This is a genomic window from Flavobacterium shii (assembly GCF_025847235.1).
GTDB lineage: Bacteria > Bacteroidota > Bacteroidia > Flavobacteriales > Flavobacteriaceae > Flavobacterium > Flavobacterium shii.
In genome coordinates this window covers 1-57,671 of record NZ_JAOZEW010000020.1, presented here as the reverse complement: position 1 = coordinate 57,671, position 57,671 = coordinate 1, and the positions used below count along the sequence as shown (strand labels likewise).

The 57,671-nt window shown below is 35.8% G+C and carries 36 protein-coding genes, 1 tRNA gene and 3 pseudogenes (1 of these 40 running past the window's edge); 34 read left to right on the top strand and 6 right to left on the bottom strand.

Annotated elements, in window-relative coordinates:
• On the bottom strand, positions 1-1,790 hold the 5' portion of the coding sequence (locus OIU83_RS17585) for a PKD domain-containing protein (protein WP_264207564.1). Its footprint begins 7,855 nt before the window's first position; only the first 1,790 of its 9,645 coding nucleotides appear in the window; the start codon lies at positions 1,788-1,790; its stop codon lies beyond the left edge, outside the window.
• 1,137 nt (positions 1,791-2,927) lie between these two features.
• Between OIU83_RS17585 and OIU83_RS17580 the strand changes: the two are divergent.
• The 24 genes and pseudogenes from OIU83_RS17580 to OIU83_RS23635 all read left to right on the top strand — a co-directional run bounded on the left by OIU83_RS17580 (position 2,928) and on the right by OIU83_RS23635 (position 42,754).
• Positions 2,928-4,102, top strand: a pseudogene (locus tag OIU83_RS17580) (IS3 family transposase).
• Positions 4,103-4,985: 883 nt separating this feature from the next.
• On the top strand, positions 4,986-5,189 hold the full coding sequence (locus OIU83_RS17575; protein WP_264207563.1) for a glycoside hydrolase family 97 N-terminal domain-containing protein: 204 nt from the start codon (positions 4,986-4,988) through the stop codon (positions 5,187-5,189).
• 125 nt (positions 5,190-5,314) lie between these two features.
• Positions 5,315-8,182, top strand: coding sequence for a TIM-barrel domain-containing protein (locus tag OIU83_RS17570; protein ID WP_264207562.1), 2,868 nt, complete (start codon positions 5,315-5,317; stop codon positions 8,180-8,182).
• A 30-nt stretch (positions 8,183-8,212) separates the two neighbouring features.
• Positions 8,213-8,635 carry a hypothetical protein gene (locus tag OIU83_RS17565; protein WP_264207561.1) on the top strand — a complete coding sequence of 141 codons (423 nt, stop codon included), beginning with the start codon at positions 8,213-8,215 and terminating at the stop codon, positions 8,633-8,635.
• 15 nt (positions 8,636-8,650) lie between these two features.
• Positions 8,651-9,043: pseudogene (locus tag OIU83_RS17560) on the top strand (glycoside hydrolase family 3 N-terminal domain-containing protein); the annotation flags it as partial.
• 259 nt (positions 9,044-9,302) lie between these two features.
• Complete coding sequence (locus tag OIU83_RS17555) at positions 9,303-13,316, top strand: two-component regulator propeller domain-containing protein (protein ID WP_264207559.1); 4,014 nt, start codon at positions 9,303-9,305, stop codon at positions 13,314-13,316.
• Positions 13,317-13,646: 330 nt separating this feature from the next.
• A complete protein-coding gene (locus OIU83_RS17550) occupies positions 13,647-15,233 on the top strand; it encodes a glycoside hydrolase family 43 protein (RefSeq protein WP_264207558.1) in 1,587 nt (528 codons plus the stop codon).
• 342 nt (positions 15,234-15,575) lie between these two features.
• Positions 15,576-16,493, top strand: coding sequence for a glycoside hydrolase family 43 protein (locus tag OIU83_RS17545; RefSeq protein ID WP_319005362.1), 918 nt, complete (start codon positions 15,576-15,578; stop codon positions 16,491-16,493).
• 37 nt (positions 16,494-16,530) lie between these two features.
• Positions 16,531-16,866, top strand: coding sequence for a carbohydrate-binding protein (locus OIU83_RS23555; protein WP_319005361.1), 336 nt, complete (start codon positions 16,531-16,533; stop codon positions 16,864-16,866).
• 923 nt (positions 16,867-17,789) lie between these two features.
• Positions 17,790-20,981, top strand: a complete 3,192-nt coding sequence (locus OIU83_RS17540) for a SusC/RagA family TonB-linked outer membrane protein (protein ID WP_264207557.1) — start codon at positions 17,790-17,792, stop codon at positions 20,979-20,981.
• 18 nt (positions 20,982-20,999) lie between these two features.
• Entirely contained in the window at positions 21,000-22,586 is a 1,587-nt protein-coding gene (locus OIU83_RS17535; RefSeq protein WP_264207556.1) for a RagB/SusD family nutrient uptake outer membrane protein, read from the top strand.
• Between the two features lie 19 nt (positions 22,587-22,605).
• Complete coding sequence (locus OIU83_RS17530) at positions 22,606-23,832, top strand: glycan-binding surface protein (RefSeq protein WP_264207555.1); 1,227 nt, start codon at positions 22,606-22,608, stop codon at positions 23,830-23,832.
• A gap of 119 nt (positions 23,833-23,951) precedes the next feature.
• Positions 23,952-25,415, top strand: a complete 1,464-nt coding sequence (locus OIU83_RS17525; protein ID WP_264207554.1) for a cellulase family glycosylhydrolase — start codon at positions 23,952-23,954, stop codon at positions 25,413-25,415.
• Positions 25,416-25,575: 160 nt separating this feature from the next.
• The gene (locus OIU83_RS17520; RefSeq protein ID WP_264207553.1) at positions 25,576-27,594 is read left to right on the top strand and encodes an NPCBM/NEW2 domain-containing protein; all 2,019 of its coding nucleotides are present in this window, start codon (positions 25,576-25,578) and stop codon (positions 27,592-27,594) included.
• A 106-nt stretch (positions 27,595-27,700) separates the two neighbouring features.
• Positions 27,701-29,245, top strand: a complete 1,545-nt coding sequence (locus tag OIU83_RS17515) for a glycoside hydrolase family 43 protein (RefSeq protein WP_319005360.1) — start codon at positions 27,701-27,703, stop codon at positions 29,243-29,245.
• 498 nt (positions 29,246-29,743) lie between these two features.
• Positions 29,744-30,259, top strand: a complete 516-nt coding sequence (locus OIU83_RS17510; RefSeq protein ID WP_264207552.1) for a WD40/YVTN/BNR-like repeat-containing protein — start codon at positions 29,744-29,746, stop codon at positions 30,257-30,259.
• 111 nt (positions 30,260-30,370) lie between these two features.
• A complete protein-coding gene (locus OIU83_RS17505; protein WP_264207551.1) occupies positions 30,371-32,278 on the top strand; it encodes a glycoside hydrolase family 44 protein in 1,908 nt (635 codons plus the stop codon).
• Positions 32,279-33,086: 808 nt separating this feature from the next.
• Complete coding sequence (locus OIU83_RS17500) at positions 33,087-34,859, top strand: alpha-L-arabinofuranosidase C-terminal domain-containing protein (protein WP_264207550.1); 1,773 nt, start codon at positions 33,087-33,089, stop codon at positions 34,857-34,859.
• 71 nt (positions 34,860-34,930) lie between these two features.
• On the top strand, positions 34,931-35,698 hold the full coding sequence (locus OIU83_RS17495) for a glycoside hydrolase family 127 protein (protein ID WP_264207549.1): 768 nt from the start codon (positions 34,931-34,933) through the stop codon (positions 35,696-35,698).
• Between the two features lie 64 nt (positions 35,699-35,762).
• On the top strand, positions 35,763-37,760 hold the full coding sequence (locus tag OIU83_RS17490; protein WP_264207548.1) for a glycoside hydrolase family 97 protein: 1,998 nt from the start codon (positions 35,763-35,765) through the stop codon (positions 37,758-37,760).
• A gap of 97 nt (positions 37,761-37,857) precedes the next feature.
• Complete coding sequence (locus tag OIU83_RS17485; RefSeq protein ID WP_264207547.1) at positions 37,858-40,068, top strand: glycoside hydrolase family 3 C-terminal domain-containing protein; 2,211 nt, start codon at positions 37,858-37,860, stop codon at positions 40,066-40,068.
• Between the two features lie 121 nt (positions 40,069-40,189).
• Positions 40,190-41,761: a glycoside hydrolase family 43 protein gene (locus tag OIU83_RS17480; RefSeq protein WP_264207546.1), complete on the top strand. Its 1,572-nt coding sequence runs from the start codon at positions 40,190-40,192 to the stop codon at positions 41,759-41,761.
• Between the two features lie 58 nt (positions 41,762-41,819).
• Positions 41,820-42,269 carry a hypothetical protein gene (locus OIU83_RS17475; RefSeq protein ID WP_264207545.1) on the top strand — a complete coding sequence of 150 codons (450 nt, stop codon included), beginning with the start codon at positions 41,820-41,822 and terminating at the stop codon, positions 42,267-42,269.
• Positions 42,221-42,754 (top strand): transposase, encoded by a 534-nt coding sequence (locus tag OIU83_RS23635; protein WP_404827707.1) that lies wholly within the window; start codon positions 42,221-42,223, stop codon positions 42,752-42,754. The genes OIU83_RS17475 and OIU83_RS23635 overlap by 49 nt, the downstream gene beginning before the upstream one ends.
• 183 nt (positions 42,755-42,937) lie before the next feature.
• Here the strand turns inward: OIU83_RS23635 and OIU83_RS17460 are convergent.
• The 5 genes and pseudogenes from OIU83_RS17460 to OIU83_RS17440 form a co-directional block, all read right to left on the bottom strand.
• Positions 42,938-43,018: transfer RNA gene (locus OIU83_RS17460), tRNA-Tyr, on the bottom strand.
• A 613-nt stretch (positions 43,019-43,631) separates the two neighbouring features.
• Positions 43,632-44,018: pseudogene (locus OIU83_RS17455) on the bottom strand (peroxiredoxin family protein); the annotation flags it as partial.
• An 18-nt stretch (positions 44,019-44,036) separates the two neighbouring features.
• Positions 44,037-44,798, bottom strand: a complete 762-nt coding sequence (locus tag OIU83_RS17450; RefSeq protein ID WP_264207544.1) for a DUF4369 domain-containing protein — start codon at positions 44,796-44,798, stop codon at positions 44,037-44,039.
• A gap of 252 nt (positions 44,799-45,050) precedes the next feature.
• Positions 45,051-45,491, bottom strand: coding sequence for a KTSC domain-containing protein (locus OIU83_RS17445; RefSeq protein WP_264207543.1), 441 nt, complete (start codon positions 45,489-45,491; stop codon positions 45,051-45,053).
• A 210-nt stretch (positions 45,492-45,701) separates the two neighbouring features.
• Complete coding sequence (locus OIU83_RS17440) at positions 45,702-45,953, bottom strand: hypothetical protein (RefSeq protein WP_129538942.1); 252 nt, start codon at positions 45,951-45,953, stop codon at positions 45,702-45,704.
• 88 nt (positions 45,954-46,041) lie between these two features.
• Between OIU83_RS17440 and OIU83_RS17435 the strand changes: the two genes are divergently transcribed.
• From OIU83_RS17435 to OIU83_RS17390, 10 genes are all read left to right on the top strand, one after another.
• On the top strand, positions 46,042-46,587 hold the full coding sequence (locus OIU83_RS17435; protein WP_264207542.1) for a hypothetical protein: 546 nt from the start codon (positions 46,042-46,044) through the stop codon (positions 46,585-46,587).
• The gene (locus OIU83_RS17430; protein ID WP_264207541.1) at positions 46,587-46,739 is read left to right on the top strand and encodes a hypothetical protein; all 153 of its coding nucleotides are present in this window, start codon (positions 46,587-46,589) and stop codon (positions 46,737-46,739) included. Before OIU83_RS17435 ends, OIU83_RS17430 begins: the two co-directional genes overlap by 1 nt.
• 10 nt (positions 46,740-46,749) lie before the next feature.
• Positions 46,750-46,971, top strand: coding sequence for a hypothetical protein (locus OIU83_RS17425; protein ID WP_264207540.1), 222 nt, complete (start codon positions 46,750-46,752; stop codon positions 46,969-46,971).
• A gap of 15 nt (positions 46,972-46,986) precedes the next feature.
• Positions 46,987-47,367, top strand: a complete 381-nt coding sequence (locus tag OIU83_RS17420; protein WP_264207539.1) for a YchJ family protein — start codon at positions 46,987-46,989, stop codon at positions 47,365-47,367.
• Between the two features lie 146 nt (positions 47,368-47,513).
• Positions 47,514-48,632: a vWA domain-containing protein gene (locus OIU83_RS17415; protein WP_264207538.1), complete on the top strand. Its 1,119-nt coding sequence runs from the start codon at positions 47,514-47,516 to the stop codon at positions 48,630-48,632.
• A 155-nt stretch (positions 48,633-48,787) separates the two neighbouring features.
• Positions 48,788-50,251, top strand: coding sequence for an AAA family ATPase (locus OIU83_RS17410; protein ID WP_264207537.1), 1,464 nt, complete (start codon positions 48,788-48,790; stop codon positions 50,249-50,251).
• 158 nt (positions 50,252-50,409) lie between these two features.
• Positions 50,410-51,003, top strand: a complete 594-nt coding sequence (locus tag OIU83_RS17405; protein ID WP_264207536.1) for a 2OG-Fe(II) oxygenase — start codon at positions 50,410-50,412, stop codon at positions 51,001-51,003.
• 522 nt (positions 51,004-51,525) lie between these two features.
• The gene (locus OIU83_RS17400) at positions 51,526-52,812 is read left to right on the top strand and encodes a Glu/Leu/Phe/Val family dehydrogenase (RefSeq protein ID WP_264207535.1); all 1,287 of its coding nucleotides are present in this window, start codon (positions 51,526-51,528) and stop codon (positions 52,810-52,812) included.
• Positions 52,813-52,959: 147 nt separating this feature from the next.
• Positions 52,960-54,183 carry a sterol desaturase family protein gene (locus tag OIU83_RS17395; protein WP_264207534.1) on the top strand — a complete coding sequence of 408 codons (1,224 nt, stop codon included), beginning with the start codon at positions 52,960-52,962 and terminating at the stop codon, positions 54,181-54,183.
• A gap of 759 nt (positions 54,184-54,942) precedes the next feature.
• A partial coding sequence (locus tag OIU83_RS17390; RefSeq protein WP_264207533.1) for a beta strand repeat-containing protein occupies positions 54,943-57,671 on the top strand: 2,729 nt, incomplete at its 3' end.

Sequence of the window (57,671 nt, the reverse complement as noted above, 5' to 3'; positions counted from 1 at the left end):
AGGTTACTTGCCGAAACATATATTGTTACTGTAGCCACAGAAAAACCACATGTTGCACCACCACCTTTTGTTATATATTCAAAAACGTATGATCCAGGAATAAGACCGCTTATTTGTGTATCTACAGCAAAATTATCTGCAATAACCGCGGTATTGGGGCCACTTAACTGGCTCCAAAAGTGCATACCATCATCGGTTGCTACTCCAGATAACGTTGTTGTTGTGTCTCCACAAGGCAAACTCACGTTTGAACCTGCATTTGAAGGTATTGCAGCCCCTGAAACTAAGATAGATAACGAATCAAATCCGAAATCACAATTTACAGGAGATCCATTTTGGCTCCTAATAAACTCCACACTATATTCTCCCGAAGAAGTAAGGGTAAGGGTCAAAGAATTTCCAATATCTTGCAAAGCAGTAGGGAATGGGCCTAATGGCGAAGTACTTGGGCCACTTACAATCCTGTATTGATTTACGCCTGTTCCTGTAACCGTAAGGGGAATCGTAAATACGGTTGCATTACAACTACCCACCAGATCATTACCATTATTAGCTACAATAGTTCTTGATGCCCCATTATACTGCACATTATAATCTTTGGTAAAAACACAACCTGTGTTATTATTAGTTAGTGTATATCTAAATTTATAAGGATTTCCTGCATTTGATATATTAGTAACTAATGTTGTAGAATTAGTAGGGGAAACAATCATAGCACCAGGATCTCCCGCTATTTGTGTCCAAAGCACAGTTTCACCAGTATACAAAGGCGTTTGCGCTATAAGCGTAACCTGAGTAATGGTATTATTACAGAAATATATATTTTCATCACCACCTGGCAAAGTAGTTACATTTTGCGTTGCAGCAGGAACTGTAATCGTAACCAAATCATTTCCAGATGCACATGGTCCTGTAACAGACCATCTAAAAGTATAGATACCTTGAACAAGGTTAGATACTTGAGTTTTATTAGAGTTTGGAGTACCAATTGTTGGCGTATTAGGTCCACTTACAAATGTCCATAAACCAACTTGTCCGTTTATGTTACATCCTCCGTAAGACCCCGTAAGATTTGTAGTTTGTGTTGTAGTGTAGCAATTACTCAAGACTTGATCTGTACCAGCAGTAACTGGAGTAACTCCACCATAATTAGTAACTGTAATTTGTGATGAAGTTCGGCATCGTTGCCCTGGCGAATATTCAGGACCTTCTATAACCCACTCAAGAGTACTTGTACCACAACTAGTTTGTGGTAATGTAATCGTTGACGTAGGTAGGTTTGGAAAATTAATTACAACTCCAGCATTATTAGCCCCTACTATGTCCCAAAATCCAGTTTCGCCTGAATTTTTTGGTGCATTTGCCATAATCGTAAGTGTTCCGTTACCGTTAGGACAACTAGATATATTATTACCAGCATTTGCAATTGTAATGGGTTGTACATTAACAACTTTGTCCTGATAAGTTGCTATTCCGTCACCGCAAGTTGCGCTATATCTAAAAATATAAGTATTGCCACCAGTATAACCACCAACTGTTGTTGTTGGGCTATTAGGAGAGTCTATAACTACCGTAGGGCCCGATATTTGTGTCCACAACACATTGCCAGTAATAGGAGATGGAGAGTTTCCGGAAAGGATTAAAGAATCTGTTGCACATATAGTGACATTAAGTACACCAGCATTTATAGAACAGTTTTGACTAAATGAATTTATAGAATATAAAAAAACGATAAGTGTCGCTAGAATATTTTTTTTTAAAGAGTCCCTAAATAGTATAGATTGTTCCATAGGCTAAAATTAATAGACAGGCAGTTAAACGATCGTATTAAATAATATTAATGGGGGGCTGGTGCACTTTCTAAAAAAGATAATATTCAGATAGATGCTAAACTCAAATTTACAAAATAAATTCAGAAATTATTTTTTTATTTGGTTGCAAATTCTAAAATGAAACAACATATTTATTGTTTTTTTGCAGTATTAGAAGAACTTTAATACCCAACTTTTGCACCTGATCCCATTTTTATAAAGTTTGAAAACTGCCTTAAATGCAAAAAACCTGCGAATCCTTGGATTTGTAGGTTTTAACACGTTTTTCGGGTTTTTTGAAAAGATTGATAAAGTTGCCTTTTTTACTTCTTTTCCCCTTTTCGTGGGGAGAGCAGGATTCGAACCTTAAGCCATAAACCCTTGCCTATACTGCATTTATTCTTTTTTTTAACCTGAGTTGCCACGAAGTTGCCATAAAAATAAAACTCTCAATTTTTTAAGGCTAACCAGTTATTTTTAGTTATTTGAATTGTATTTTTACTGCTACTCTTCTTTATGCTGTAAGTATAAGGTTTAATTTGTGAAATTGATTGATTTGTCCTATTTTTTAATTGTATTCAATCTCGAAATAATTTAGAGTTGATTTATAATTGTCGTGAGCAGTAAGACAGGTATCCATCAGATATTCTTTTACGTTATTCCATTCCTGAAGTCCTCCATAATAAAAAAGTTTAAGCTGTTCATCAGTTAGTTAGTTAGTTAGTTAGTTAGTTAGTTAGTTAGTTTTACTGTTTGAAATTTTTTTAGATTGTTTAAGTAGTTTTTTTGGCAGAGAAATTATGAAAAGAACTATTATATTCTGCCTGCTTTTAATTTCACGGCCGGGTGTTTTAGAAGTACTAATATAAAATTTAAATCCAGAAAAGTTTAAAATTATTTTACTGCTTCAGGTAATCCAGAAGCAGATTTCATAAGATTTTTATAAGTTGTGAATTATGATTTTTATAGACTTTATGCTTCTTTCATGGCAGCGGGCAGCGGTAAGAGTATAGGATTTTATAAGAGAAAAATATGTTTTCTTTCTTTTCATTACTAATATGGATGTGCTAACTTAGCGTGGAGTTCTAGTTAAGGACAAAATCTTAACTTTAGACCATGAAAGAAAATCGTAAAAATTACGACCGCATTTTCAAAGAGAAAGCAGTCCAATTAAGTTATGAAAGAGATAATATCTCTCTACTTGCCAAGGAACTAGGTATAACAGCTGCTTTGCTTTATAAGTGGCGCCAAGATTTTCAAGAATTTGGAACGGGAAGTTTTCCTGGAAAAGGCAATTTAAAACTAAGTCCGGAACAAGAAAAAATTCATGAACTTGAAAAAAAATTAAAAGAAGCAGAATTAGAACGTGATATCTTAAAAAAAGCAATAAGCATCTTTTCCAAGGGAGGTTGATGATTTATCTTTTCATAAAAGACCATGAAAAAATATATTCGATTGAAAAGATGTGCAAAGTTTTAGCAGTAAGCAACAGCAGTTACTATAAATGGAAAAAACAGATTGTTTCAGAAAGGTAAAAACGAGTGATTTTAATAAAAGAAGCAATAACTTCAATATATTTTAATACTAAACAGCGATATGGAAGTCCAAGAATTACTTTAGAACTTCAAAATATAGGATATCAAATATCTAGAATAACAGTCGCTAAATACATGAAGCAATTAGGTTTGTACAGTAAATTGAGTAAAAAATTTAAAGTAACAACCAATTCAAAACATAATCATTTTGTTGTTCCAAATATCTTAAAAAGAGAATTTACAGTGAAAGAACCATCTAAAGCTTGGGTTTCAGATATAACTTATATTCAAACAAAGGACGGATTTTTGTATCTCACAATTATTTTGGATTTGTTCGATAGAAAAATAATTGGCTGGAGTCTAAGCAATGGTTTGAGTACTAAACAAACTACAGTAGCAGCTTGGAAAATGGCACTTAAAAATCGAAAAATTACAAATGAATTAATATTCCACTCCGACAGAGGAATTCAATATGCTAATAAAAGCTTTACTAATATGCTTGACTCTTTTAAGACTGTCACTAGAAGTATGAGCCATAAAGGAGATTGCTGGGATAATGCTGTTGCAGAAAGTTTTTTCAAATCACTAAAAACAGAATTAATTTATGGAAATAAACTAATTACTAAAGAACAAATGGAACTTGAAATTTTTGAATACATCGAAATTTGGTACAATAAAAAAAGAAGGCACTCTGCTTTGAACTATAAAACTATTGAAGAATTTAATAAATTAACTAATTACAAAAATGTAGCTTAACTTTTTCTCTACTTTTTGTTTGCATATCGAATACCTCTTTACTGTATTTCTAGATAGGGATAAGTAGCTACTTATAAATAACTTACTTTTTCCATTACAATAGAATTTAATTACTTTTCTAATTTTACTCATGTCTGTTATTTTGTTTGGCATAATCCGTGTTTTTTTAACGAATGTATGGTTCTAACAACATGAAAAAGCTAGTAGTTTTTAATGATCAATTTACCCCGAAAAATGGTGGTCAATTTACACTGGAAACTGGTGGTCAATTTGACCGGTTTTTCCAATTTTTAGTATACGTATTAATGAAAAGACTACTGATATGGTGAAATTGCAACAAATGAGGTAGTGTTTTGACACAAAAGAACACCATAAGGTAATGGGGTTTTAAGGATATTTGTAAATGTAATTTCTTGTAGAATTTTTAATAATGAAAAATAAAGTATTTTTTCAACAATCATTCTAATTTAACTTGTTGATTATATATTAAATCATTAATTATTTTGAATGTTAGTTAATATACTTAAAACTGAATTGACTAATTTGATCAAACAAGTATAATAAGCTTTTCTGAAAAAGGAATAATTATGTAATAAATCAAATTTGCTAGAAGAAAAAAAATACTATCAAATAGAATTGGTAAAATAATAACTTGGTTAGTTTTTAGACTGGGGAGTTTTATAGTCTCCCTGGTTTATTGAATTATTAGTTAAAAATTGAAAATGACACAAAAAATATAATAGTTGCTTTACTTCTCAATTGTAATCTCTGGATTTAGTCAAAGTAAAAAGAATAGTTATTAAGTAGTTTTACCTGACGGTAAAATAAAATGTAAGTTAGTGAAAATGTCCCTAAGGGTATTGTTTAAATGGTTATTAATAAAATGGTTATAATATTATATGTAAGATTTTTACTAAAATTAAATGAAAATTTAAGTACTGATTTCGAAATCAAAAGTGTGAGAAAATCTACTTTTGATGAAACTTGGGGTCAGTTTTGGGGAGAAAAAAACATCGGAAACCACTACAATCAATTAGTGGTAGAAATACAGAAAAAAAGTGGAAAACAAACGCAAATTGGAGATTAAGTTTTTATGAAGCATAATCTAACTAAATTATATGAAATAGCCATTAATAAGTTGTTTGTTGCAAACAAAGGCGGATAAATAAAAAGACAATATTATACGATTTATTACAAATAATTTTTACATGTATGAAAAGAAATAAAATATACTTAAGTCTAATTACCGGATTGGTATTAGCATCCTGCGCTACTAAACAGTACGAAAAAACTGATGATGGTGTAATTGTAAACATAAGTCATTCTAAAGAATTAGCATTAAGTAAATTACGCTTGCAGGTTTTAGGGAATGATTTGATACATGTGTCTGCGACAGCAGATAACGCATTTTCAAAAGATTCCAGTTTAATTATTGTGCCTAATATTGGGACTGTTCCGTTTCAGGTTACCGAAGTAAAAGATTCTATCAAATTAGCTACTGAAACTTTAAATGTTATGATTTCGTCAAAAGATGGAGGTATTAAGTTTAAAGATAAAAACGGAAAAATTATTTTGGCAGAAAGATCTGGTGGAGGTAAAACATTTAGTCCAATAGAAGTTGAAGGAACTAAGGGGTATACAATTCGTCAAATTTTCGATTCGCCAAAAGATGAAGCTTTTTATGGTTTAGGACAACATCAATCAGACGAGTTTAATTACAAGGACAAAAGCGAAGAATTATTTCAATACAATACTAAAGTTTCGGTACCATTTATTGTTTCAAATAAAAATTATGGTCTTTTATGGGATAGTTATTCATTAAGCCGTTTTGGAGACAGTCGTCCTTATGAGCAATTAAATGCTGTTTTTAAATTATTCGATAAAAATGGTGAGCCTAATAACTTAACAGGTACTTATGTTACGCCAGATAATGGAAAAATAGAACTAGTTCGAAAAGAAGCATCTGTTTTCTTTGAAGATATTAAAAGTTTTAAAAATTTACCAGAAAATTTTCCTTTAAAAAACGCTAACGTTACTTATGAAGGTGATATTGAAGCGCCACAAAATGGAGAATATAAATTTACTTTATATTATTCAGGTTATGTTAAAGTGTATTTGAACAATCAATTAGTAGTTCCAGAGCGTTGGAGAACAGCTTGGAATCCTAATAGCTATAAGTTTTCTATGCATTTAGAAGCTGGTAAACGAGTTCCTTTACGAATAGAATGGAAACCAAATGGAGGAACATCCTATTGCGGATTAAGAGTAAGAACACCTCAATTAGTTGAAGAGAAAAGCAATCAAGTGTGGTGGAGTGAAATGAACAAAAAATTAGATTATTTTTTTGTTCATGGTAATTCTATGGATGAGGTAGTCAAAGGATATCGTACCCTAACAGGAAAAGCTCAAATTATGCCAAAATGGGCAATGGGTTATTGGCAAAGCCGTGAACGATATAAAACCGAAGATGAAGTTTTAAGCAATTTAAAAGGATTCAGAGATCGTAAGATTCCTATTGATAATATTGTACTAGATTGGAATTACTGGGAAGAGGATTCTTGGGGAAGCCATAAATTTGATCCAAAACGTTTTCCTGATCCAAAAGCGATGGTAGATTCTATCCATGCGATGAATGGAAAAATGATGATTTCGGTATGGCCTAAGTTTTATAAAACAACAGAACATTTTAAAGAATTTGACCGAAAAGGATGGATGTATCAACAAGCCATAAAAGATAATGTTCGTGACTGGGTTGGTCCTGGTTATGTAGGTTCTTTCTATGATGCTTATTCGGGTGGTGCACGAAAACTATTTTGGAAACAAATTTATGAAAATTTATATCCAACAGGAATTGATGCCTGGTGGATGGATGCCAGTGAACCAAATGTTCTAGATTGTACGGATATGGACTATCGTAAAGAACTGCAAGGGCCAACAGCTTTAGGATCAGCAACAGAATATTTCAATACTTATGCTCTGATGAATGCCGAAGCCATTTATAATGGGCAACGTAGTGTAGATCCAAATAAACGTGTGTTTTTATTAACCAGATCTGGTTTTGCAGGATTACAACGCTATTCAACAGCAACATGGAGTGGTGATATTGCAACACGTTGGGAAGATTTGAAAGCACAAATTTCGGCAGGTTTAAACTTTGCCATTAGTGGTATTCCATATTGGACTATGGATATTGGTGGATTCTGTGTTGAAGATCGTTATGTGGCAGCTCAAACGGAATACGATAAAAATGGAAAAGAAAATGCCGACAATAAAGAATGGAGAGAATTAAATACACGTTGGCATCAATTTGGTGTTTTTGCACCATTATATAGATCACATGGGCAATTCCCTTATCGTGAACCATGGAATATAGCTCCTAAAGGACATCCTGCATATGAGTCCATTTTGTTTTATGATAATTTGCGTTATAGATTAATGCCTTATATCTACACCATGGCAGGGATGACCCATTTTGACGATTATACTATTATGCGTCCTTTAGTAATGGATTTTTCTAACGATAAAAACGTTGTAAATAGTAATGATCAATTTATGTTTGGTCAAAATTTTATGGTTTGTCCAGTTTATAAATATGGAGATCGCAAAAGAAATGTATATTTTCCTGCAGGAACTAATTGGTATGATTTTAATACAGCTAAATATATTAAGGGCGGACAAACTTTATCTGTAGACGCACCATACGGTCGCATTCCATTATTTATTCCTGAAGGTGCTATTATTCCAGTAGGACCAGAAGTACAATATACTGATGAAAAACCAGCAGATACTATTATTCTCTATGTATATAAAGGAAAGAACGGAAGTTTTAATTTATATGAAGATGAAGGTGTAAATTATAATTATGAAAAAGGATTCCATTCTACTATTGCATTCAATTATAATGAAACAAACGGTGTTTTAACTATTGGCGAGCGAAAAGGAGAATTTAAAGGAATGTTAAAAAACCGAAAATTTGTCATTGTTCCCGTGAGTAAAGAAAATCCTAAAGCATTTGTATATGATGTTCAAGGGCAAGTAGTTAATTATGATGGTCACCAACAAACTATTACATTAAAATAATTACAAAACCATAAAGTAAAAATAATCTAAATGAAAAATAAAATAATCACTTTATCCATTTTTTCAATGTTACTGTTTTCGGGTTATCAAGTTAATTCTCAAACAGTCAAAAGTAAAAAAATGAAACCAACAATAATCACAGTAAAATCGTTAACTTCAAAATACGATGCCCAAATAGACAAATTGATTACTCAAATGACACTGGAGGAAAAAATAGGAATGTTGCATGGCAATAGCATGTTTTCTACTGGTGGTGTAAAACGTTTGGGAATTCCGGAATTGAAAATGGCCGATGGTCCTTTGGGTGTTCGTGAAGAAATTTCACGTGATAGTTGGGCTCCTGCCGGATTAACAAATGATTTTGCAACTTATTATCCCGCTGCAGGTGCTTTGGCTGCGACTTTTAATCAAGAGATGGCTTATACTTTTGGGAATAGCGTTGGGCAAGAATAGCGTGCCAGAGATAAAGATATGTTGCTTTCACCAGCTATAAATATTGTGAGAACACCACTTGGAGGAAGAACGTATGAGTACATGACGGAAGATCCTTTTTTTAATAAAAAATTAACAGTACCAATGGTAATTGGTTTACAAGATAATGATGTAATGGCTTATGTTAAACATTTTGCAGCCAATAATCAAGAAACCAATCGGGATTTTTACGATGTTCAAATGGATGAACGTACCCTTCGTGAAATTTATTTACCAGCATTTGAAGCTTCCGTAAAAGAAGCAAAAGCATACAGTATAATGGGCGCCTACAACAAGTTTAGAGGCGAATATTTATGTGAAAACGATTATATGCTCAACACCATTTTGCGAGAGGAATGGGGCTTCAAAGGCGTTGTCGTTTCCGATTAGGTTAAAATGATAGTAATCGATACATGAGGTATGAAAATAAATTATTACTTCCATGTTTTTATCCTTTACTTGGATGAATTTAGAAGTGTTTTATTTAATTAAATCATATAAAAAAATGAAATAATGGAAGTATATTTATATCTGAATGAGTCTTAATAAAAAGTCCAAAATTTAATTGATTTGTAAATTTTTTTATTATAGAAATTAAAGAATATTAATAATTTTTTAGCTATCCAAAAGTTGAAATAAACTATTTTACATGAAAAAAAATAAAGGATTCTTATACTTATTAAGTACAGTATTTTTGATAGTTACTTTTCAAAGTGTTTTTGGACAGTCTCCCTATGTTTTTCATCATTTAGAAACTAATGAAGGTCTCTCCAATAATAATGTCAGGTCTGTTCTAAGGGATAGTTACGGATTTCTTTGGCTAGGTACAGAGTCTGGACTAAATAGATACGACGGATATGGATTTAAGGTTTATAAAACGCATTCAGGTGTAACTAATGCTCTGTCTTCAAATAATATACTTGAATTGCAGGAAGATGATATGGGTAATATCTGGATAGACTTTGGGTACTCTTACATGGTATATAAAAGAGATAAAGATTCCTTTTCAGATACAAAAGTGTTGTTGCTTAATCTGGGGATAGAGTCGGAGTTTAATGCTAAAGTTTTTGTTGATAAAAATCGTAATCTCTGGGTGCTAAACAAAAAGAAGGTGTTTTTTTATAATATTAAGAAAAAAAAGACTTCTGTATTCCAATTAAAGACTCCTTTAAAAGAGGAAATTTCTGTTGCTGATAATGGTAAATTTCTGTACGCAATTCAATATAATTCAGGGGTTTTCTGGAAAATGGATAAAAATTCCGGAGCTTTAACCTTTATAGAATTACCTGACTTTATAAAACAGAATGCTGTTAATGCTGCCAATACAGTTTACATAGATGGTAATAATGGGCTGTGGATTTGTTCGGATAAAAGTGAACAGGTTTTTTACAAAAAGAATTCAGTTGAAGAGTGGAAAAGATTAGAATTGCCTTCAAAATTAAAAACCGAAGCCAATCATATAACAAGTATTATCGAAAATCAGCCGGGACAAATCTGGGTAGGAACAGACCACAAAGGATTGTTTATCTACGACAAAGGAAAAGATTTGTTTAAAAATGTAGTATCTGATCCATGGGGCGAAGGCCTATCATCGAACAGTATAAAGTGTCTGTACAAAGACAACAATGAGACTGTCTGGATTGGATACAATAAAAAAGGACTTTCATTTTATCATGAAAGCTTCCGGAATTTTATCAATTTTCGATATCCTGAATGTTCTGACATCATGTCTATAATGGAAGACTATCATGGAAATATTTGGTTAGCAACAGATGGTAACGGATTATATATAAAAGAAAAAAACTCAGGAACCATTAGGAAACTCCCGATTCCAAACATTGCGATAATATCTATACTGGAAGACAGGAAGAATCGTATTTGGATTGGGACCTATCAAAAAGGACTTTTTTGTTATGAAAATGGCAAAATGATCCAGTATACTACAAAGAACAGTAAACTGACCAGTAATAGTATTTGGAATTTAAAAGAAGACAGGTATGGAAATCTGTGGATAGGATCATTAGGTGGAAAAATTCAGGTATTACAATCAGACTCGGATAATTTTAATGCTGTGATTACGCCATTTGATGATATTGTTTATGCGTTGGATATGTTTTATGATGGTGGTGATAAAATGTATGTTGGTACTGTATTTGGCCTTTTGGTAATTGATATTACGAATTACAAAAAGACTTTATATCTTGGCAATAAGAAAGGAAATCAAACTTTCCCCCAAGGTCTGATTGCAAATGTATATAAAGATAAACGTGGTATTATATGGTTAGGTGGTAGTGAAGGACTGATTATCTGGAATCAAAAAAAGGACACTATTTATTCTTTTGATAAGGAAAATGGATTATGTGATAATTCAATTAAAGGGATAACAGAAGATAATCTCAATAATATTTGGGTAACAACAAGTAATGGGCTTTCAATACTTACTGTTAGGCCAGTATCAAATGGAGGATTTTCTTTTTCAAGTAAAAATTACTCGGTCAAAGATGGCCTTATGAATAATTTTTTTAATGACCGCGCTGTCTGCAAACTACAAAATGGAGATATTCTGCTTGGTAATGTAGAAGGATATACTATTTTGAATCCGAATAAAATGTCTGAAAAAGACCAATCTACACCAAAAGTTATATTTACTGAATTGACAGTGGGCAATAATACTATTCAGGTAGACTCCTACTATGATGGACGCAAGTTTCTCGATCAGCCAATGCAATTAACTTCCGAGTTAAATTTCAGGCATGATGATAAACTTATTTCCTTGCAGTTTACAACAGGAAATTTATTGAGTGCTGATAAAGTGAAATATATTTATCAAATTGAAGGCTTTGATACACATTGGCTACCTACTCAAAAAAATAAAATAGTAATATCTTCACTTCCAACCGGTAATTACAGACTTTTAATAAAAGCGCGTAATGGTGATGGTGTTTGGAACAATGTCCCTACAGAATTATTTATAAATGTAATGCCTCCTTTCTATTTTTCGATTTGGGCTTTTATCATATATGGAATTTTAATTATTAGTGCAGTGACATTTTATATTCGCAGAACAAAAGAAAAGCATCTTATAGAACTGGAACAGCATCGTATGCAGGTTGATCATGAGAAGGAAATACATATTAATGAGATAAAATTAAGGTTTTTTACCAATATCAGCCATGATTTGCGTACGCCGCTTACGCTCATTATTACCCCTTTGCAGATTTTATTGAAAGATGCAGCCAACGAAAGCATGAGAAAAAAGCTGAGTGTAATGTATAGAAATGCACAACAGCTAATGGCATTAATAAACTCATTGCTTGATTTTCATAAACTGGATGTTGGTGTAGAAAGGCTGAATTTAAAGTCCGGTGATTTTGTTAGTTTTATTAATGAAATTTACACTTCATTTTGTGTTTATGCAGAAGAGCGTAATATTAATCTATTGTTGTTCACAGATATAGAAAGTTTAACAATGTCATTTGACCGGGATAAAGTTCAAAAGATACTTACAAACATACTTTCAAATGCATTCAAGTATACTCTGGATGGAGGTACAATCCGAATCCATATAAAACAAGTAAATGATACTGTTTCTGTAAGTGTTTCTGATACAGGATCTGGCATTAGCAACAAAGAAAAAGAACATATTTTTGAACGGTTTTATCAGGCTCAGCAGGAACAGGAAAAAACCGGAGCAGGTATAGGATTACATATTGTACATGAATATGTCAATCTTCACGGAGGAACAATAAATGTTACAGATAATGTGCCGCAGGGTAGTATTTTTACCTTCCGGATCCCAATTAGAATGGCTGATTTAGATACAGTAGAAGAATATTCAACAGAAAATCTTTTAAACGAATTTGCTATTGAAGAAGATGAAGGAATAAATATCATTACAGATAAAAAAATATTATTATTTGTAGATGACAACAATGATTTTTGTGAATTTATTAAAGATAATCTTGAAGATGAATATTATGTAATAACTGCCAATAATGGAGAAGAGGCCCTGCAATTGCTGCATAAGTTTAATGTAACCATTATTGTAAGTGATGTAATGATGCCTGTTATGAACGGAATAGAACTTTGCAGACAGATAAAAACTAATATTTATTGGTCTCATATTCCGGTTATCCTATTGACGGCACGTACCGCCGAAGAACATGTAATGGAAGGCTTGGAACTAGGCGCTGATGATTATATAACCAAACCTTTTAATTTTATTTTGCTAAAACTGCGCATTCAAAAATTTGTAGAATGGACAGAGAAAAGTCATGTCTCGTTTAGTCAGAAATTAGATGTCTCTCCTGCAGAAATTACTATAACCTCTTTGGATGAAGCCCTGATAGCCAAAGCTATTAAGGTAGTAGAGGAACATATAAGCGACATTGAGTTTTCTGTTGAAGCCCTTAGTATAGCTTTAGGTCTAAGCCGTAGTCATTTATACAAAAAGTTAATTGCCATTACCGGTAAAGGGCCAATCGAATTTATTCGAACCATACGATTAAAACGTGGACGCCAGCTTCTTGAAAAAAGCCAAATGCAAATTGCCGAAATAGCATATGAAGTAGGGTTTAATTCCCCAAAAAGATTTGCCAAGTACTTTAGAGAAGAATTTGGTTCTTTACCTTCGGAATATCTACGCATATATAAACAGCAATAATATTTGTTGAGAGGAATTATTAAATGCCTAATCCTAAAAAAGTGATATAGGATTAAATAACAAATACAACTACAATTTTAAAGAGTAGTAAGCTTAGGTTTACTACTTTTTTTTGATACTGCTTATTTTTAACCTAGTCAATGAATTATACTATTTCCAAATCTTATAGACATAATTTCAGATTGATTTATAAATGTATTTGATAGTATAGGTTTCATTTAATACAATTGGCGCACTTTTTCAATACAAAAGGAAACATTGTATGGTATTGTTTTGTTGTTATTTTGTTTAGAAGAAACCATTTATAACTATTTGACCAATTTTTAAATTATGAGAAAAAAAATTAGGCCTATTTTGGCCTTCCTTGTTTTACTTGTTCAGACCGTTGCTTTGGCGCAAGCCCAAAATCCAATAATTTTTGCTGATGTGCCTGATATGTCTATGATCAGGGTTGGTAAAAATTATTATATGAGCAGTACCACGATGCATATGAACCCGGGTGTGCCCATTATGAAATCTACAGATCTTGTCAATTGGAAAATCATTAACTATGCCTACGATACTTTGGCAGACTTGCCGGCGCTAAATTTGACAGATGGAAAAAACATCTATAGCAGAGGTTCATGGGCAAGTAGTCTGCGCTACCATAACGGTATGTATTATGTAACCACTTTTGCACATGACACACCAGGTGAAACCTATATTTTTAAAACAAAAGATATAGAAAAAGGAAACTGGCAAAGAGTTTCTTTTAAGCCATCCCTCCATGACCATTCCTTGTTTTTTGATGATGATGGCAAGGTATATTTAATTTATGACGCAAACAGACTTAAAATTGTTGAATTAAATGACGATCTGACAGGAATTAAACAAGGCGTTCTGGAGAGAGTTCTCATCGAAAACGCCAGCGCACCAACAGGAAAAGAAGTAGGACTTGGAGCTGAAGGATCTCAATTATTTAAAGTAAAAGGCAAATATTACTTATTTAATATTTGCGCGCCACGCGGTGGAATGCGAACTGTAATTATACATAGGGCAGATAATATCAACGGTCCCTGGGAAGGAAAAGTTGGCTTACAGGATAGAGGAATTGCTCAGGGAGGATTGATAGACACTCCAGACGGACGCTGGTTCTCTTATCTTTTCCGAGATTTTGGTGCTGTTGGCCGCGTTCCTTATCTCGTTCCTGTCAAGTGGGAAGGCGGTTGGCCTGTATTAGGAGAAAATGGCAAAGTCCCGGAAACATTAGACCTGCCAGCCAGTACCAGTTTGATTCCGAATTTGGTTTCTTCTGATGAATTCAATCGCAAGAAAGGACAAGCAGCACTTCCTTTAGTATGGCAATGGAATCATAATCCGGATAATGCACTGTGGTCTGTAACTGAAAGTAAAGGATTCCTGCGTCTCAAAACAGGAAGAATCGATACTGATTTTCTTCAGGCCAGAAACACACTTACACAACGCACTATTGGTCCAACCAGCTCAGCTTCTGTTGCTCTGGATGTTTCCAAAATGAAAGACGGCGATTTTGCCGGATTCTCAGTTCTCCAAAAAAAGTATGGATTGGCGGGGGTTAAAATTGACGCGGGTCAAAAGTCGATAGTAATGATTACTAGTGATAATGATAAGCCTGTCGAAGTACAGCGAATTCCATTGGATCAAGACCAAATTTACTTCAGAATCGATTGCGATTTTACCGGCATGAACGATGAAGCTAAAAACCTTTACGCTCTTAATGGGAAAGATGAAGCTAAATTTTCGTACAGCTTAGATGGAAAAGTGTGGAATCCTATTGGAAATATATTGAAAATGAAATATGACATTCCGCATTTTATGGGCTATCGTTTTGCTTTATTCAATTACGCCACAAAAAATACCGGTGGACATGTTGATTTTGATTGGTTCAGAATTAAATAGTAAGATAAATCAAAAGAGCGAAGGATTTTTATTAACTAAAACCCGTTGGGTGTAATTAGTTTTTAATGATAATTTTTCGTCAGTTCGAGTAATTTTCGATAGAAAATTGTATCGAGAACAGCAAAATTATTATTAAAAACGGTTCTCGATACACGTCACTTCGAGTGCGAAGCGTATCGAGAAGTTTGCTCCGCTTCTCTGCACAAAAAACACTCGAACTGACGTTTTTAATAATTACACCCAACGTGTTACTAAATAACTAAAACGGAACATACCTATAAACTTATAGCGACACTTATAGCTATTATAAATTGTTCTATTGGAGAGGCACAAAATCCTATTGTGCAAACCAATTATACGGCAGATCCTGCACCAATGGTACATAACGGGACAGTATATCTTTATACAAGTCATGATGAAGACGATGCCAATGCCGACGGCAAGGGTTTTAAAAAGCTCAATTGGTCACTTTATACATCAACAGACATGGTCAATTGGACAGATCATGGAATAGTTGCTTCTCTAAAAGATTTTAGTTGGGCAAAGCAGGATAATGGTGCCTGGGCAGTTCAGTGTATTGAACGAAATGGTAAATTTTATTTATACTGTCCCATGCATGGCGGAGGTATAGGAGTTTTAGTTTCAGATAGTCCTTATGGTCCATTTAAAGACCCTATAGGCAAGAAACTTATCAATTCCGATCATATTTGGTGCGATATTGATCCTACCCCATTTATTGATAAGGATGGTCAGGCGTATTTGTTTTGGGGAAATCCCGGCTTGTATTACGTAAAACTGAATAAGGACATGACATCCTGTTCGGGTGAAGTTAAACAGATCCCCAATACTATAGAATCTTTTGGTAAACGCGAAGGAGAAAAAAGTGACAGACCTACCACTTATGAGGAAGGACCATGGCTGTATAAACGCAATAGTCTGTATTATCTGTTTTTTGCCGCTGGGCCAATATCGGAACATATTGGTTATTCAACCAGTAAAAGTATAACAGGACCCTGGAAATATCAAGGTGTCGTCATGCCTACACAAGGAAGTTCTTTTACCAATCATCCCGGCATAATTGATTTTAAGGGGCAACCCTATTTTTTCTATCACAATGCAACATTGCCGGGAGGTGGTGGCTTTACCCGTTCAGTATGTGTAGAAGAAGCCAGGTTTAATAAAGATGGTTCGATTGTGCAAATGAATATGACAGAAGGTATTAAACAGAGTTTAAGTCCATTAAATCCTTGTCAAAACTGAAGCTGAAACCATTGCCTGGTCTGAAGGAGTGAAGTCAATGAATGATAATGGGACTGGCAATTTTGTTACGGCAAAATACAATGATGCTTTTATCAAAGTAAAAGAGGTGGATTTCCGTAAAGGCGCTTCGAAATTCATGACAAGAATTGGTACAAAGCACAACGAAAATGTTTCAATGGAGATACGATTGGACACTAAAGGCGGAGAATTAATCGGAACCGTAAATGTACCAATTGCAGGAGGCAATGACAAATGGGCATTGCAGACAATTGATGTTAAAAAAGTTTCAGGAATTCACGATTTGTATTTTGTTTTTAAAGGAGAAGCGGAGACCGACATACTGTATTTTGATTATTGGAAATTCTTAAAATAGTTTTACCATAAAAGCAATTTGTTTTCTAAATGACCCTGCTGCCGCACGAATCCTTTCGTGCGGCAGCTTTGCTTACAGATATAGGATTTTCTTATTCAATAATAATAAAAGGAAAAAATAATATTTGAGTAAAAAACTTTATACTTCCAGAAATGATTGTCATCCTGAACCCGAACCCTTCGACAAAAGCTCAGGACAGGCTAAAGTCGAAGACTTTTTATTTCGAAAGTGATTCGACTAAGCTTTGGTATATTTAAATTATAATCCTCCAGCCAAAGCCTTAAGTCAACTCAAAACCTTCCTTTTAATAATCGAATCCAGATTAAAACAAGTATTTATCAGAAGAATACTGATGAAGGTCTTTTCTAAAATTATTTGAAGCTTACTTAACAGTTTCTATTTCTATTCTGTCCTTTTTAGCAGGACTTTAATTTGTGTTGTTAGGAGCTTTCATACGAATCTGTTTTTCCAGCAAAACTGATTTTAAAAAGAACAGGAAATAAAGCAGTCTTCCAACAGACAAAATACTCCTTCAAAATCTATAGAATTCTGTTAAAGAAACTCCTCCAATACGCAAACTTAATGTTAAAAAGCCAATTTTTATATGTTCAGTTTATCTCGAATCAGGGTTCATTTTTAATTATTGAAATGATAGTTTTTTATGACATTAAATACGATAATCAAATATTTATAGGTTTTTTTTTATGGCAACTTTATGATTGCAACAATTGATACCGTTTTTGGACACAAAATGAACCGTAGTTTGGCGCTGCTTTATTGTTAATTTGTTCCTAATGTTATGTGGAAAAGTATAAAGACAATGAAATAACAAATATTAAAAATGTTTCATGTCAAAAGACATCTTTTCATGTAAAATTTAACCACTTAATTAACTAATTAACTAACTCAAAACTAATTTAATTATGAATGAAAAATACGTAATTCAACGCTTTGTAAAAGCAAAAAAACTCTTTGGCAAGTATGCCTTATTGTTTATGCTTTGTTCGTTTAGCCTGGTATCAGCCCAAAATTCTGATGTGAAAATTACCGGTACAGTATTAGAAGATTCAAATGGCCAGCCACTTTTTGGGGTCAGCATTTATCTTAAAGGAACTAAGACTGGTGTGGCTACGGACGTAGACGGGTCATTTTCTATTAAAGCTAAAATTGGAGAAACACTTGTTGCAAGCTATCTGGGCTATGTAAGTGCAGAAGTAAAAGTTACAGATAATCAATTAAAAATTCGCCTGAAAGAAGATCGAAAAGTATTAGACGACGTCGTGGTAATTGGTTATGGTAAAGCAAAGAGAAAAGATCTTACGGGATCCATATCTTCCATATCGGGTGAGGAGCTTCTTAAAACACGTCCTGTAACATTTGACCAGGCTTTACAGGGTAAAGTAGCCGGTGTAGTTGTGCAACAGACTTCGGGTCAGCCCGGAGGGGGTGTTAATATACAAATACGTGGTCTGTCTTCTTTTGGCGGCAGTTCTCCCTTATATGTAATAGATGGCGTTATAATTGGACAAAGTTATGGCGGAGCTAATGGCACAAACCCCTTAGCGACTATTAGTCCTTCGGATATTCAGTCTATTGACGTCTTAAAAGATGCATCAGCAACAGCTATTTATGGTTCTCAGGCAACTAACGGTGTAATTGTTATTACTACTAAGAGAGGTAAAGAAGGAGCACCAAAAATTACTTATGAATTTACAACCGGATATCAGGAACTGATCAAGAAATATCCAACTATGGATTTAAGGGAATATGGTGAGTTTATTAACGACAGGGCTGCTGTTTGGGGTTTTGATACCAGACCGGAATTTGCCAATCCACAGTATTTGGGCAAGGGTACAAACTGGCAGGACGAATTATTCAGAAAAGCTCCGGTAAAAAGCCATACGCTTACTTTAAGCGGCGGTAATGATAAAACACAGTATTTATTGTCGGGGTCTTATTTTAATCAGGAAGGTATAGCAATTGGGTCTGAGTTTACAAGGACTTCGTTGAGGTTGAATTTAGACAACAAAACTACAGACTGGTTAAAAGTTGGGACCAGTTTACAGTTAACCCATATTGATGAGAATGTAAATTCAACAGGTTCAAATGTTATTGCAGAGGCATTAAGTCAGACACCGGATATCCCGGTAAGAAATCCTGATGGCAGTTTTGCCGGAGAAGAAAGCAGTGAAGGATGGATTGCAAAGCGTGTAAATCCTTATGCCCTCGCCCTTATTAATAAAAATAACCCTAAAAGAAATCAATTATTTGGTAATTTATATACAGAAATAGCATTTACAAAAGCCTTGTCTTTTAGAAATGAGGTGTCAGGGAATTTTTCATTTAGGACAGAGGATAGATATAACCCTGCTTACAAGTTTGGGTTAGCGGAGAGAGTAGTGAATGACGCCTTTTATTCCTATAGTCAGGACTATTTTACGACTTTCAGAAGTTTCTTAACATATGCTAAAGTGTTTAAAAGCAAATATAATGTTAATGTACTGGCAGGACATGAGGCGCAATTGTCTCAGTACGAAGATGTTTCTGCAGCAAGAAGAAATTTCATTTCGGACGATATTACTAATATAGGTAGCGGTGACGCGGAAACAGCAACCAATGGCGGAATTAAAAGAGAGAGTGCACAGGAATCTTATTTTGGGCGGGTAAATTTTATTTATAATGACAAATATTTATTTACAGCTAATGTCCGTGCAGACGGTACTTCAAAATTTGCAGCAGAGAACCGCTGGGTGACTACATATTCAGGAGCATTTGCCTGGAAATTAAATAACGAGAAATTTTTAAAAGGCTCAAAAATTGTCAATGAATTAAAATTAAGGGCAGGTTACGGTCTTACTAATAATCAAAATGCCGGAAATAATGCTAATTTAACTTTATTAGCTTCAGCTCAAAATAGTTTGGCTGGTAATGCACAACTTACTGCTAATTTAGGAAATCCTGAACTTGAATGGGAAAAAACAGAATATAGCAATGCAGGGATTGATGTAGCACTTTTTGGCTGGAAACTTAATTTTTCTGTTGATGTTTATAATCGTCTTACAGACGGACTGTTGCTACAGGTTCCTTTACCATTGTATTCCGGAACAACTGCCGGGTATTCTCCGGGAGCAATTGCAGCTCCATTCATAAATGTAGGAACTGTTAGAAACAGAGGGATAGACCTTCATTTGAATTCAAGAAATATAACAGGAAACGGAGATGATTTTAACTGGAGTACCGATTTTACGTTATCCCATAACAAAAATAAGGTAATGAAATTAAATACAGACGGTGCTTCATTGCCTGGGTACCTTGGAAATGAGATTGTTGCCCAAACGAAAGTGGGTGGATCAATTGGTGATTTTTACGGCTATAAAGTAGATGGGATATTTGCAACTGCGAGCGATTTTGAAACGCATGCTTTGCCTACTGATACCGATGGTAATGTTTTGCCGGTCAGACCAACTTCCGGTGGGGTATGGTATGGAGACCTAAAATTTAAGGATTTAAACGGTGATGGTGTAATTACAGAAAAAGACAGAACCTATTTAGGCTCTCCTATCCCGGATTTTCAACTGGGCCTTGGTAATAACTTTAGCTATAAAGGTTTTGACCTGAATATTTTCTTTAGCGCTAATATTGGTAATGAAGTGGTAAATGGTATGAGGGTTAATGGAGAAAATCCTTTAACAAACTATGGTTACCTAAAATCATTAAATGATCATGCCGTTTTGGCTTTAATTGATCCAAATGGTTCGGCATCAGATGTCAATAACGTATATGTTACCAATCCAAACACTACAATTATTGGACTTAGAAATAGCGATAGTAACAGAAATAATCGTTTCTCTGACAAGTACGTTGAAAATGGATCTTTTATCAGATGCAAGAACATGACTATGGGGTATACAATGCCAAATGAGTGGATGCAAAAGATGCATATCAGTTCTTTACGTATGTATGTTAGTGTCACCAATCCTTTTCTTATTACAAAATATAAAGGAATGGATCCGGAAGTAGGTTCATGGAATCCGTTACAGGCCGGAATTGATAATGGCTTTTATCCACAAGCCCGAACATTTACTTTGGGAATTAATGTAGGATTAACTAAATAAAAATTAAACTTAACAGATATGAAATCAATTTATAAAATAACTATTTTAACCCTGTTGGGAGTACTGGTTTTGAGTGGCTGTCAGGATGATTTTCTGGATCGCCCTTCTCAGTCAGAGATAAACACTGAAAATTTTTATCAGACAAAGAAAGAAATCAGGTTAGCTACGGCGGGGCTTTATGGTGGTAAAGTATGGGGGCAATGGCATAATCAGGCATATCTTCCATTAGGAGATCTATTAAGCGGGAATCTTTTTCTCCAATATCAGGGTGCAGATCTGGTGCAGCTTAATACTTTTACCCTTTCAGGATCTAATGCACGTTTAACAACCGGCTGGACAGCACTATATATTATAGTTGCGCACTGTAATTCTACAATTAATGGTATTAATAAAAATACGCCGGAAACAGTTTCTGCCGCAGATAAAAATGCCGGAATAGCTGAGGCAAGATTTATACGTGCCATGGCATACTATCATCTTGCCATGTTGTGGGGAGAAGTACCTATTATTGAAGATAATACGAAGTTGATACAATCGCCTTTGGTAAATAAAAACAGAACCGCAGATGTCTACCGATTTATTGCTGAAGATTTAACTTTTGCTGCCGAAAATCTTCCTGCAACTGATGAGAAAGGAAGGGTTACCAGCTGGTCAGCAAAAGGGATGTTAAGTAAAGTGTATTTAACTATGGCAGGATTAGGACAGCTCGGAGGTACCCGTGATCAGGACTATTTAGACAAGGCAAAACTGTATGCAAAGGATGTAATCGAAAACAGTGGTTTAGTTTTGCTTCCAAGTTATTATGATCTTTTTAAAACGCAATATAATGATAACCCCGAATCATTATTTGCACTGCAATGGTCCAGTATCAGTAGTGGATGGAATGAAGGTAATCAATTGTTGACCTACTCGCCAAGTAATGAGATTAATCCACAAAAATCATCAGCCTGGGGATCTCCAGCACCTAGTTATGATCTGTATCTGGCTTATACGAAGCAGGATTCTATAAGACGTAAAGCGAGTATTATGCTGACCGGAGACCATTATGCCGAATTAAACGCTGCCGGTGGTGGTTATACTGCAACGGCACCGGGTATGAAGAAACATATTATTGGTAATGAGGCAGATAACAATGCTCCTGCAATGACACCCTTATCTTCTATAGAGCATAATTCATTATTAAGATTAGCAGATGTTTATTTAATATATGCAGAGGCTATCCTTGGTAATAATGCATCTACAAGTGATGCTGATGCGTTATTGTATTTTAATAAGGTAAGAGCACGTGCAGGTGTTGATCCGGTAACAGTACTTAATACAGATGTCATCCTAAATGAAAGAAGAGTTGAGTTTGCCTGTGAAGGACAATACTGGTATGATTTGGTAAGATTGTCTTATTATAATCCTGTAAAAGCGGTTAATATTCTTAGTAATCAACAAAGGGTTCCGTTTGATTATAATGCTGATACCGAAGTAGCTACACCTACTGATCCTATTGGGCCTATTTCTCCTGCTACCTTCACAACTTTTACTTTACAGTTGCCTACATCGGAGGTGATTGCTAATCCTAAATTGAATGAACCATCAGTACCTTATTATGAATAGTTATAAAATATATATAAATATGAAAAAATTATTAAATAACCGTATTAATCACTTGCTTTTTTTAAGCATGATGATGATGATTACAATGCTGACATCTTGTAATAATGACGATGATTCAAATGGTGCTCCTGTTATTACAGAAGTAAGGAATTATGCAGCCGCTCCTAATGATACTCTTGTAAATAAATTGGTACCAGGTCAGTGGGTAGTCCTGAAAGGTTCAAATTTAAAAAATGCTGTTAAGATAGCCTTCAACGGTGTAGCAGCTCAGTTCGATGCAGGATTATTTTCGGATACTTATGCTGTTGTACAGATTCCTTTTGTAATTCCTTTTCCTTCGGTTCCTGAAAATCAACTAAACACTATTGAGGTTGTTACGACAGGCGGTTCAACTATTTTCAATATTGATATCGTTGCCGGACCACCTGTACTTGCTGGTATTTCAAACGAAAACCCGGTTGAAGGTGAAATAGTTACCGTATATGGAACAAATTTATTTCTTATAAGTGAATTTAGTTTTGGCGGGGCAGCAATAAGCGATTATATAAGTAAAGATGATGGAACTGCCATTAGCTTTGTTGTGCCTAATATCACAACAAGCGGGCCTTTAAAAATAACTACAGCATCTGGTAAAATTCTTACAATATTTAATGTAAATGATTTAACAACAGGCATGCTTTGTAATTTTGATACTATTGGTAGCATGGCATGGGGTACATCGACCAGTAATAACGATCCCGATTTCCCGGGCAACCATGGTTGGTATCCTATTCTAAACACTGGCATTCTTAGTGCCGGTAACGGAAACTGGTGGGAAGGCGGCCGAAGCATTAATATTGAAAATGGGTCAGAATGGGTTGCAACAGCTGATTTAGATTTAGATATAGATCAATTTTTGCTTAAGTTTGAACTTAATGTTCCTGGAAATTGGAACGATACCTCTATTTTTATTCTTAGAGATTACAATTGGGATTTTATAGCACGTTTTGAGCCATGGAAACTTTCAGAAACTAAAACAACTAATTTCACTACTGCAGGAAAATGGGTAACAGTAACAATTCCATTGACTGAATTCCGTACAAAAAAGGATGGCAAAGATGGTACGGGTAATTCGGCAATAAGCTTGTCAGAATTATTTGGCACAAAAAAGAAGACTATAAATTTCTTTACCATGAATAACGGTGACAAGCCAACAGCAGGTCTCCGTGCAGGCATTGATAATATTAGGGTTGTGAAAATAAAATAACTCTATTAGTTTAATAAACAGATTAATAGTCATTAAAATTAAAACCTGCGGATATTCCATAAAACTTGAACTTCCGCAGGTCTTGTAATAAAAAAAATATTAATAAAAAAAAACAAAAAATGGGACTTAAATATTTTTATAAAATTGTTTTACTGCTGATCGTTACCGGATTTTCAGTCTCTTGTTCAAAAAACGAAGAGGAACCACAATTATCGGTTTCAGCAACAACTGTTTCTTTTGAGCCGGAAGGAGGTACATCAGAAGAAATCACCATTGAAGCAAACAGTACATGGAGTGTTAGTAATTCGGCAACATCCTGGTTGCAATTAATCAAAATAAGTGGCAATAGTGGAGCTACTGCAACAAAATTTACAGCTTTAAGTAATGAAACCGGATTAACCCGCTCTGTTATACTAACTGTTGAGGCAGATAATGGTCAGGCCCGAAGAATTACGATTACACAAACAGGTAATTTATATCCAACATATAATTTAACGCCTAAAGCTCCCGACGAAACAGGAATGAGCAGTACCGCTGTGCAACTGGCGGCAAAAATGCATATGGGATTAAATTTTGGCAATACCATGGAATCCCAAGCCGAAGGTGACTGGGTGAATAGTAAAATTACCCTATCGTATGTGAAATTTTTAAAACAGACAGGTTTCAATGCTGTACGCATTCCCTGTGCCTGGAGTTGGAGTCATTTAAGCGATCCGGCAAAAGCGAAAATTGACCCTGCGTGGCTTAACCGTGTGAAAGAAGTAGTTGGCTGGTGTGTGGATAATGATATGTATGTGGTACTGAATATTCATTGGGATGGCGGCTGGCTGGATGGAAATATCGATAAGGCTCATAAAGAATCAACTAATGCAAAGCAAAAGGCGCTTTGGGAACAGATAGCTACCACAATGAGAGATTTTGATGAGCACCTTATATTTGCCGGCGCAAATGAACCTCCGGCTGATAATGCCGAAAAGATGGAAATACTCAATAGTTACTACCAGACATTTATTAAAGCAGTTCGCTCTACCGGAGGCAAGAATAGTTACCGGGTACTGGTATTGCAGGGACCTGGCACTGACGCTAATAAAACTTATGATCTGATGAATACGCTGCCAACAGACAAGGTTCCTAACAAGTTGATGGTTGAGGTGCATAACTACACGCCTTCTACATTTACAATATTAACAAATGGAGATGCAACCTGGGGCAAAATGGCTTACTATTGGGGGAAAGGGAATTATTCTACTATTGAACCAGAGCACAACGCTACCTGGGGAGATGAGGATGCAATTATTGCTGAATTCCAAAAGATGAAAGAGAAGTTTGTTGATAAAGGTATCCCTGTCGTGCTGGGTGAATATGCAGCCTTTAGACGGACTGCCAGTTTTACCAAATATATTCCCATGGATGTAGATAAGCACAATAAATCTATAGATGACTGGACATATTTTGTGACCAAACAGGCCAAAGCGCATGGTCTTCTGCCATTCTATTGGGAGCAAGGTCCCGTTTTAGACCGCAAAAACAATATGGTGCTTGACCAGGGAATTCTAGATGCCCTTATTGCAGGATCTAAGTAAATAGTAAGAGACACTATAACTAAATAGAAATACAGTTTTGCAGAGGTTCATAGGATTGAATTTAAAAAATCTATGACTCTTAGGAGTCACAGATTTACTTATAAAGAATTCTCAATGAAACAATGGATTTAAAATTTATTGATTCTAAAAAAAACAAAAAATGAAACTTAAACATTTTTATAAAATTATTTTACTCCTGATCGTTAGCGGTACTCTTTCCGCACAAACTGTTTGGTTAGATCAACTGGATCTCAGCCCAACTACACAGGGCTGGGGCGTACCTAAAAAAAACAGGTCGGTTGATGGTAACATCATGACCATTGCAGGCAAAACCTTTGAGCGTGGCTTCGGTACACACGCAGAAAGCTCTCTTTTTATTCAGCTCGATGGTAAGGCAAATTCGTTTACCGCGCAGGTTGGCATTGATGATGAGGTGAAAGGGCGTCAGCCCGCCGTAGAGTTTATTGCATACGGCGATGGAGCGAAGCTTTGGTCGAGCGGTGTAATGCATGAAGGTGATACTGCCCGGCTATGTAGTGTGAAACTTTCGGGTGTGAAAAAACTTGAGCTGGTGGTAACTGGCGGAGGAAACGGTGACAACAACGATCATGCCGACTGGGCAGATGCAAAATTTGAGGCGGTCGGTGTGGCAAGTTTTGCTACTTATTATCCTGTCTCAAGTGAGCCCTATATCCTTACCCCTCAGCCATTGGCAAAGCCGAAGATTAATAGCGCAAGCGTTTTCGGTGTCCGCCCGGGCTCGCCATTTCAGTTCAGGATACCTGCAACCGGAGACCGTCCAATGACCTTTCAGGTTATCGGCTTGCCTCATGGACTAAAGCTGGATCAAAAAACAGGACTTATCACTGGTAAACTTGTAAAAGCCAGTACTTACGTTATTCAATTGAAGGCAAAGAATGCGAAAGGTATAGCCGAAAAAAGTTTACGCATTATCTGTGGTGATAAAATTGCACTTACCCCGCCAATGGGTTGGAATAGCTGGAATTGTTTCGCTGGAGAAGTTTCTGCTGAAAAAGTTAAGCGCGCTGCGGAAGTAATGGTGAAAACCGGACTTGTCAATCACGGATGGAATTATGTAAATATTGACGACTTCTGGCAAAATCATCGCGATTCGAAAGATCCTTCCCTGCAAGGTAAGCTGAGGGATGAAGGTGGTAATATAGTTCCTAATAAAAGATTCGGCGACATGAAAGGCCTAGCTGATTATGTGCATGGCCTGGGTTTAAAAATTGGCCTCTATTCCAGTCCAGGTCCCTGGACTTGTGGTGGTTGTGCAGGTAGCTATGGCTATGAAAAAAAAGATGCCGAAAGTTATGCCAAATGGGGTTTTGATTATCTGAAATACGATTGGTGCAGCTATGGAGGAGTGCTAAATGGAATACCTGATAACGACCCATACAAAGTAAGCGTCATATCTTACGAGGGAGGTTATCAATTGTCTACCGCCGTCAAACCATTCAAAATAATGGGAGATTATCTCCGTCAGCAACCCCGCGACATTGTTTTCAGCTTGTGTCAGTATGGAATGTCTGACGTTTGGAAATGGGGTGATTCGGTAGGTGGAACCACCTGGCGTACAACGAATGATATAACGGACACCTGGCCCAGCGTTAAAAGCATTGCATTAGCTCAGGATCAGTCTGCAGCCTGGGCTAAACCCGGTAACTGGAACGATCCGGATATGCTGGTTGTAGGAACAGTAGGCTGGGGTAGCCCTCATCCGACCATGCTTAAACCAGATGAGCAGTATCTTCATTTTAGCCTTTGGAGCCTTTTCTCAGCGCCTCTGCTAATTGGTTGCGATATGGAAAAGCTGGATGCCTTTACCCTGAATTTATTAACAAACGATGAAGTGATTGCTGTTAATCAGGATGCTCTTGGCAAACAGGCTACCTGTGTTCAGACTATCGGAGATCTGCGCATTTATGTAAAAGAACTGGAGGATGGCAGTCGTGCAGTAGGCTTTTGCAATTTCGGTCTGGAGAAAGTGGATATCCCTTACAAGGATCTAAAAAAGCTTGGTATTTCAGGAAAGCAAAAGGTGCGTGATCTATGGCGCCAGAAAGATATTGCAACAATCCATGAAGACAAAGAGACTCTTTCGGTGAAGGTTCCGATGCATGGAGTGGTTCTGTACAAATTTACGCCAGTTAAATAGCAGGATAAGATTTCTTAACCTTTTTGTTACAGTAGCTTAAAGAATAATAATTAATTGAAATTAACCCTTAACGAGTATCCGTTTTTTGGGTAAAATAAAAAAAAGCATGTTTAGAAAAAAAGTATTGTTAAGTACAGTCGCTATTATGGCTTTTCTGGGAGGCAGAGAGTCCGCAGAGGCTCAGACTAACGCAGTTAAACCGATAGTGGTTAAAGAAAACCTAGCTGAAAACCTAGCTGAAAAATTCGCAAATGTTTCGCCGAAACTTACCTCCAATGATGGAAATCCACTGTTAGATTTTATGTTTACGGCCGACCCAACAGCTGTAGAATACAATGGAAGAATTTATGTGTATGGCACGAATGATCATCAACAGTATGAGCATGTAGGAAAGGATGGGAAAAATTCATATGAGCATATCCGTACACTGGTCATGATATCTACCGATGATATGGTCAACTGGACGTATCATGGCCTCATAGATACTGCAAAGCTGGCACCATGGAGTCAGAATTCCTGGGCGCCTTCCATTACATCCAGACTGGAAGCAGATGGTAAGACACACTTCTATTTATATTACTCCAATGGCGGTGGTGGCTCAGCCGTGCTTACTTCCACCTCTCCCGTTGGCCCGTGGAGTGACCCCTTAGGAAAGAACATAGTCGACCGTTCTGTTCCCGGTGTAGATGTAGATGCTCCATTCGATCCCGGAGTTGTGATTGACGACCAGGGTACAGGCTGGCTGACTTTTGGAGGTGGAACGCCTAAAACGAAATATATGCCGGATAATGCCAGAATCGTCAAATTAGGAGCAGATATGATCAGTTTGGCCAGCAATGTTGCCAAGATACCCGCTCCTTATTTTTTTGAGGCCAGTGACCTAAACTTTATCAATGGAACCTGGGTTTATACCTATAATACGAGTTGGGAACAACGTACTGAATGGCCTTATACAAATATTGATAAACCAACCCAATGCAGTATGTCCTATATGACGAGTAAAACACCCTTAAATCCGGATAGTTGGAAGTATCGCGATAATTACTTTAAGAATACTGGTGATGTTAATGTGGGTCCTTTGACAAACAATCACACGCACCTGTTCAAGTTTAAAGGGAAATATTATATTGCTTACCATGCCATGTATTTACAGGATTATTTTAGCACTAAGGGTGGTTTTCGTAATGTGGGTATCGAAGAAATACAGGTGGATGAAGAGAATGTGAATATCCCCATGGGCAAAGCAACTTTTAAAGGTCCGTCACAACTTAACCCATTAAATCCATTCGTTCTTCAGCAGGCAGAAACTACTGCAGGCACTTCAGGGCAAGTTCAGTTCGAAGCTGTTGGGAATGTAGGCAATATGGTTGCCAAAGGAAAAACAGACAAACAATGTCTTATGGTGCGAGGAGCCGATTTCAGCAAACAGATTCCTGCCAAATTCGAAGCCAGAGTAAAAGGAAAAGGTACAATTGATGTGTATGTAAATGATCTGAAAGGTACTCCTGTTGTTTCCCTTATATGTGATGGGAAGGAATGGACTACACTTTCAAAGAAAATAAAACACAAAATAGATAAAGGAGTAGGGAATATTTATTTTGTATTTAATGGAGAGGGTTTTTTGTTTGATGAATGGAAATTCATTTATTAATCCACTGCTAGTCTTATAACCAACAGCGCTTACCATGTTTTCTTGTTGGTGATAACAATACGGACGAAAAAGTAATAAAGCTTTTTTGAGTTCAGATGATTCAGAATTTGAAACAGAAAAGATAAAATAATAATATTAAATATGAAGAACTATATACATAATGTAAAAATTTTCTTTTTACACCTTATGTTGGTATTTAGTCCAATTTTAACAAACGCCCAGACTTATACCTGGAAGAATGCACCCATCGGAGGAGGCGGATTTGTGACGGGAATCATTAACCACCAAACATCCGGCGATAAGTATTGCCGAACGGATGTGGGCGGAGCCTACCGCTGGGATGCAGCCAACAGTAAATGGATTCAACTACTCGACTGGCTCAACGAGTCAGAAAGTGGATTTGTTGGCGTGGAGGCTTTGGCGCAGGATCCGCAGAATCCCAATAACGTTTATATGCTCTGCGGTACCGAGTATATGAAGGGCGGAAGAACGGCTATATTGAAATCCACCGACAAAGGAAATACTTTCACGTATACGGATGTTACGGCTAAATTCAAGGCACATGGAAATGGGAACGGACGCGGGAACGGAGAACGTCTTGCCGTAGATCCAAAAAACAGTAACATTTTATTCTGCGGAAGCAGGGCTAACGGATTATGGAAAAGCACAGATGCCGGTATTAGCTGGAACCTTGCCTGGAACGGAGTAACCACCACTACCAACGGAAACGGAATATGTTTTGTTTCGTTTGATCCTTCAGGCAGTGTGGTAAACGGAGCTAGTCAAACCATTTACATTGGCGTTTCCCGCATAGGGGGAGGAAACATTTATAAAAGTACAGACGGAGGCGCCACCTTTAACGACATTTTATGCCACACAGGGCAGCGCTGCAGGGAACGACCATGTATGTTACCTATTCGGATAATGAAGGTCCCGGAACTAGTGGAGGATTCGGAAAGGTATATAAGCTCAACACGACTACCGGAGCATGGACAAATACAAGACAGCAGTTAGAGATCCTGTTTTGTGCATACCCGATCCTTTTATCCAATGAATTATATTCTGTAAAATAAATAAATAACTCACAATACCAACTTAAAAAAATTATAGTAAAATAAATTAGATATGAATATGAAATTTTTGACCTTAAAAAAATGTTTTTTTATAGTAAGCTTTTGTTGTCTTACCAGTACTGCAACGTTTGCTCAGGCTGTTCAGATTACAGTAAATGCTGCTGTAAACAAAAAAAAGGTATCACCATACATTTATGGGAAAAATGACTTTTTTGACCACCCTGTCCAATTTTATAAAGATGCAGGCTTGCGCTTTACCCGTATGAATGGCGGTAATAATGCATCAGCCTATAACTGGCAGGCAAAACTTGCTGTTCATCCCGACTGGTATAATAATGTTTATGCTGCTGATTGGGATGTATCAGCACAAAAAATTAACACCAATTTTCCTGATATGCAAGGCATGTTTGCCTTTCAGTTACTGGGGTGGGTTGCATCCAACACCAATAACAACTTCAATGAGTGGGGGTACAATCAGGCACAATACTGGTCCGGAGTTAATCAGAATTTAGCTGGTGGAGGAACTCCCGATCCAAACGGTGGGGGTAAGGCCCTGGTTGATGGAAACCCTAATTTGTTCAGTCAGGCATGGCCAGCCGACTCTTCGGTGGGCATTCTTAATCATTGGTTTGGGGCCAATGGTTTAGGGCTAAACAAAGACCAGTTTATATACTGGAATATGGACAACGAGGTAGATATATGGAGTGGCACGCATGATTGGGCTATGCCAACGCAGCTATCGGCGGCTGCTTTTATTGATCGTTACATCGAGTTGGCAAAGAAAGCGAAAGCGATCTATCCGGGTATCAAGCTTTGCGGACCGGTCACAACCAATGAATGGCAATGGTACAAATGGTCAAATGAAGATATCTATGTAAATGGCCGTTATTATCCCTGGATTGAGTATTTCATAAAGCGCCTTGGCGATGAGTTCAAGGCAACTGGTATTAAGCTGGTCGATGTAGTAGATATTCACAGCTACCCTACATATAATAATAATGATGCTGTGGCACTGCAGGGGCACCGGATTTATTACGATGAAACCTATGATTTTCCGAGTTCAAACGGAGTTAAAACAGTAGCTGGAGGCTACAATAACTCCATTACAAAAGAATATATTTTAAAACGTATCGATGGCTGGTTAAACGAACATTTTGGGGCAAATCATGGCATAACAACTGGTGTAAGCGAATGGGGTACCATGTCAAGCAGCAACGCAAACCTGGAATCTGTTATATATGCTTCGCATTTGGGCACATTTGCCAATAATGGTGTTGAACTTTTCTCTCCATGGAACTGGTCTGTAGGTATGTGGGAAACGTTACATCTTTTCAGTCGTTATGCAAAAGATTATAGTGTTTCCAGCACTTCCTCGCTTGAAGACACAGTTTCGGCATACACCACTGTCAGCCAAACTTCAGACGCAATGACTGTAATGATCGTGAACAAGGATATGAATGCATCACGAACAGTAACGGTAAATCTTACTGGCTTTTCTGCCGAAAATGGAAATGCTGAAACATTGCAGCTTGCTTCACTGCCAGCAACAGAAACATTTGTATCTCATACTAATAATGCCTTAAAAAAGAGCTCTGTAAGCGTTAATTCAAATGCACTTACTATTACTGTACCTGCTTTGTCAACAACTGCAGTTTTGCTTAAGGCAACAGCCCCATTGTCGGTTGGTGATATAAACACACTGCCGACTAATGAAACAGTAATTATTTATCCTAATTCGGTAAACGATAAACTTCAGGTAAAATTTGATTTGGCAATTACAGAACCAACTGAAATGACAGTGTATAATCTTGCAGGGCAACGACTAAAAGTCTTGACTGTAAATAGTGGCCCACAAGTGGTACATACGCTGGATGTGAGTTCGTTTTCTGCCGGTTCGTATTTCTTATCAGTAAAAAACAGCAGGTATAAAAAAAGTATACCTTTTATAATTGCCCGATAAAATCAATTTAAAAAGTATTATTTCAACGGGCAGTTCCACAAGCGACATAGCCATAAAGAGTCAGATAAAGCCAGACGGACAGGGAACTGCCAATAATCTGGTGGCGGTTAATAACTGCCACCTTCATTACAGTTAGCTGTAAATTAAAAAAAATAAGAAACGAATGAAAAAAGACATAAATAAACAGTTTATTGCGGGTTTACTGCTTTGTGGATTAAGCACTGTTCTGAACGCTCAGGCGAACAAAGCGGATAAGGCTAAAATTACTGTTGAAGTCAATAGACCGGGACATCGTATTCCATCAACATTATTCGGAAGTTTTTTCGAAGATATTAACCATTCAACCGATGGCGGTCTTTATCCGGAGCTTATCAGGAATCGTTCGTTTGAAGATTCTGATACGCTTCAAAACTGGAAATTTATAAACCAAAATGATACCAGCAAGGCTTCTATCATTAATGTAGATGCACTATATCCCCCAATTGGAGGATTAAACGTATTCAATCGAAAATATCTTTCTATTGAGGCCAAAGGAGAATTTAAACTTGAAAACTATGGTTTCTGGGGAATGAATATCGTTAAAGGTAATTCATACACCTTCAAATTAGCAGCACGCAGTGTCGAAGGCTTCAATGCACCGCTCAAGGTTAGTATTGTAAGTGCTGCCGGTATCGAGCTGGCTAATGCTGAAGTGAAAGGCTTTGATGAGGGGTGGAAATACTATAGCGTTAATTTAACAGCGGCAGGCAGCGACCCTAAAGCCCATATTGAGATAAGTGCGAAGGGTAATGGCCGTTTACATATGGATATGGTTTCACTAATTCCTGATCAAACTTGGAAAGGTCATGGGCTCCGGACAGATCTGGCAGAAGCCCTTAATGCTATGCAGACTAAGGTTTTCAGGTTTCCAGGCGGCTGTTGGGTAGAAGGAGATAGTTTCAAACAAATGAACAACTGGAAAAAAACAATTGGAAACATCGATACACGTACCTCGTCATGGAATTTCTGGGGCTACAATGCTACTCAGGGTTTAGGTTATCACGAATATCTGCAACTGGCAGAAGATCTTGGCGCTGAGCCTTTGTTCTGTATAAATGCCGGAATGTCGCATAGAGATTTTGTACCTATGGATCAAATGGGACAATGGGTACAGGATGCGTTCGATGCAATAGAATATTCAAATGGGTCTGAGAATTCGGTGTGGGGAAGCATTCGTGCTAAAAATGGGCATCCAAAACCGTTCAATATGAAATATATTGAGATAGGAAACGAAAATGGAGGCGACCTGTATGCAGAGCGATGGAAGCTTATTGCTAATGCCATCCGCACAAAATATCCTGATATTACACTTATTGCCAACAGTTGGGGACCATATCCTAAAGACCCCATGCCTGACTTGGTTGATGAACATTATTATGATAATCCTGAGTGGTTTATCCTGAACGCTGACAAGTACAACAATTACGACAGAAAAGCTCCGAAAATATTCATCGGTGAATATGCTGTAACAAGTAAAACCGGAAAAGGTAATTTGAGAGGAGCTATTGGTGAGGCTGCCTGGATGACGGGTCTGGAACGAAACTCAGACGTGGTTACCATAAGTGCTTATGCGCCTCTGTTTTGTAATGTGAATCATATAGCATGGCCTATTAACCTGATTAATTTTGATAGTCAAGGCTGGTATGGTCTGCCGGGATATTATGTTCAACAGTTGTTTGCCCAAAACCAGGGTACCATCTCTTTACCTGTAAAAGTACAAGCAGTACCGCTTCTGGCATTTTATGACAAAGGAGGTCTTGGATTTGGGACTTCGAACAATTCGGCAGAATTTAAAGACTTAAAAGTACTTGCACCTGATGGTCGTATTTTGTTTCAATCGGATTTTACAAAAAACATTGATGACTGGCAAAAAACAGCAGGGGAGTGGGCGGTAAAAGATGGCGTACTTCGCCAGTCAGCAACAACTACTAATACTTCAGTTTTTTTCGGAGACAAATCATGGACCGATTATACAGTTACCTTCAAAGGACGTAAAATTTCCGGAGAGAATGGTATCCAGATTTATTTCAGGAATCAGAATAAAGAAGATCAGATGCGATGGGAAATCGGCTGTAATAGAAATACCGGGTTTACGTTGGACAATGGATTCAGCAAGCAAATCATTCCCGGAAGTATAGAAGCAGACCGATGGTATGATATTAAAGTTGAAGTTAAAGGGGGCACAATTAAAGGGTACCTTGATGGTAAACTTATTCAGGAAATATCAACTCCAAATCTAAAAACCAACAGCATTAGTGTAAGTGCAGCTAATGATGAACTTTCGGGAGATATTATCCTTAAGATTGTTAATGCGGCACCTGGCACTGTAAAAACAGAAATTAATTTGTCCGGAGCCGAAAAGCTTAGCGGAAAAGGAAAATCTATTGTTCTTACATCAGCTAGTCCGCTGGATGAAAATTCAATGGAACAACCAACTAAAGTTTCCCCAAAAACAGAAAATGTGAAATTTTCAGGAACCACCATTACACGTTCATTCCCAGGGAATTCGTTAACGATATTACGTTTTGAAACTTTACATTAGATGATGACAGGGATTTAAAAGAATAGAATTAAATATAAAAAGTAATTTTTTTCTAATATTCAATTTTCAATATGAAAAATAAAATAAAATATATTGGGTTGTTTTTGTTTGTTTGTCAGACGATTTTTGGACAATCATTCCTTGACACGGCGAAGCAATCCATTGCATTTTTAAATAAAGATGTTATTTTGTCAGGGTTGCATTCCAATACTCATTTGCCTTTGATAATTGGGTTTGCCAAACGGTATGAAAATACCGGAGACAGCTATTATCGTGATGTTGTTTCCCATTTTTGGGATATGCTGGAACATCATCATTGTTATGCGAATGGTTCCAGTAGTGGTCCAAGACCTATTGCTACGACTCCAACTGCTCAAACTTCAGAACATTGGGGAAAACCAGATTGTTTAAGTACAACTCTTACTGACAAAACATCTGAATCATGCGTTTCACATAACACTCAAAAAATCACCAGTACTTTGTTTCGTTGGACTGCCCAGCCCGAATATGCTGATGTATATATGAATACGCTTTATAATTCCGTTTTCGCACTACAAAATCCCGAAACTGGATGGAATGTTTATTCTTTACCATTGGGTTCTCCGAATAAGAAAGGCTTTGCCAGCCCAAGTGAGTTTTTTTGTTGTAACGGAACAGATGTAGCTCTGACCTTAATGGTAAAATTTGATTTTCTTGGCAAAGGAAATCATAGTTTTCAGCTTATCAAAGACGGGAAGGATGATAAATCTTTTTCTTCGGAAATAATAAAAGTCAAAAAAGGAGATACATTAAAAATTGAATGTCTTCCAAGAGGAGGATTCGTTGGTGTGATAAGATAGAATAATCATGGAATGTATTATTTTGGATTCAAGTAGTTATATTAATACAAATAAATTAAAGAATATGATTAAAAAATTTTTCAGAGGAATTATGTTTTCCTCTCTTTTACTTAGTGCTTCGTTCACTTATTCTCAAAATAATGTACTTCATGTAAAATCACCCAATGGTAAGATTGACATGGCTTTGGAAAGTGGAGCGAAAATTTCATGGTCTGTCAAACATGAAAATACAGAAGTCATTGCGCCTTCGGCCATTTCATTAACACTAGATAACGGCGTAGTTTTAGGCAGCAATGCAAAAATTATTGGTGTTAAAAATTCAACAGTCAACACCTCTTTTGCTACACCATTTTATAAAAAGAAAATGGTGGTTGATGATTACAATCAGCTAACTGTAAACTTTAAAGGTGATTTTGGTTTGATTTTAAGAGCCTATAATGATGGTGTAGCTTATCGTTTTTTTACAAGTAAGAAAGGGCAGGTCATTATTGAATCCGAGGAAGCTAATTTTAACTTCAGCAAAGATCATAAAGCCTTTATTCCTTATGTACGGGATCTAAGAGAAAATGATAAATATACAACTGCTTTCGAAGCCATGTATGATGAGGTTCTGCTTTCTCAATTTGAAAAAAAATCACTGGCTATTTCTCCGCTCCTTATCGATTTAGAAAATGGAAAAAAGGCGGCCATCCTTGAGGCCGAACTGGAAGATTATCCCGGCATGTTCTTAACACAGAATGATCAAACGCAGCTAGGTTTACAAGGCGAATTTGCCCATTATCCCAAGGAAGAACGTTTGGGTGGCTATAATAAAATGAACTATATGGTGGTAAAGCGGGAATCTTATATCGCTAAAACAAGCGGTACCCGTAATTTTCCATGGCGAGTAATCATAATAAGTGAGCACGATAAAGACCTAGCGAATAATGATATGGTTCAAAAGCTCTCTATGCCTTCGCAAATTGCCGATGTAAGCTGGATAAAACCGGGCAAAGTAGTTTGGGATTGGTGGAATGACTGGAACATATCAAAGGTTGATTTTAAGGCAGGAATTAATACAGAGACCTATAAATATTATATTGATTTTGCTTCCAAAAACAATGTTGAATATGTGGTGCTTGATGAAGGCTGGAGTGAAAATACCAATATGCTGAAAGTTTCACCCAACGTTAACATAGAAGAACTGATCAACTATGGAAAGCAGAAAAATGTAGGTATTATTCTCTGGGCCTCATGGTATGCTATAAATCAGGTTTTAGATGATGCTTTCTCTAACTATTCAAAAATGGGCGTGAAGGGCTTTAAAATTGATTTCATTGATCGTGATGATCAAAAAATGGTGAAATCGATTTATGATATTGCTAAAAAGGCAGCGTCGTATAAACTTATTATTGATTACCATGGCATGTATAAACCCACTGGTATTCAACGAACCTACCCAAACATTGTCAATTTTGAAGGGGTTAAAGGCTTAGAGAATACCAAATGGACAGCCAATGATGATATGCCACGCTATGATACCAGCATCCCTTTCATCCGAATGCTGGCCGGACCTATGGATTATACACCGGGGGCAATGCGTAATGCAACAAAAGCAGATTTTCGTCCAAGTAGTTCCATGCCGATGAGTCAGGGAACAAGATCTCATCAATTGGGTATGTATGTCGTTTTTGAAGCGCCCCTGCAAATGATGGCCGATAGTCCTACAGCATATATGAAAGAGCCGGAAAGTACCAGCTTTATTGCTCAGATCCCGACCACTTTTGATGAAACAGTTGCCCTTGATGGGAAAGTTGGAGAATACGTTGCTACTGCCAGGCGCAAGGGGGATAAGTGGTTTGTAGGAGGTTTAACCAACTGGTCGGCAAGGGAAATGACCATAGATCTATCTTTCCTGAATAAAGGAACCTACTCTGCCGAAATTTTTAAAGATGGAATTAACGCAAATAAAGATGCTACAGACTATAAACGCGAACTTGTTAAAGTTACAAGTATCGATAAGCTAACAGTCAATATGGCTAATGGTGGTGGTTTTGCAATTATAATTAGTCCTGAAAAATAATTTAATACGATAAAACTAATAGTAGATAAATGGATAATCGGCATATAATCCAGATTTCCAATTACATATACTAAAAAAATATATAAGAATACATATCATGATAAAAAGAAAAATTAACGTTTTAGTATTAATATATCTTACGCTGTTGTCTGTTTGCGGATGGGCACAAGAGCCTGTTTACTTAGATGAAAGCAAACCAATAGAAGCCCGTATCAAGGATGCATTGTCAAGGATGACATTAGAAGAAAAAGTAGCCCTGTGTCATGCTCAGTCAAAATTCAGTTCAAAAGGAGTTCCCCGATTGGGCATTCCGGATGTATGGTCTGCCGATGGATCGCATGGCGTGAGCGATGAGAAATTATGGGATGAATGGAGTGGGGCGCAATGGACAAATGACTCTTGCACCGCTTTTCCGGCATTAACATGCCTTGCGGCAACATTCAATCCTGAGATATCACTGCTTTACGGAAAATCTATTGGAGAAGAAGCCCGATACCGAAACAAAACCATGTTGTTAGGACCGGGAGTCAATATTTATCGTACACCGCTTAATGGCCGGAATTTTGAATATATGGGTGAAGATCCTTTTTTGGCCTCACGCATGGTGGTTCCATACATTCAGGGTGTACAGTCTAATGGAGTTGCTGCATGCGTAAAGCACTTTGCATTGAACAATCAGGAAATTTCCCGTGGCGAAATTAATGTAAATGTAAGTGACCGTGCGTTGCACGAGATTTATCTTCCTGCCTTTAAAGCTGCCGTTCAGGAAGGGAATGTGTGGTCCATCATGGGTGCCTATAACAAAATATGGGGCGTGCATTGCTGTCACAACGACATGTTGTTGAATAAAATCCTGAAAAATGATTGGAAATTCGATGGCGTGGTGGTCAGTGACTGGGGCGGTGTACACAATACCGATGAAGCTGTCAATGGCGGACTTGATATTGAGATGGGTACCTATACCAATGGATTGACCACACAAGGTCATTTTCCTTTTTCCAGCTATTATTTGGCCGATCCTTTCCTGAAAGGAATTAAATCGGGGAAATACGAAATATCGAAACTTGATGATAAAGCGAGCCGAATCCTGCGAATGATTTTTCGCACGACCATGAGTGCCAATCGTCCTTTCGGTCGTTTTGTATCGCCAGAACACAGTTTGGCAGCCCGAAAAATAGCCCAAGAGGGTATTGTCCTTCTTAAAAACGACAAACAATTTTTACCTATCCCACAAGGGAAATACACAAAGATTGCCGTGATAGGCGAAAATGCGACACGTAGTCTGATTGTTGGGGGAGGTTCCACGTCGCTGAAAGCTGCTTATGAAATTACACCATTGCAGGGATTAAAGAATAAATACGGTGAAAATCATATTGTTTACAGCATGGGATATGCTTCAGGCCGGCCACTATATGGGGCAGAAGAACCTTCCAAATTAAATATAGACTCATTGCAAAACGCAGCTATTGAAGTTGCCCGTCATGCCGATGTGGTATTTTTTGTCGGTGGCTTGAATAAAAATTATTTTCAGGATTGTGAAAGTGGAGACCGTAAATCCCTTAGTTTGCCATTCGGACAAGATAAACTCATTGAAGCGATACAGAAAGTCAATAAAAATGTTGCCGTAATTTTACTAAGCGGAAATGCAGTTTTGATGCCCTGGTTAGATAAAACACCAGCCGTTGTGCAAGGATGGTATCTTGGTTCTGAGGCTGGAAATGCCTTAGCAGATATTATTTCCGGTGAAGTAAACCCTTCAGGGAAACTCCCTATTTCTTTTCCTAAAAAATTGGAAGATGTTGGGGCACATGCCTTTGATAAACTCAGTTATCCGGGTGATGGTGTCAATGTGTATTACAAAGAGGATATTTTAGTAGGCTACCGTTGGTATGATACCAAAAACATTCCTGTTCTTTTCCCCTTCGGATATGGATTGAGTTATACAACATTTCAATATAGGAAGCCTACAATTTCTTCAAAATCAATTACAGTAGCCGATTCATTAGTGGTAACAATTTCAGTAAAAAATACAGGAAAAGTTTCGGGAAAAGAAGTAGTTCAACTGTATGTTAATGATGAAAAATCAAGTTTGCCACGTCCAATTAAAGAATTAAAAGGGTTTGAGAAAATTTCTTTGGAACCGGGAGAGGAAAAAACGGTGAGTTTTACTTTAACAAAAGAGGATCTTTCTTATTATGATGACAAAAAAAATACATGGATTGCAGAACCAGGCAAATTCAAAATTATGATTGGAGCTTCGGCCACCGATATCAGGGGTACAGAAGACTTTATTTTGAAATCGCCATAAATAACAAGTTTGCTTAAGCAAACATCCATAAGTAAAAGGCGATAACATATATGACATATGATAAATAAATTTTACATATATGAAATAGGTCATTGTCGTTGATTTTAAATAAATTTTAAATATGAAAAAAATAATTGTTTTTATAATTTGCATTTTTGGTTTCTATCACTATTCTAACGCTCAGGGATATAAAAATCCTGTTATTTCCGGTTTTCATCCGGATCCTAGTGTGTGCAGGGTTGGTGATGATTATTATTTAGTAACCAGTAGTTTCGAATATTTCCCGGGGGTTCCTGTCTTTCATAGTAAAGACTTAATTAACTGGGAAAAGATTGGGCATTGCTTAACTCGTCCTTCCCAACTCAAATTAGACAAATGTCTGCCTTCTGCCGGGATCTATGCACCGACAATCCGTTATCACGAAGGTCTTTTTTATATGGTGACCACAAATGTATCCAGTGGAAATTTTTATGTGTATACAGATAATCCTGCGGGCGAATGGTCTGAACCTGTTTATGTAGATCAGGGAGGTATTGATCCTACGTTGTATTTTGAAGACGGCAAATGTTATTTTGTGTCAAACGGCAAAGGCATTACTATTTCTGAAATAGATATTAAAACAGGAAAAAAACTTACTGAAAGCAGAATTGTATGGAATGGTACAGGAGGACGTTATCCCGAATCGCCACATATTTATAAAAAAGATGGATTTTATTATTTATTGATTTCTGAGGGTGGTACCGAGTATGGACATAAAATGACAATTGCGCGCAGCAAATCTCTTTATGGACCTTATGAGTCGAACCCGTCTAATCCGATTTTTACGCACATAAATGAAATCTCCCAAAACAACCCAATTCAGGGTACCGGGCATGGCGATTTTGTTCAGGCACATGATGGTTCCTGGTGGATAGTATTCCTGGGCTTTCGTCCACAAAGCTTACTGCATCACGTATTGGGACGTGAAACATTTTTAGCTCCGGTAAGATGGGATGCTAATGCCTGGCCTGTAATAAATGGCAACGGTACGGTTAATATTGATATGGATGTACCTACTTTACCATTAAAACCTGTAAAACAACATGACCTCTCTACCGATTTTGATGAAGCGAAGTTAGGTGTTGATTGGAACTACCTCCGAAACCCATTTATGAATAATTATTCCCTGACAGAAAAGAAAGGTTCATTGAGATTGAAAGCAAGCCCGGTTTCTTTGGATGCTGCTGATTCCCCTACTTTTGTGGGACGCAGACAGGAACATATTGATTTTTCGGCTGCCACTGCACTGTCGTTAAATGATGCAATGCAAGATGACGAAGCGGGAATGACAGTTTACTACTCATCTCAGGCGCATTATGACATCTTTTTAAAAAAATCGGAAAAAGGCAAACGTAAATTGGTAGTACGTTATAAAATGGGAGTACTGAACCACACCGCATACGAAGTGGAAATTCCCGGCGATAAAATTTATTTGAAAGTGAAAGGAGACAAGGACTTTTACTCGTTTTATTATTCTGTGGACGGTAAGAAATTTAATTTCTTAAACAAAATAAACGTATGGTATCTGAGTTCTGAAACCAATGGAGGTTTCACGGGAGTTTATATTGGATTATATGCCGCATCCCAAAGTAAAAATACTAAAGGGTATGCTGATTTTGACAAGTTTATGTATAAGATAGGTAATTTAGATTAATGTAAATTTAATGGTATTTCGCCTAGGTGAAGTGATTAATAAAACAACCAAAAGTAAGATGAATAAGAAAAAAATAATGTTTAAAAAAGAGATGTTGATTACTCTAATCGTTCTTCTATGGGGTAATTATTTAATTGCCCAAACGGCAATGATCAATATTCAATCTCGAAGTTTGACAAGTTTGAATGGTGAGTGGCAGGTGATTTTAGATACATTGGGCGCAGGTGACTGGAAACAGGTTTGGCAGGAAAAAAAGCCTCAAAAAAAGCCGGACTTTATTGAGTATTCTTTTGATGGAGGTCCAATGTTAAAAGTACCTGGCGATTTTAACTCGCAACTATGCGAACTCACTTATTTGGAAGGCATTGTTTGGTATAAAAAAGTATTCAATTATAAATCTGACGAAGAAAAAAGGTTATTTCTCCATTTTGGAGCTGTAAATTATTTGGCAGATGTTTATTGCCATATCCACCTAAAGCCGAAGGGTCTATTAGCGCTTCAAATCTAAAAGAGTTAGGATATCAGTACAGATATGATGCAAAAAATAGATTGGTTGAGAAAAAACTTCCTGGCAAAGAATGGGAATATATTGTTTATGATAAATTAGACAGACCTATTTTAACACAAGATGCTAATTTAAGAGCATCAAATAAATGGCTGTTTACAAAGTATGATGCTTTTAGCAGACCTATTTACACCGGAGAATATGTAAATGCTCTAGAAACATCAAGAACCGCAATTCAAACTAAGGCTGATGGGAGTACCGCTTTATTTGAAAATAGACAAGTTGCAAATAGAAGTATTAAATCTTTCAGTACAATCTCTCGTACAATTATGAATCACTATCAAACGATTTTAAACGATTTTGATAACAAAAGTACAAATGCTTCGGCAGAATCTTTTAATGCAAAAATAAAAGCATTCAGATCAAGATTCAGAGGCGTAAGAAATATAGAATTTTTCCTTTTCAGGCTAACTAATATTTATGCTTAATTTTTGCTACTCCACAGATTTATGTCTTGAATCCTGGATTGCGCCGTGTTTTTATAAAGAATGAAAAGTGATTTAAAACAAAAAAACCTGCGAATCCTTGGATTTGCAGGTTTTAACACGTTTTTCGGGTTTTTTTTGAAAAGATTGATAAAGTTGCCTTTTTCACTTCTTTTCCCCTTTTCGTGGGGAGAGCAGGATTCGAACCTGCGAAGTTTACACAGCAGATTTACAGTCTGCCCTCGTTGGCCGCTTGAGTATCTCCCCGAAGCTTGTATTGATGCGCTTTGTTGTTCTAAGCGGTTGCAAATATAGGAACGTTTTTAATGTTTACAAACTAAAATCGAACTTAATTTTAAGTTATTTTTTAATTGGTTGGTATTGAATAAAATAAAAATGTAGCGACTGGAAAGTTTTTTGTTTTATTTTTAAAATTGGTGCCGTTTGGGCAAAATTTATAAAGTTTTACTCAATTTTCGTCGCTTACTAAATCCTGTTTGCTTACTTTTTTTGATGTATTTGTTGTGGAATTTATTGAAAACTATATTGAACAGTATTGACTTTTCTTTAAAATTTAAGCTAGAAACTCATGTTAAGGATAGGTAATATGATGTAAAACAAAAAAAATCACTAGGGATATTTTTTGTTTTATTCTAAATGTTGGTATTATTTGGACAAAAGTTCTAATTTTTTGCTCTTAGTTCAACGCATCTTAAATCCTCTGCTGCGACTTTTCCTGATGTATGTATGTCCTAGTAGGGGTTGATTAAACAGCCGTATTGAGTTGTTATTGGCTTCTTCGTTGGAAATTTGTGTATGTGTGGTGTATAAACAAAAAAATCTCCACTAGGGAGATTTTGTTTTATTCTAAATATTGGTATTATTTGGCTAAAAGCTCTAATATTTTTGCTCTTAGTTCATCGCCTCTTAAATCCTGTGCTACTATTTTTCCTGATGCATCTAGTATAAATGTTGCAGGAATTGATTGAACACCGTATTGAGCTGCAATTGGCTCTTCCCAAAATTTTAAGTTAGAAACTTGTGTCCAAGATAAATTATCTTTTGCAATAGCTTCTTTCCATGCTTTTGCTTCTTTATCCAAAGAAACACCAACGATATTAAGTCCTTTTGAATGTAGCTCTTTATAGATAGCTACAACGTTTGGATTTTCCTTTCTACATGGTCCACACCATGAAGCCCAAAAATCTACAATGGTTACTTTACCTAAACTTTCTTTAAGAGATACCATTTTTCCTTCTGGATTAGGAGCAGAAAAATCTGATCTTCATTTAGCGCTACCAACTGGAGGGGCAGTAGCACCAACAGCAGGCATTTTCATTTGACCGATTTTTTCTTTTATTTCTTTACCAGGTTTTGTGTTTTTTACTGATTCGTCTAAGCTAGCATAAAGAGCTTCTGCTTTTTTCAAGTCAGTTGATGGATCATTCAACATTCCTTTAATAATTAAAGCACTGATGAATGATTTTGGGTGAGATTCAGCATAAGTAGTATACTTAGCTTTAGTTTCAGTTTGAACATCACCTTGGATTTTCATGAATTCTTTCATTAAGCCATTGATTACAGTTGTATCTTTAGCTTGTTGAGCAGTATTCATAGCTGCTGTGTTCTTTTTCTGAAAATCAACTAATTTTTTCTGAACTTTCATAAGTTCGTCATTGAATTTCACGTACTCGTCATTGTTGTACGTTCCAGAAATTTTAGATTTATGGATACTATCTTTATCCACAACTACAGTAATTTCTCCAGTTTCCAAGATAAAAGGAATTGGTCCTTGAGCTCCTTGAAGTTGTAATGTATGAAACGCAGGCTCAGTAACTTTACCTTTAATTTCAAATTTCCCGTTTTCAACTTTTGCAGTGTCTAGAGAGATAAGAGCACCTGTTGTTTGATCTTGAGTTTGTAGGATAATAGTTTTCCCGTTTTCAATTCCTTTTGCAGTTCCAGTAATAAGATATTCACCGTTTTTAACTTTGTTGCATGAAATTATTGCTATAGAAGCAGTAAGTAAAAAAAATATTTTTTTCATTATTAATTAGTTAATTGATTTGTGGAACAAAAGTATTTAAAATTATAAAAGATAAATAATTTTGGAACCTAAAATTTTGTTATAGTTTTTTGTAAGGTAAAAACCTTGTAATCAGTTGTATTGATTGGGTATTTGAGTGCGTGTGTTGCTCTTTTAGATTTATTCTAAAATAAAAAACAATAATTTACATCTTTTTGCAGCAAAAAAAAAGCATCCTTCAATGGGATGCTTTTCTTTATATAACTATAAAATTTAGTCTTGATTTGTTTTCTTTCTCCAAGTAAAAGAGTTAAGAATATGTCTTTTTGCAAATCTTCCAGGAGAATCTGCATTTACCATTTTTACATAAGTAGCTTTTGGTACACTGATGTACTCATAAACACTTCCATTTGAGAAATCAATAATTAATCTACCTTCTACAAATTTGTAATCTGTAATAGATGAAGTAGCGATTGTTTCAGTATATTCTGGCAAGTTTTGTTTAATTGTCTCAGGATTGATACTTACCAAAAAGTGATAAGCTTCAATAACTAATTTACTTTTCTCTTCTGCTTCTTTCAAACCAGCATCATTACCTTGAAATTTGTCAGGATGACATTCTTTCATTGCATTACGGTAAATGGTTTTTAAATCTTTTAATTCTGCAGTTTTGTCTACGTTTAGTAACTTGCGGTATTCAACTATTTTTTTCATAAATAAGATAACTACTTGTCTATTAGTTTGAAATTAATATTTGTTTAGTTCAAAAAAGACAAATTTTTTGCAAAGGTACACTTTTTTTTAACTTTTTACTTTCGTAGTAAAAAATATTCTAAAAATATGTAAAAGGTTGATTTTTAAATGTAAAAAGTTTGCTATTTATGCAAACAGCGACTTAATATTGAGACTTTAAAAATTATTCCTTTATTTTTGCTCTGGTTTATTATTTGCTTTGTCAAAGTTTTTTGACTTTTTTGGATATTTGTTATAACTGATGTCGCTAGGATTTTCGATTATAGATTTTATAGTAATCCAATCTCCAACTACATGATTAGCATGTGCCATCTTGTAATCTAAAAGGTATATACCACAAAAATAATTGTTGTTTTCATCCTTCTCCATTATTCCTGTGTAAACTCCTTTTTGCAACATTTTTTCTTGAGAAGCCTTCGTCATGATATTTTTATTTAAAAATTGATGCTGCAAAGTTAATCAATATATTGTTTGTTTTAGGGAGTTCATTACAATCTGAGTATATTTGCACATGCAAAAAAACTTTAGACCAAATCCTAATTCATTCAAGAATACATTTTGTGTTTTTCAGGAAGTAGCGATGAGTGAGGTTCAGGGTTTACGTATTCAATTTGAAAGTAAAGCGGGAAGTAGGTATTATTATTCGGATTTAGGGATGTTTCGTCTTTCTAATCATTGGGGAAGATTAGCCAATAGTAAATGGCGTTTAATAGGTTTGAAACCAGAAACGGATACTAAATTTAAGTTAGGTTTTGCTCTCTGGAGTTCTTTTTATCCGGATAATGCAATTGATGAATTGTATTATATAGAAGCCGATTATGATAATAATACTGTCACTTATCAGCATAAGAATAATCCGGAATATGATAAGATAGCAATACTTAGAACAAGTTTTGAAATTACAAAAAGGATTAAACAAATTCGAAATTTGCAGCAACTGACTTCATGGGCAAAGCATTTTGATTATGAAGATATAGATCTTTTGCGCAAAGCAATTATAAATGAACTTATTTTTACCAATAAAACATTGGAAGAAATTAAAAGACAAATAGAATAATGGGAAGGAATAACGAAAGAAATATCAAGAAACACAACGATAAGTTGCACAAAGCACAGGACAAGGTTAAACAAGCCGAAATTGCGCGCAAAGCACAGTTGAAAGAAATTATAAAGAAATTCAATGAGGATAAATCTTCATCTGATAAATAAAACAGAATAAATGGAAAACGATAAATTCGCTGGTTTAAAAGAAAGCGTTCAGGAGATAATTGATTTAATTGCTGCCAAACAAAACAAAACTGCTAATAATAAATTGGTAGAAGTAAGTGAGATTTTGGATGATTTACTTGATTTTTCGGAAGAAGACGAAGATTTAATCGAAATCAGTAAGTATCAGGTTTTATTAAATCAATTGCATCAAAAGATTAATACTGCCGAATAATTTTGATTTTATACTATGGAAAACTCTGAATGTTATTGCGATACTGGTTTGGATTTTGATAATTGTTGTGGTTTATATCTCAAGAACAAGCAAAAAGCACCAACAGCATTAACATTAATGCGTTCTCGTTTTTCGGCTTATGTTATTAAAGATGCCGATTATTTAATGGCTACAACACATCCTTCTGAGAGGATATATTATTCGAAAGAAGAAATTTTAAAATGGGCTACTGCCAATGAATGGATTCGATTGGAAATTATCAACTTTACTGAAGTTACTGTAGCGTTTAAAGCGTACTTTTTGGATGATAACAAACTGCCTCAAATACATTATGAATTTTCTACTTTTAAACAAGAAAATGGGGTTTGGTATTATCTGGAAGGAAAGTTTGAATAATTACACTTCGGTATGAATTTATCCTGAAAGAAGTTGAATAGATTCTGTATGACAATTAATTATTAGATTTTTTGATAGAATTTTTTAACTAAAAATTAATATCTGTTTGTTTTAGCTACATTCTAAAATGATGTAATTTTAGAATTATGAAAGAGGAACATAAAAATGGGTTTTATTTTAAAACGTATGAAGCACCAAATCAGTCTCCGTTTGAAAAACTTTTTGGTATTTTCAAGGAGTTAATTACCCATACTTCGGGTGATTTTGATGAAGCGATAGACTGGCTTCGGGAATTGGATAAGGAATATAAACTTACCGATGAAAACTATACCATCGACGATTTTATAGAAGATTTAAAGAAGAAAGGCTATATAAAAGACGAACTTAAAGATGATGGAACCTCAGGTATAGGAATTACTGCCAAAACGGAACGTGCAATAAGACAACAAGCATTAGATCAGATATTCGGGAATTTAAAACGTTCGGGAAATGGAAATCACAAAACCAAATATGCAGGAATTGGAGATGAGCATACGGGGGAATTCCGTGAGTTTCATTTTGGCGATGGTTTGGAAAGAATTTCCCTCACAGAAAGTTTGCGTAATGCTCAAATTAATAATGGGGTAGATAGCTTTATGCTTACGGAAAATGATTTGGTTGTTGAAGAAACGCAATACAAATCGCAAATGAGTACGGTATTGATGATTGATATTAGTCACAGTATGATTTTATATGGTGAAGATCGTATTACTCCAGCCAAAAAAGTTGCCATGGCACTCGCCGAATTAATTACTACACGTTATCCTAAAGATACGCTTGATATTCTTGTTTTTGGAAACGATGCCTGGACAATTGCGATTAAGGATTTACCATATCTAAAAGTTGGACCTTATCATACCAATACAGTAGCAGGTTTGCAACTTGCAATGGATTTATTACGCCGAAAACGAAATACTAACAAACAAATATTCATGATTACCGATGGAAAACCAAGTTGCGTACGTGAGCGTGATGGTTCCTATTATATGAACAGTAATGGTTTGGATGAGTATATTGTTGATAAATGTTACAATCAGGCACAACAAGCCCGAAAATTGCATATTCCGATTACCACATTTATGATTGCAAGTGATCCGTATTTGCAGCGTTTTGTTAATCATTTTACAGAAGCCAATCAAGGAAAAGCATTCTATACGGGGCTGAAAGGTCTTGGTGAAATGATTTTTGAAGATTATGAAGCAAATAGGAAGAAGAGAGTGAGGTAGTTTTCAACTGTCATGCTGAGCGGAGTCGAAGCGCTTTTTGCATTCTCAAAAATTTGCAGTAAAAGTGCACAGAAGTGCGTCTCCTCAAAGTGATGACACAATGCTGCTCATCTGTATAAAAATAAAAATATAACAATATAGATATTTCAACAAAAATGAAAATAGAAAATATAAAAACATTAGGGGAGTTAAAAAAATCAGGTTACGAAAGTAAAAGCATCAAAGATGAATTGCGAAATAACCTTCGTGAAAAGATCAAATCTGGGAAGCCCGTTTTCGAAGGTGTTCATGGTTTTGAGAATACAGTTATTCCAGAGTTAGAACGTGCTATTTTATCACGTCATAATATCAATTTATTAGGACTTCGTGGTCAAGCCAAAACTCGATTGGCTCGCAAAATGGTCGAATTATTAGATGAGTATATTCCGTTTGTGGCAGGTTCGGAGATTAATGATGATCCTTTGAATCCAATTTCTCGCTTTGCAAAAGATATAATTGCCGAAAAGGGGGATGAAACGCCAATTGAATGGTTACATAGAAAGGATCGTTTCTTTGAGAAACTTGCTACGCCAGATGTTACTGTTGCCGATTTGATTGGTGATGTAGACCCTATAAAAGCAGCAAATTTAAAATTATCTTATGCTGATGATCGTGTGATACATTTCGGAATGATTCCGCGTGCGAATCGTTGCATTTTTGTGATTAATGAATTGCCTGATTTGCAAGCTAGAATACAAGTTGCGTTGTTTAATATTTTGCAGGAAGGAGATATTCAGATAAGGGGATTTAAGTTAAGAATGCCACTGGATATGCAATTTGTGTTTACTGCAAATCCGGAAGATTATACGAATCGTGGAAGTATTGTTACGCCATTAAAAGATAGAATTGGTTCTCAAATTCTAACGCATTATCCCGAGACTATTGCAATTGCCAGAACAATTACGGAGCAAGAAGCGAAGTTGGATGTTGAGCAACATGAATCGGTCTATATCCCGAGTTTAGCCAAAGATTTATTGGAACAAATAAGTTTTGAAGCTCGAGAAAGTGAGTTTATAGATAATAAAAGTGGTGTAAGTGCGAGAATGAGTATTACGGCATACGAAAACTTATTAAGTACTGCTGAACGTCGCGCTTTGCGTGCAGGAATTGATAAAACGGCTTTACGTTTATCTGACTTTATGGGAATTATCCCTGCAATTACAGGAAAAGTCGAGTTGGTTTATGAAGGAGAGCAGGAGGGAGCTGCTATCGTTGCACAACATTTAATAGGTGATGCAATTCGAACTTTCTTTCCGATGTATTTCCCAAAGATTGAAAAACTTGAAAAACCAAACGAGAAAACACCATATACAGATACTATTGAATGGTTTTTTACCGAAAGTGGTTTTGAATTATTAGATGATTGCTCGGATGCCAAATACAAGAAAATCCTTGATGGAATTCTTCCATTGGATATTTTGTTAAAAAAATATCAACCGGAATTGCCTGCTGAAGATTGTTATTTTATGAAAGAGTTTGTATTATGGGGATTGGTTGAATATAAAAAACTGAGTAAAGATCGTTTTTCCGAAGGATATGAGTTCAAGGATATGTACGGAAGTTACATAAGTAAATTATAAAGATTTTAAAGAGGGTTTGATAATTGTCGGACCCTTTTTTATAGTTTTAAAAAATTAAATAAAAAAGGTTTTACTATTTATTACTGATTATAGTGCTGCATATTTTATTTAGCCTACCTTGTCACGTTGGTTGTATTTACATTCCATCAAAAACACAAATGGAAAATAGCTTTGAAGCTTTGATTGCTACTTATATTGAAAATAAAGTAGGTATATCCGAACATTTTTTGAGTACGGAATTGGCTAATAATTTAAAACAAAACTTACTTGATTTAAATGCCAAAAGCTTGTTGCAAGACGCCGGAATAGGTAATTCGGATAAAGTGACTTATGATGGAGCTATCCGTAGCGATTCGATTTATTGGCTTGACAAAAAACATAATAATGCATTCGAGAATGAATTCTTTGTTCAGATTGAAGCTTTTATCGATTATTTAAACATAAGTTGTTACGCGGGGATAACAGGTTATGAGTTTCATTATTCTTTATATGAAACAGGTGATTTTTATCTCAAACATTTAGATCAGTTTAAGAACAATCCGAGCAGAAAATATTCTATGATTAGTTATTTAAATGCCGATTGGAAAGAAAGCGATGGAGGTGAACTTCTTATTCATCAGTTGGATAACAATCAAAAAATTAGCCCTACTCAGGGTAAGACAGTTTTTTTTAAAAGTGATGAGCTGGTTCATGAAGTATTGGTTACCCAAAACACAAGAATGAGTATTACGGGTTGGTTAAAGAGTGATTAATAGCTTGTTTATCAGTAAGTTTTAAATTTTTATAAAAATAACTCGACTAATTCTATAGAATATTGGAATTATATTTATAGATTTGTAAAAGAAATGAGAAATGAAAGCCCAAATACAACTCCTTATAATTGTAACTCTATAATGTGTTATATGTATGATTTGGTGTATGAACAGCTTTCTATGGTTTAGTTATTTAGTTAAAAAAGCCTTTTTATATTTAAAAAGGCTTTTTAAAATTCTTAAACCATTAAGATGTTAAGAAAAAACAAAGTTGAATCTAAATGGTTCTTAATTCTTTAATAGAAAAAAAAATAAAAGATGAGATTATATACTATAAATACTAATATTATGATGCAGTGCTGCCACATGAAAATCCCTCCCTGTTGCAGAAGTTGCTGTTATTTATAAAATAATATTTAGGCTCTTTCGTAACACTTGCGAAAGGGTTTTTTTATGCCAGTCATTTTTCAATTACTATACTTATTTTAATAAAATATATAATTTATAACATCCCATAAAATTATGAGTTCACAAATCGTAAAACAGAACCCGTTTCAATCTATGATTGATCGTTTTAATATAGCTGCCGATATTCTTAAACTAAATGAATCGGTTCGACAAAAGCTACAACGCCCGGAAAAGCAAATCGTAGTTAATTTTTCTATTATTCTTGATAATGGTACAGAACAAAATTTTGAAGGTTATCGTGTAATCCATAACACAGCGTTAGGGCCATCCAAAGGAGGTATTCGTTATGATACGGCTGTAAATCTTGATGAGGTGAAAGCACTTGCAGCCTGGATGACATGGAAATCGGCAGTTACAGGAATTCCTTTTGGAGGAGCAAAAGGAGGAATTATCTGTGATCCAAGATTACATTCTAAATCCGAATTGGAAAAAATAACACGAGAATATACCAATGCTTTGTCGGATATTTTTGGTCCCGATAAAGATGTTCCTGCTCCCGATATGGGAACTGGTCCCGATGAGATGGGTTGGTTAATGGATGAGTTTTCTTTGGTTCATGGTAAAACAATTCATGCCGTTGTAACGGGGAAACATTTACATTCTGGAGGCTCTCTGGGTCGGGTAGAAGCTACTGGACGAGGTGTAAGTATTATAAGTATCCTGGCACTTCAAAAATTAAAATTAAGACCGGCAAGATCCACAGCAGCTATTCAGGGATTTGGCAATGTTGGACTTCATTCGGCTTTGTTTTTATTCGAAAAAGGATTGAAAATTGTTGCTGTTAGTGATGTCTCTGAAGCTTTTTATAATCCGGACGGAATTAATATTCCAGAACTTATTTTATATTATAATTTAAATAATAAAAGTGTTAACGGATATCCGAATGCAGTAGCCATAAAACATGAAGATTTATTATTGCTGGATGTAGATGTGCTTATTCCTGCTGCCAAAGAGGATGTGATTACTGCTGTAAATGCGGGATCTATTCGTGCCAAAATTATTGTAGAAGGGGCGAACGGTCCAGTTTCTTCGGATGCTGATAAAATCTTGCATGAGAACAATGTTTTGGTTGTTCCAGATATTTTGGCCAATGCAGGAGGAGTTACAGTATCTTATTTTGAATGGCTTCAGAATTGTCTTTTAGAATCCTGGAGAATCAATCAAATAAATAAACGTTTGGAAGATATATTGGAGAAAAGTTTCGAATCAGTTTTTGCTGCTTCTGTAAAATATAAAGTAACACCTCGTATTGCTGCTTATATTATTGCTTTGCGTAAAGTTGCTGATAGTCAGGCTGTAAAAGAAATCAAACTGACTGAGAAAAAATTCAAACAGAATTAAAATTTATTACGCATTAAACTGACTTCAACTGGATTAAGATAATTTCATTGGTTGTATATAATCAATGGAATTGTCTTTTTTCTGAAATTTAAGTATTAAATTGTTTTGAATAGTTCATTCCCGGAATACCTACATATTTATTAAAAAATGGAACATATTAATTTTTTGGCATTTGCCATGCCTGCTTTTTTTCTTTTTGTGTATATCGAGTTTCGACTTGCACAGCGAAGTAACAGACCAGAATTATTCAATTATGAAAGCTCTGTTTCTAATATAAGTATTGGTATTGCAGAACGGTTGATCAATCTTTTCATTGCAGCGAGTTTTTACCAATTGTATTATTTCATTTATAATAACTACAGAATTTTTGATATTCCGAGTAATTTTTTGGTTTGGATTGCATTAATTCTCGCCACCGATTTTGTTTGGTATTGGTACCACAGACTCGGTCATGAGGTTAATTTTTTCTGGGCTGCACATATTGTACATCATCATAGTAATGAATTCAACTTTACTGCTGCTGCCCGAATAACTACTTTTCAGGCTATTGTACGTACTGGTTTTTGGTGTGTTTTGCCGTTTATAGGTTTTCATCCCAAGATGGTTATTACAATGCTTATTGTACACGGTGCGTATTCTTTTTTTACGCATACTCAGGTTATAGGAAGGATAAAATGGTTAGAATATGTATTTGTTACCCCATCTGTTCATGGTATTCATCATGCTTCGGATGAAAAATATCTGGATAAAAATTATGGTGATATGTTTACGTTTTGGGATCGTATCTTTGGAACTTTTCAGGAAGAGGAAGAAAAACCAAAATATGGATTGACTCATCCCTTAAAGAGTTATAGTTTCTTATGGCAACATTTTCATTATTATTTCGAAATTTATGAATTATGGAAACGTTCCAAAGGATTTATAGCTCGATGGAATGCTGTATTTGGAAGTCCTGCCGATATGGATCAAGATATTCGCCCGACTCTGGAAAAACGTTTTCTGCAGGATAAAGAGAACCCGAGCCATAGACTTAAATTCAAGAACTATCTTTATTTACAACTTGGTGTAAGTACGTTCTTGCTAACAATTTTTACCTATTATTTTGATTCTTTGGACACATCCGATAAAATATTCGTTTTATCTTTTATTGGTATCACGCTTATTAACTGTGGGGCATTGTTAGAACAGCGAAAATGGATTTATTATCTCGAATACTTCCGCATTTTTATTTGTACAACTTATTTTTTGTATATCGAAAATAAAATAGAATTCTTTGTTGTTCCGATTATCATAATGTTTTTGGTAGAACAGGTTTTCTCTCTGGGAGAAAAATATCAAACGGTAGTACTTCAGTTAGAAGTCTCCGAATAAAGTATAAAAAAGGGATATTTTAAAAGTATTGCTTTTCTGTTGAAGATTTTTTTTTTTTTGCCACAGATTGAAGGGTTTAATTTAAGAATAGTACTAATTCTAATTTTTAAGCCTTTTAAATCTGTGGCTTTTTTATTTTTTTTTGATAGCCATTATTTTTCTTCGAAAACATCTTTGTAATCCGATTTGCTTTTTATTCTGGTTTTATAATATAACCAGTTGGGTGTAATTAAAAAAGCAGTGAGATTTATTCTCGCTGCCTTTTTGTTTTCATGAATTGGTAAGTTTCGGTATTAAGTAGCTTATTTTTTAGATTAAAATTAATCGCGAAGTACGGAAGTCCCGATCCTGAAGCTTTAAGTTTTCAGTCGCAGTCTTTCATCTTCCATCTATTATCTCCAAATCTTTCATCTTTCATCTTTTCTATCTCCTCTTTTTCTAATCTCAGAACCTTAGTGCCTCAAGACCTTTTTCTCTCTGCAGCTTTGAACCTTTTACAGTTGTCTATCGTAATGATTTGATAGTCATTCTAAAATGCAACACGTTGCATTTTAGAATACGACACTTGTTTTAAGAAAATAATTACAAAGGGATAGGTATCTTTATTGAGTTTACAAAATAGTACTACAAAATAATATTGCAAAAATATCAGAATTTGTTATCCAGAATATTAGTTTTTATGTATTTAAAAATTGGAAATAAATTATAAAACCAGTTCTATCATATAAGTCATTGATTAAAAATTAAAAAATATTTAGCATGATTAGTACCTCTACCTACTCTTTTACAAGAATGTCTTTTTTGTTTTGTTTGATTATACTTTTATCTGCGTTCGAAACAATTACTGCTCAGTCACCTACAATATCCAGCTTTAGTCCCACAAGTGGTGCAGTGGGTAGTACAGTAACTATTAGTGGGGCTAATTTTGGTGCTACAATTGCTGAAAATATAGTGTTTTTTGGCGCCACTAAGGCTACAATTACTGCTGCAAGTACTGCGAGTTTAACCGTAACAGTACCAGTAGGGGCAACTTTTGAGCCTATGTCAGTATTAAATTCTACAACTACATTAGTAGGATATTCTACTACACCTTTTATTACAACATTTACCCCCAATAAAGCAAGAATAACGATTGATGATATACAGCCTAAAGTAAATTTTCCGACTGGAAATAATTCTGCGCCTTTTAACGTAATTATTATCGATCTTGATGGGGATGGTAAGCCTGATTTAGTAACAATAAATTCGTCAGGTACTTCTTCAATATCTATTTTTCGTAACATATCAACGAGTGGTAGTATTAATGCGGGTTCTTTTGCTCCTAGTATAGACATTATTGTTGGTAGTACACCCAGAGCAGCAGCTGCGGGCGATTTTGATGGAGATGGTAAACCTGATCTTGCAATAACTAATAGCGGGGGAGCTTCTGTTACGATTTTAAAAAACACATCGAGCGGTATTGGAAACATAGCTTTTGTTAGTCAGACAACTTTAACTTCTGGTCTTGGTTCTTTTGGTATTGTAGCTGGAGATATTGATGGAGATGGGAAAACTGATCTTGCGGTTGCTGATAATGGTACTAATTTGGTGTCTGTTTTTCAAAATTTATCGTCTGGAATTGGAAATTTCAGTTTTGCTGCTAAGAACGATTTTATAATAAATAGTGCTCCTTATGGTTTATCAATAGGAGATATAGATAGTGATGGCAAAATGGACTTGATAACACCCAATAACAATGCAAGTGGTACAGTATCAGTTTTACGAAATACCTCTACAAGTGGCACGATTAATTTTGATAATGTGGTTAGTTTTCCTGTAGGTGCATCTCCTTTTTTCAGTGCAATTGGGGATCTAAATAAAGATGGTAAACCAGATATTGTAGTTGCTAACGGTGGTGGTACTACTATATCTATTTTAAAAAATACTTCATCAGGAGCTGGGAACATTAGTTTTGACCCTAAAGTTGATGTGACAGCAATTAATATTGTTACTGCTGTTGGGATTGCTGATATAGATGGTGATGGAAATCTTGATGTTGTTGCAGCTTCACACAATAGTATTTTATCTTTTTTTCATAACACATCAACATCAGGTGGTACTATTACTTTGGGTACTCGAACTGATTTTGCAAATGATACCAATTGTAGAGGGTTAGCTATTGGTGATCTTGACGGAGATGGTAAGAATGATGTGGTAACAGCCAATAATGCCAGTCTTAATATTTCTATTTTCCGCAATAATCCTTTATTTGCTCCAACTGTTCAGGCAACCAATGTAGTTTTTACTACTACAACAGCAACAACAACTACAGCTACCTGGACCATTGGTAACGGTTCATCTAGAGCCGTGTTTATGTATGCTGGAATTACAGGTAGCCCTTTACCGATAGATCTTACGGTTTATACAGCAAACGCTTCTTTTGGTACAGGAACACAAATTGGCACATCAGGCTGGTATTGTGTATACAATGGCACCGGAACAACCATAAACATAACAGGATTAACAGCCGCAACGAATTATAGAGCGATGGTAATTGAACGAAATGGTTCAGCAGGCGACGAAATGTATTTATCTACAGTAGGTACAGACAATCCTGCCAACGTGACTACTCTTAGTAATATAGCGACGTTAAGTAATTTAACGATAAGTCAGGGTATATTAGCACCGGTTTTTGCAACAGGTACCACAAGTTATTCTGTTACTCTACCAAACGCTACGACAAGTTTAACCGTGACACCAACTACAACAGACCCTAACGCAACAGTAAAAGTAAATGGAGTAACGGTTACAAGCGGAAGTCCTTCCGGAGCAATTGCTTTGGCAGTAGGTTCAACTACTGTTACCACAGTAGTTACTGCTCAGGACGGAATAACATTAGGAACTTATATTATAACAGTAACTAGAGTTGCTCTTCCAATAGTTGTAATTAGCAATCCCGCAGCAGTTTGTTCTCCTGCTACAGTAGATATTACTGCTGTGGCAGTAACCACGGGAAGTGATACAGGTCTAACTTATACTTATTTTACCGATGCTTTGGGAACTACTCTATTAAGTACTCCTACAGCAGTAACTGCAAGTGGCACGTATTATATAAAAGGGACTAATACTAATGGCTGTAGTACAATTGTACCAGTTACAGTGATTATCAATGCGCTTCCGATTATAACAATTACTAATCCTGCAGCAGTTTGTTCACCAAACACAGTAGATATTACCGCTACGGCAGTAACCACAGGAAGTGATACAGGTTTAACCTATACTTATTTTACTGATGCTTTAGCAGCGACTCCGCTAGCTACACCTTCAGCAATAACGACAAGTGGCACGTATTACATAAAAGGGACTAATACTAATGGCTGTAGCACAATTGTACCCGTTACAGTAATTATCAATGCGCTTCCAATTATAACAATTACTAATCCTGCAGCAGTTTGTTCACCAAACACGGTAGATATTACTGCTGGGGCAGTAACCACAGGAAGTGACAC

Coding starts and splice junctions, on each gene's coding strand:
- OIU83_RS17395 (WP_264207534.1), top strand. CDS start 52,960: ATGGAACATATTAATTTTTTGGCATTTGCCATGCCTGCTTTTTTTCTT.
- OIU83_RS17415 (WP_264207538.1), top strand. CDS start 47,514: ATGAAAGAGGAACATAAAAATGGGTTTTATTTTAAAACGTATGAAGCA.
- OIU83_RS17485 (WP_264207547.1), top strand. CDS start 37,858: ATGATAAAAAGAAAAATTAACGTTTTAGTATTAATATATCTTACGCTG.
- OIU83_RS17505 (WP_264207551.1), top strand. CDS start 30,371: ATGAATATGAAATTTTTGACCTTAAAAAAATGTTTTTTTATAGTAAGC.
- OIU83_RS17525 (WP_264207554.1), top strand. CDS start 23,952: ATGGGACTTAAATATTTTTATAAAATTGTTTTACTGCTGATCGTTACC.
- OIU83_RS17445 (WP_264207543.1), bottom strand. CDS start 45,491: ATGAAAAAAATAGTTGAATACCGCAAGTTACTAAACGTAGACAAAACT.
- OIU83_RS17535 (WP_264207556.1), top strand. CDS start 21,000: ATGAAATCAATTTATAAAATAACTATTTTAACCCTGTTGGGAGTACTG.
- OIU83_RS17575 (WP_264207563.1), top strand. CDS start 4,986: ATGGTTATAATATTATATGTAAGATTTTTACTAAAATTAAATGAAAAT.
- OIU83_RS17435 (WP_264207542.1), top strand. CDS start 46,042: ATGCAAAAAAACTTTAGACCAAATCCTAATTCATTCAAGAATACATTT.
- OIU83_RS17425 (WP_264207540.1), top strand. CDS start 46,750: ATGGAAAACGATAAATTCGCTGGTTTAAAAGAAAGCGTTCAGGAGATA.
- OIU83_RS17540 (WP_264207557.1), top strand. CDS start 17,790: ATGAATGAAAAATACGTAATTCAACGCTTTGTAAAAGCAAAAAAACTC.
- OIU83_RS23555 (WP_319005361.1), top strand. CDS start 16,531: ATGAATGATAATGGGACTGGCAATTTTGTTACGGCAAAATACAATGAT.
- OIU83_RS17565 (WP_264207561.1), top strand. CDS start 8,213: ATGAAAAATAAAATAATCACTTTATCCATTTTTTCAATGTTACTGTTT.
- OIU83_RS17480 (WP_264207546.1), top strand. CDS start 40,190: ATGAAAAAAATAATTGTTTTTATAATTTGCATTTTTGGTTTCTATCAC.
- OIU83_RS17410 (WP_264207537.1), top strand. CDS start 48,788: ATGAAAATAGAAAATATAAAAACATTAGGGGAGTTAAAAAAATCAGGT.
- OIU83_RS17420 (WP_264207539.1), top strand. CDS start 46,987: ATGGAAAACTCTGAATGTTATTGCGATACTGGTTTGGATTTTGATAAT.
- OIU83_RS17430 (WP_264207541.1), top strand. CDS start 46,587: ATGGGAAGGAATAACGAAAGAAATATCAAGAAACACAACGATAAGTTG.
- OIU83_RS17495 (WP_264207549.1), top strand. CDS start 34,931: ATGAAAAATAAAATAAAATATATTGGGTTGTTTTTGTTTGTTTGTCAG.
- OIU83_RS17475 (WP_264207545.1), top strand. CDS start 41,820: ATGAATAAGAAAAAAATAATGTTTAAAAAAGAGATGTTGATTACTCTA.
- OIU83_RS17555 (WP_264207559.1), top strand. CDS start 9,303: ATGAAAAAAAATAAAGGATTCTTATACTTATTAAGTACAGTATTTTTG.
- OIU83_RS17515 (WP_319005360.1), top strand. CDS start 27,701: ATGTTTAGAAAAAAAGTATTGTTAAGTACAGTCGCTATTATGGCTTTT.
- OIU83_RS17405 (WP_264207536.1), top strand. CDS start 50,410: ATGGAAAATAGCTTTGAAGCTTTGATTGCTACTTATATTGAAAATAAA.
- OIU83_RS17400 (WP_264207535.1), top strand. CDS start 51,526: ATGAGTTCACAAATCGTAAAACAGAACCCGTTTCAATCTATGATTGAT.
- OIU83_RS17550 (WP_264207558.1), top strand. CDS start 13,647: ATGAGAAAAAAAATTAGGCCTATTTTGGCCTTCCTTGTTTTACTTGTT.
- OIU83_RS17490 (WP_264207548.1), top strand. CDS start 35,763: ATGATTAAAAAATTTTTCAGAGGAATTATGTTTTCCTCTCTTTTACTT.
- OIU83_RS17520 (WP_264207553.1), top strand. CDS start 25,576: ATGAAACTTAAACATTTTTATAAAATTATTTTACTCCTGATCGTTAGC.
- OIU83_RS17450 (WP_264207544.1), bottom strand. CDS start 44,798: ATGAAAAAAATATTTTTTTTACTTACTGCTTCTATAGCAATAATTTCA.
- OIU83_RS17440 (WP_129538942.1), bottom strand. CDS start 45,953: ATGACGAAGGCTTCTCAAGAAAAAATGTTGCAAAAAGGAGTTTACACA.
- OIU83_RS17530 (WP_264207555.1), top strand. CDS start 22,606: ATGAAAAAATTATTAAATAACCGTATTAATCACTTGCTTTTTTTAAGC.
- OIU83_RS17500 (WP_264207550.1), top strand. CDS start 33,087: ATGGTTTCACTAATTCCTGATCAAACTTGGAAAGGTCATGGGCTCCGG.
- OIU83_RS17570 (WP_264207562.1), top strand. CDS start 5,315: ATGAAAAGAAATAAAATATACTTAAGTCTAATTACCGGATTGGTATTA.